This window comes from Pseudomonas sp. BRM28, assembly GCF_002939405.1.
GTDB lineage: Bacteria > Pseudomonadota > Gammaproteobacteria > Pseudomonadales > Pseudomonadaceae > Aquipseudomonas > Aquipseudomonas palmensis.
Window position 1 is genome coordinate 169,612 of the sequence record NZ_PEFV01000001.1, and the last position, 54,908, is coordinate 224,519.

At 64.6% G+C, this 54,908-nt stretch carries 59 protein-coding genes (2 of these 59 only partly in view); 34 read left to right on the forward strand and 25 right to left on the reverse strand.

The genetic code is table 11. The features are described 5' to 3' along the window. Positions 1-512: the final stretch of an EAL domain-containing protein gene (locus CR917_RS00795; RefSeq protein ID WP_054916452.1), read on the forward strand. It extends 2,359 nt beyond the left edge of the window; the window shows 512 of its 2,871 coding nt (coding positions 2,360-2,871); the start codon falls outside the window, past its left edge; its stop codon occupies positions 510-512. A gap of 61 nt (positions 513-573) precedes the next feature. Here the strand turns inward: CR917_RS00795 and CR917_RS00800 are convergent, their stop codons facing one another. Beyond that, complete coding sequence (locus CR917_RS00800; RefSeq protein ID WP_043861523.1) at positions 574-891, reverse strand: hypothetical protein; 318 nt, start codon at positions 889-891, stop codon at positions 574-576. A gap of 84 nt (positions 892-975) precedes the next feature. Then, positions 976-2,418, reverse strand: coding sequence for a glucose-6-phosphate dehydrogenase (zwf, locus tag CR917_RS00805; RefSeq protein WP_043861580.1), 1,443 nt, complete (start codon positions 2,416-2,418; stop codon positions 976-978). 104 nt (positions 2,419-2,522) lie between these two features. Between zwf and hexR the strand changes: the two genes are divergently transcribed. Both hexR and CR917_RS00815 read left to right on the forward strand, forming a co-directional pair. Then, entirely contained in the window at positions 2,523-3,389 is an 867-nt protein-coding gene (hexR, locus tag CR917_RS00810; protein ID WP_043861524.1) for a transcriptional regulator HexR, read from the forward strand. 162 nt (positions 3,390-3,551) lie between these two features. Continuing rightward, positions 3,552-3,770 (forward strand): PA3496 family putative envelope integrity protein, encoded by a 219-nt coding sequence (locus CR917_RS00815; RefSeq protein WP_078481432.1) that lies wholly within the window; start codon positions 3,552-3,554, stop codon positions 3,768-3,770. On the opposite strand, the gene CR917_RS00820 is transcribed toward CR917_RS00815, so the two are convergent. Continuing rightward, positions 3,712-4,659 (reverse strand): LysR family transcriptional regulator, encoded by a 948-nt coding sequence (locus CR917_RS00820; RefSeq protein WP_173925032.1) that lies wholly within the window; start codon positions 4,657-4,659, stop codon positions 3,712-3,714. The genes CR917_RS00815 and CR917_RS00820 overlap by 59 nt on opposite strands. Before the next feature lie 205 nt (positions 4,660-4,864). On the opposite strand from CR917_RS00820, the gene CR917_RS00825 reads away from it, so the two are divergent. Continuing rightward, positions 4,865-6,280: an acetyl-CoA carboxylase biotin carboxylase subunit gene (locus CR917_RS00825; RefSeq protein WP_043861526.1), complete on the forward strand. Its 1,416-nt coding sequence runs from the start codon at positions 4,865-4,867 to the stop codon at positions 6,278-6,280. Positions 6,281-6,291: 11 nt separating this feature from the next. Then, positions 6,292-8,100 (forward strand): sodium-extruding oxaloacetate decarboxylase subunit alpha, encoded by a 1,809-nt coding sequence (gene oadA / locus CR917_RS00830; protein WP_043861527.1) that lies wholly within the window; start codon positions 6,292-6,294, stop codon positions 8,098-8,100. Positions 8,101-8,194: 94 nt separating this feature from the next. On the opposite strand, the gene CR917_RS00835 is transcribed toward oadA, so the two are convergent. Beyond that, entirely contained in the window at positions 8,195-8,869 is a 675-nt protein-coding gene (locus CR917_RS00835; protein WP_043861528.1) for a GNAT family N-acetyltransferase, read from the reverse strand. Positions 8,870-8,883: 14 nt separating this feature from the next. Further along, positions 8,884-9,330, reverse strand: coding sequence for a GNAT family N-acetyltransferase (locus CR917_RS00840; protein ID WP_104571767.1), 447 nt, complete (start codon positions 9,328-9,330; stop codon positions 8,884-8,886). A 108-nt stretch (positions 9,331-9,438) separates the two neighbouring features. Between CR917_RS00840 and CR917_RS00845 the strand changes: the two genes are divergently transcribed. Further along, positions 9,439-10,968, forward strand: a complete 1,530-nt coding sequence (locus tag CR917_RS00845) for a PLP-dependent aminotransferase family protein (RefSeq protein ID WP_104571768.1) — start codon at positions 9,439-9,441, stop codon at positions 10,966-10,968. 2 nt (positions 10,969-10,970) lie between these two features. On the opposite strand, the gene CR917_RS00850 is transcribed toward CR917_RS00845, so the two are convergent. The 3 genes from CR917_RS00850 to CR917_RS00860 form a co-directional block, all read right to left on the reverse strand. Next, positions 10,971-12,008 (reverse strand): histone deacetylase family protein, encoded by a 1,038-nt coding sequence (locus CR917_RS00850; RefSeq protein WP_043861530.1) that lies wholly within the window; start codon positions 12,006-12,008, stop codon positions 10,971-10,973. A gap of 141 nt (positions 12,009-12,149) precedes the next feature. Then, on the reverse strand, positions 12,150-13,142 hold the full coding sequence (locus CR917_RS00855; RefSeq protein WP_104571769.1) for an AraC family transcriptional regulator: 993 nt from the start codon (positions 13,140-13,142) through the stop codon (positions 12,150-12,152). Between the two features lie 87 nt (positions 13,143-13,229). Further along, positions 13,230-14,216, reverse strand: a complete 987-nt coding sequence (locus CR917_RS00860) for an asparaginase (RefSeq protein WP_104571770.1) — start codon at positions 14,214-14,216, stop codon at positions 13,230-13,232. 151 nt (positions 14,217-14,367) lie between these two features. Between CR917_RS00860 and CR917_RS00865 the strand changes: the two genes are divergently transcribed. Beyond that, entirely contained in the window at positions 14,368-14,796 is a 429-nt protein-coding gene (locus CR917_RS00865; RefSeq protein WP_100634854.1) for a hypothetical protein, read from the forward strand. Between the two features lie 126 nt (positions 14,797-14,922). Here CR917_RS00865 and aspA read toward each other — a convergent pair whose 3' ends face one another. Continuing rightward, complete coding sequence (aspA, locus tag CR917_RS00870) at positions 14,923-16,347, reverse strand: aspartate ammonia-lyase (protein ID WP_043861534.1); 1,425 nt, start codon at positions 16,345-16,347, stop codon at positions 14,923-14,925. A gap of 178 nt (positions 16,348-16,525) precedes the next feature. Here aspA and CR917_RS00875 point away from each other — a divergent pair, with 178 nt between their 5' ends. The 5 genes from CR917_RS00875 to CR917_RS00895 all read left to right on the forward strand — a co-directional run bounded on the left by CR917_RS00875 (position 16,526) and on the right by CR917_RS00895 (position 20,151). Further along, entirely contained in the window at positions 16,526-17,431 is a 906-nt protein-coding gene (locus tag CR917_RS00875) for a LysR substrate-binding domain-containing protein (protein ID WP_043861535.1), read from the forward strand. Between the two features lie 212 nt (positions 17,432-17,643). Then, on the forward strand, positions 17,644-18,135 hold the full coding sequence (gene purE / locus CR917_RS00880) for a 5-(carboxyamino)imidazole ribonucleotide mutase (protein ID WP_054916459.1): 492 nt from the start codon (positions 17,644-17,646) through the stop codon (positions 18,133-18,135). Positions 18,136-18,145: 10 nt separating this feature from the next. Next, complete coding sequence (locus tag CR917_RS00885; RefSeq protein ID WP_043861537.1) at positions 18,146-19,228, forward strand: 5-(carboxyamino)imidazole ribonucleotide synthase; 1,083 nt, start codon at positions 18,146-18,148, stop codon at positions 19,226-19,228. A gap of 92 nt (positions 19,229-19,320) precedes the next feature. Beyond that, positions 19,321-19,566 (forward strand): GlsB/YeaQ/YmgE family stress response membrane protein, encoded by a 246-nt coding sequence (locus tag CR917_RS00890; protein WP_043861538.1) that lies wholly within the window; start codon positions 19,321-19,323, stop codon positions 19,564-19,566. A 51-nt stretch (positions 19,567-19,617) separates the two neighbouring features. After that, positions 19,618-20,151 (forward strand): DUF3299 domain-containing protein, encoded by a 534-nt coding sequence (locus CR917_RS00895; RefSeq protein ID WP_043861581.1) that lies wholly within the window; start codon positions 19,618-19,620, stop codon positions 20,149-20,151. A 104-nt stretch (positions 20,152-20,255) separates the two neighbouring features. Here the strand turns inward: CR917_RS00895 and CR917_RS00900 are convergent, their stop codons facing one another. Both CR917_RS00900 and CR917_RS00905 read right to left on the reverse strand, forming a co-directional pair. Then, positions 20,256-21,152, reverse strand: coding sequence for a D-hexose-6-phosphate mutarotase (locus CR917_RS00900; protein ID WP_104571772.1), 897 nt, complete (start codon positions 21,150-21,152; stop codon positions 20,256-20,258). A gap of 72 nt (positions 21,153-21,224) precedes the next feature. Next, positions 21,225-21,626, reverse strand: a complete 402-nt coding sequence (locus CR917_RS00905; protein WP_009402429.1) for an acyl-CoA thioesterase — start codon at positions 21,624-21,626, stop codon at positions 21,225-21,227. Between the two features lie 360 nt (positions 21,627-21,986). On the opposite strand from CR917_RS00905, the gene CR917_RS00910 reads away from it, so the two are divergent. From CR917_RS00910 to CR917_RS00945, 8 genes are all read left to right on the forward strand, one after another. Continuing rightward, the gene (locus tag CR917_RS00910) at positions 21,987-23,276 is read left to right on the forward strand and encodes an MFS transporter (RefSeq protein ID WP_043861540.1); all 1,290 of its coding nucleotides are present in this window, start codon (positions 21,987-21,989) and stop codon (positions 23,274-23,276) included. Positions 23,277-23,426: 150 nt separating this feature from the next. Further along, entirely contained in the window at positions 23,427-24,428 is a 1,002-nt protein-coding gene (locus CR917_RS00915; RefSeq protein WP_043861541.1) for a phosphate ABC transporter substrate-binding protein PstS, read from the forward strand. A 138-nt stretch (positions 24,429-24,566) separates the two neighbouring features. Further along, positions 24,567-26,855 carry an ABC transporter permease subunit gene (locus CR917_RS00920; RefSeq protein ID WP_104571773.1) on the forward strand — a complete coding sequence of 763 codons (2,289 nt, stop codon included), beginning with the start codon at positions 24,567-24,569 and terminating at the stop codon, positions 26,853-26,855. Between the two features lie 17 nt (positions 26,856-26,872). Continuing rightward, entirely contained in the window at positions 26,873-28,543 is a 1,671-nt protein-coding gene (gene pstA / locus CR917_RS00925) for a phosphate ABC transporter permease PstA (protein WP_043861543.1), read from the forward strand. An 80-nt stretch (positions 28,544-28,623) separates the two neighbouring features. Then, entirely contained in the window at positions 28,624-29,457 is an 834-nt protein-coding gene (gene pstB / locus CR917_RS00930) for a phosphate ABC transporter ATP-binding protein PstB (protein ID WP_043861544.1), read from the forward strand. Between the two features lie 56 nt (positions 29,458-29,513). Then, positions 29,514-30,278 (forward strand): phosphate signaling complex protein PhoU, encoded by a 765-nt coding sequence (gene phoU, locus CR917_RS00935; protein ID WP_043861545.1) that lies wholly within the window; start codon positions 29,514-29,516, stop codon positions 30,276-30,278. A gap of 162 nt (positions 30,279-30,440) precedes the next feature. Next, entirely contained in the window at positions 30,441-31,346 is a 906-nt protein-coding gene (locus tag CR917_RS00940; protein WP_043861546.1) for a response regulator, read from the forward strand. A gap of 185 nt (positions 31,347-31,531) precedes the next feature. Then, complete coding sequence (locus CR917_RS00945) at positions 31,532-32,428, forward strand: M23 family metallopeptidase (RefSeq protein ID WP_054916463.1); 897 nt, start codon at positions 31,532-31,534, stop codon at positions 32,426-32,428. Positions 32,429-32,434: 6 nt separating this feature from the next. On the opposite strand, the gene CR917_RS00950 is transcribed toward CR917_RS00945, so the two are convergent. The 3 genes from CR917_RS00950 to phoB all read right to left on the reverse strand — a co-directional run bounded on the left by CR917_RS00950 (position 32,435) and on the right by phoB (position 35,996). Further along, entirely contained in the window at positions 32,435-33,775 is a 1,341-nt protein-coding gene (locus CR917_RS00950; RefSeq protein ID WP_043861548.1) for a hemolysin family protein, read from the reverse strand. Positions 33,776-33,889: 114 nt separating this feature from the next. Next, positions 33,890-35,164 (reverse strand): phosphate regulon sensor histidine kinase PhoR, encoded by a 1,275-nt coding sequence (phoR, locus tag CR917_RS00955; RefSeq protein WP_213085772.1) that lies wholly within the window; start codon positions 35,162-35,164, stop codon positions 33,890-33,892. A gap of 142 nt (positions 35,165-35,306) precedes the next feature. Continuing rightward, positions 35,307-35,996: a phosphate regulon transcriptional regulator PhoB gene (gene phoB, locus CR917_RS00960; RefSeq protein ID WP_028942483.1), complete on the reverse strand. Its 690-nt coding sequence runs from the start codon at positions 35,994-35,996 to the stop codon at positions 35,307-35,309. A gap of 147 nt (positions 35,997-36,143) precedes the next feature. Here phoB and CR917_RS00965 point away from each other — a divergent pair, with 147 nt between their 5' ends. After that, complete coding sequence (locus CR917_RS00965; RefSeq protein WP_104571774.1) at positions 36,144-36,518, forward strand: hypothetical protein; 375 nt, start codon at positions 36,144-36,146, stop codon at positions 36,516-36,518. A 32-nt stretch (positions 36,519-36,550) separates the two neighbouring features. Here CR917_RS00965 and ubiA read toward each other — a convergent pair whose 3' ends face one another. Both ubiA and CR917_RS00975 read right to left on the reverse strand, forming a co-directional pair. Next, positions 36,551-37,441, reverse strand: coding sequence for a 4-hydroxybenzoate octaprenyltransferase (gene ubiA / locus CR917_RS00970; RefSeq protein ID WP_104571775.1), 891 nt, complete (start codon positions 37,439-37,441; stop codon positions 36,551-36,553). Beyond that, the gene (locus tag CR917_RS00975; RefSeq protein WP_058541952.1) at positions 37,441-38,007 is read right to left on the reverse strand and encodes a chorismate lyase; all 567 of its coding nucleotides are present in this window, start codon (positions 38,005-38,007) and stop codon (positions 37,441-37,443) included. The genes ubiA and CR917_RS00975 overlap by 1 nt, the downstream gene beginning before the upstream one ends. Positions 38,008-38,175: 168 nt before the next feature. Between CR917_RS00975 and CR917_RS00980 the strand changes: the two genes are divergently transcribed. The 12 genes from CR917_RS00980 to CR917_RS01035 all read left to right on the forward strand — a co-directional run bounded on the left by CR917_RS00980 (position 38,176) and on the right by CR917_RS01035 (position 45,128). Continuing rightward, positions 38,176-38,343, forward strand: coding sequence for a rubredoxin (locus tag CR917_RS00980; RefSeq protein ID WP_007954349.1), 168 nt, complete (start codon positions 38,176-38,178; stop codon positions 38,341-38,343). A gap of 30 nt (positions 38,344-38,373) precedes the next feature. After that, positions 38,374-39,522: an NAD(P)/FAD-dependent oxidoreductase gene (locus CR917_RS00985; RefSeq protein ID WP_054916465.1), complete on the forward strand. Its 1,149-nt coding sequence runs from the start codon at positions 38,374-38,376 to the stop codon at positions 39,520-39,522. A 186-nt stretch (positions 39,523-39,708) separates the two neighbouring features. After that, the gene (locus CR917_RS00990) at positions 39,709-39,984 is read left to right on the forward strand and encodes an HU family DNA-binding protein (RefSeq protein ID WP_008366879.1); all 276 of its coding nucleotides are present in this window, start codon (positions 39,709-39,711) and stop codon (positions 39,982-39,984) included. A 272-nt stretch (positions 39,985-40,256) separates the two neighbouring features. After that, on the forward strand, positions 40,257-40,682 hold the full coding sequence (locus CR917_RS00995; RefSeq protein ID WP_078481443.1) for a hypothetical protein: 426 nt from the start codon (positions 40,257-40,259) through the stop codon (positions 40,680-40,682). Then, on the forward strand, positions 40,672-40,884 hold the full coding sequence (locus tag CR917_RS01000; protein ID WP_043861554.1) for a hypothetical protein: 213 nt from the start codon (positions 40,672-40,674) through the stop codon (positions 40,882-40,884). Before CR917_RS00995 ends, CR917_RS01000 begins: the two co-directional genes overlap by 11 nt. Next, complete coding sequence (locus tag CR917_RS01005) at positions 40,884-41,210, forward strand: hypothetical protein (protein ID WP_058541950.1); 327 nt, start codon at positions 40,884-40,886, stop codon at positions 41,208-41,210. The genes CR917_RS01000 and CR917_RS01005 overlap by 1 nt, the downstream gene beginning before the upstream one ends. Beyond that, on the forward strand, positions 41,207-41,563 hold the full coding sequence (locus tag CR917_RS01010; RefSeq protein WP_043861556.1) for a hypothetical protein: 357 nt from the start codon (positions 41,207-41,209) through the stop codon (positions 41,561-41,563). Before CR917_RS01005 ends, CR917_RS01010 begins: the two co-directional genes overlap by 4 nt. Further along, the gene (locus CR917_RS01015) at positions 41,560-42,111 is read left to right on the forward strand and encodes a hypothetical protein (protein WP_052504257.1); all 552 of its coding nucleotides are present in this window, start codon (positions 41,560-41,562) and stop codon (positions 42,109-42,111) included. Before CR917_RS01010 ends, CR917_RS01015 begins: the two co-directional genes overlap by 4 nt. Next, a complete protein-coding gene (locus CR917_RS01020; RefSeq protein WP_146094974.1) occupies positions 42,108-43,088 on the forward strand; it encodes a sel1 repeat family protein in 981 nt (326 codons plus the stop codon). The genes CR917_RS01015 and CR917_RS01020 overlap by 4 nt, the downstream gene beginning before the upstream one ends. After that, complete coding sequence (locus CR917_RS27575) at positions 43,079-43,780, forward strand: hypothetical protein (protein WP_256589587.1); 702 nt, start codon at positions 43,079-43,081, stop codon at positions 43,778-43,780. Before CR917_RS01020 ends, CR917_RS27575 begins: the two co-directional genes overlap by 10 nt. After that, positions 43,777-44,640, forward strand: coding sequence for a hypothetical protein (locus CR917_RS01030; RefSeq protein ID WP_088513976.1), 864 nt, complete (start codon positions 43,777-43,779; stop codon positions 44,638-44,640). The genes CR917_RS27575 and CR917_RS01030 overlap by 4 nt, the downstream gene beginning before the upstream one ends. A 110-nt stretch (positions 44,641-44,750) precedes the next feature. Next, positions 44,751-45,128, forward strand: coding sequence for a helicase (locus CR917_RS01035; RefSeq protein WP_043861558.1), 378 nt, complete (start codon positions 44,751-44,753; stop codon positions 45,126-45,128). A 24-nt stretch (positions 45,129-45,152) separates the two neighbouring features. Here the strand turns inward: CR917_RS01035 and CR917_RS01040 are convergent, their stop codons facing one another. From CR917_RS01040 to exbB, 6 genes are all read right to left on the reverse strand, one after another. After that, positions 45,153-46,553: an aminoacyl-tRNA deacylase and HDOD domain-containing protein gene (locus CR917_RS01040; RefSeq protein WP_054916472.1), complete on the reverse strand. Its 1,401-nt coding sequence runs from the start codon at positions 46,551-46,553 to the stop codon at positions 45,153-45,155. 77 nt (positions 46,554-46,630) lie between these two features. Continuing rightward, positions 46,631-48,706 (reverse strand): ATP-dependent DNA helicase RecG, encoded by a 2,076-nt coding sequence (gene recG / locus CR917_RS01045; protein ID WP_078481456.1) that lies wholly within the window; start codon positions 48,704-48,706, stop codon positions 46,631-46,633. 9 nt (positions 48,707-48,715) lie between these two features. Continuing rightward, positions 48,716-49,636 (reverse strand): hydrogen peroxide-inducible genes activator, encoded by a 921-nt coding sequence (locus CR917_RS01050; protein WP_043861561.1) that lies wholly within the window; start codon positions 49,634-49,636, stop codon positions 48,716-48,718. A gap of 94 nt (positions 49,637-49,730) precedes the next feature. Beyond that, positions 49,731-50,474 carry an energy transducer TonB gene (locus CR917_RS01055; protein ID WP_043861562.1) on the reverse strand — a complete coding sequence of 248 codons (744 nt, stop codon included), beginning with the start codon at positions 50,472-50,474 and terminating at the stop codon, positions 49,731-49,733. Further along, positions 50,471-50,896 carry a TonB system transport protein ExbD gene (gene exbD, locus CR917_RS01060; protein WP_043861563.1) on the reverse strand — a complete coding sequence of 142 codons (426 nt, stop codon included), beginning with the start codon at positions 50,894-50,896 and terminating at the stop codon, positions 50,471-50,473. The genes CR917_RS01055 and exbD overlap by 4 nt, the downstream gene beginning before the upstream one ends. 3 nt (positions 50,897-50,899) lie before the next feature. Continuing rightward, entirely contained in the window at positions 50,900-51,886 is a 987-nt protein-coding gene (gene exbB, locus CR917_RS01065) for a tonB-system energizer ExbB (RefSeq protein ID WP_104571777.1), read from the reverse strand. A gap of 196 nt (positions 51,887-52,082) precedes the next feature. Between exbB and CR917_RS01070 the strand changes: the two genes are divergently transcribed. After that, positions 52,083-52,940 (forward strand): SDR family oxidoreductase, encoded by an 858-nt coding sequence (locus CR917_RS01070; protein ID WP_043861565.1) that lies wholly within the window; start codon positions 52,083-52,085, stop codon positions 52,938-52,940. A 12-nt stretch (positions 52,941-52,952) separates the two neighbouring features. Here CR917_RS01070 and CR917_RS01075 read toward each other — a convergent pair whose 3' ends face one another. The 3 genes in view from CR917_RS01075 to spoT are tightly spaced (at most 57 nt apart) and all read right to left on the reverse strand, a layout consistent with a single transcriptional unit that may run on beyond the window. Next, on the reverse strand, positions 52,953-53,687 hold the full coding sequence (locus tag CR917_RS01075) for a hypothetical protein (RefSeq protein WP_043861566.1): 735 nt from the start codon (positions 53,685-53,687) through the stop codon (positions 52,953-52,955). A gap of 57 nt (positions 53,688-53,744) precedes the next feature. Next, entirely contained in the window at positions 53,745-54,125 is a 381-nt protein-coding gene (locus CR917_RS01080) for a RidA family protein (RefSeq protein ID WP_043861567.1), read from the reverse strand. Between the two features lie 23 nt (positions 54,126-54,148). Then, a protein-coding gene (gene spoT / locus CR917_RS01085) for a bifunctional GTP diphosphokinase/guanosine-3',5'-bis pyrophosphate 3'-pyrophosphohydrolase (RefSeq protein WP_043861568.1) crosses the window boundary here: on the reverse strand, positions 54,149-54,908 show its final stretch. It continues 1,349 nt past the right edge of the window; 760 of the gene's 2,109 nt are visible here — the last part of the coding sequence; its start codon lies beyond the right edge, outside the window — the gene reads right to left on this strand; it ends in the stop codon at positions 54,149-54,151.

The window sequence follows — 54,908 nt, forward strand, 5'->3', positions numbered from 1 at the left end:
CGCCGATTCGCGTGTCGGTGAACCTGTCGGTGTATCAGTTGCGCCAGGGCAAGCTGGTCAGCCTGGTGCGTCAGGTGCTGGAAGACAGCGGCCTGGCACCGCACCTGCTGGAGCTGGAGCTGACCGAAAGCCAGTTGCTCGACAGTGTGGAGCACATCATCGCGACCTTTCATCAGTTGCATGAACTGGGGGTCAAGCTGGCCATCGACGATTTCGGCACCGGTTATTCGTCGCTCAGCTACCTCAAGCGTTTTCCGGTGAATTACGTGAAGATCGACCAGACCTTCATCCGTGGCCTGCACGAAGGCAGCGAGGACGCCGCAATCACCCGTGCGATCATTGTCATGGCCCACAGCCTGGGCCTGCAGGTGGTGGCCGAAGGGGTGGAAACCCAGGAGCAGCTGGCGTTTCTGCGCGAGCAGGGCTGCGATGAGGTGCAGGGCTACCTGATCAGCCGGCCGGTGGAGGCCGACAGCCTGGCCGCCTTGCTGCGTGAGGATCGGCGCTGGTAGCCCCACGGCCAGGGCCCCGATCAACGGGGCCCTGGCGTTGTAACAAGTCGCAGCCTGCCGGTCAGTGTGTGACCAGGATCTCCTCCAGGCTCACCAGCAGTTTGCCGTCGTGGAAAATATCCACTTTCGGGATGTTGCTGTGGTCGCCGTCCATTTCGAAACAGACCGCACGTTCGGTGATCACCTGGGCAGCCAGGGCGTCCACATTCTCCAGCTTCAGTTCCAGCGCCAGGGCGTGCGATTTGTCCTGGATGGCGCGTTTCACCAGCACCGGCACGATGGCCGAGGTGGCGACTTCCACGGTGCCATACACTCGAAACCTGGCGTTGCCCGGCATCTTGTCGTTCTGCGCGATCCAGCCTTTTGTTTTCAGGGACATTCCTTTGTACTCCATTCGATGGTGGGTGGGATGTTGCGTGCCCACTATCGAACAGCGCGGCTGCACCCGGCAGCCGGAAAGCTTTCAACCGTGCCAGGCGCGTCCCTGGTGAGCCAGCAGGCTGTGGGCCTGGTCCGGGCCATTGGAGCCGGCCGGGTAAGGGCGGGGGGCCTGGAAGTGCTCCTGCCAGCCAGTCAGGATCGGGTCGATCCAGGCCCATGCGGCCTCCACTTCGTCGCGGCGCATGAACAGGGTCGAGTCGCCGTCCAGAACATCCAGCAGCAGGCGTTCGTAGGCGTCCCAGCGTCGTGCCTGGCCGAACACCTGGGCCAGGTTCAGGTTCAGTTCCACCGGCTCCAGGCGCATGCCCTTGCCCGGTGCCTTGGTCATCATCTGCAGGCTGATGCGCTCATCGGGCTGCAGCTGGATCAGCAACTGGTTGGCCTGGTCGCCGTCGAACAGGCGATGGGGCACCGGCTTGAACTGGATGACGATCTGCGAGGAGCGCTTGGCCATGCGCTTGCCGGTACGCAGGTAGAAGGGCACGCCGGCCCAGCGCCAGTTGTTGATGTGGGCTTCGACGGCGACGAAGGTTTCGGTGTCGCTGTCGTTGTCCACGTCCTTCTCGAAGTAGTAGGCCGGAACCTCCTGCCCGCCGATCTTGCCGGCGCTGTACTGGCCGCGCACGGTCTTGTCCTGCACGTCCTGCCCGGTGATGGGTTTGAGGGCCTTGAGGATCTTGACCTTTTCATCGCGCACCGCCTCGGCCTCGAACTGCGCTGGTGGTTCCATGGCTACCAGGCAGAGCAGTTGCAGCAGGTGGTTCTGCAGCATGTCGCGGGTGGCGCCGGCACGGTCGTAGTAGCCGCCGCGGTTTTCCACGCCGAGGGTTTCGCACACGCTGATCTGCACGTGGTCCACCTGGTTGGTGCGCCACACCGGCTCCAGCAGCGCGTTGGCAAAGCGCAATGCCATGAGGTTCTGCACCGTCTCCTTGCCCAGGTAGTGGTCGATGCGAAACACCTGGGATTCGGCGAATACCGCGCCGATGGCGCTGTTGATCGTGGTGGCGGACTCCAGCGAGTGGCCGATGGGTTTTTCCAGCACGATACGCGCTTCGCTGTCGACCAGCCCGGCCACCTGCAGGTGGGTGGCGATGGGCACGAACAGGTTGGGTGCGGTGGCCAGGTAGTAGACCCGCGTCAGCCCGCCGGGCTCGCCCAGAAAGCGGGCGAGGCGGCCGAAATCGGCGCTCTGCATGGCGTCCATGGAGAAGTAGTCCAGGCGCGTGGAAAAGCGGTGCCACACCTCGTCGCTGAAGTCCTGGGGCGCGATCTGGGCGCGGCAGCGGCGTTCGACCAGCTTGAGAAATTCAATCCGTGGCAAGGGCCGGCGGGCCAGGGCGATGATCCGCACGGCGTTGTGCAGACGGCCTTCGCGAAACAGGTGGTAGAGCGCTGGAAGCAGTTTGTTCAGGGCCAGATCGCCGGTACCGCCGAACACCAGAATGTCGCACGGGATAGTCAATGCCACCACTCTCCAAGATCGTTTAGCTGGGCGGGTCGCCGGTCATGTAGTATAACTACAAGAAAGCTACAACCCGGTCAGCCGATCATAACCGAGTCCTGCCCTTGAATCTGTTGCAACACATCGCCCAGTCGCGCCATCTGCTACGCAAATCGGAACTGAAGGTTGCCGATCACGTATTGCTCGATCCAGCGGCTGTCATGCATAGCTCCATGGCTGATCTGGCGCACAGCGTCGGGATCAGCGAGCCGACCATCGTGCGTTTCTGCCGGGCGATCGGTTGCACCGGTTTCCAGGACCTCAAGCTCAAGCTGGCGCAAAGCCTGGCGGCGGGTGCGAGCTTCGGTCAGTTCGCGATTCATGAAGACGATTCGGTAGCCGACTACAGCCTGAAGATCTTCGACACCACCCTGCACACCCTGATGGAAGTGCGCGAGCACCTCGATGCCCAGGCATTGCAGCGCGCCGTGACGGCCATGGCCCAGGCGCAGCGCGTGGAGTTCTACGGGTTTGGTGCATCGGGTGCGGTGGCTGCCGATGCCCAGCACAAGTTCTTCCGCCTGTTGCTGACGGCAGCGGCGTATTCCGACCCGCACATGCAGGCGATGTCGGCGGTCACCCTCAAGCCGGGTGACGTGGCGATCTGCATTTCCCAGTCAGGGCGTTCCAAGGACCTGCTGATCACTGCCAACCTGGTGCGTGAAAGCGGCGCGACGCTGATCACCCTGTGCCCGAGCCAGACCCCGCTGGCCGAACTGTCCACGGTCAACCTGGCCATCGACGTGCATGAAGACACCGAAATCTACACTCCGCTGACCTCGCGTATCGCCCACCTGGTGGTGATCGACGTGCTGGCCATGGGCGTTGCCATGGCGCGCGGGCCGAGCCTGGTCAACCACCTCAAGAGCGTCAAGCGCAGCTTGCGCAGCCTGCGCCTGTCGCCCAAGTCGATCAAGGCGATGGACGACTGATCGTCTTGCACCGCTCGAACTGACGCCTTCGCTGGCTTGCCGGCGAAGGGCAGCACCGCATGCCACGCCTGATTGTTCATGCTTTTGTAACCCCCCCGCCGCCAAACCGTAACCCCGCCCGGGCACGCTGAAACTCCCCGCAATCGACCAGGGAGACACGCAATGGCTCGTGAATTCGATGGCTCGCACCAACCTACCGCCAAGTCCCGCAAGCAGCAGGAAAAGGATCAGCGCCGCATGGAGTTTCGCCGCGCGATCGAAAGCTATTCCGAGCAGCGCCAATTGCTGCAGGACATCGCCGACTACCCCGAACTGCACGCTGTCAGCGTATGGCAGGTGTCAGCGGCAACGTCCCCGAGAAACGCTCAACAAGCGCGCTGATCTTCGCACGTTCGCTGCGGATGAACGCAACAAAGGCCAGGGCCACCGGCGACTGCCGCTTGGCCTTGGCCTGCACCACGCACCAGCTGCGATACAGCGGCAGCTCCTCTACCGGCAGCTCGCGCAGCACCCCGGTGGCCAGTTCCATGTTCAGTGCATGCCGGGTCAAAAGGGCGATGCCAAGGCCTGCGATCACGCATTCGCGCTGGGCGTCGGCCGACGCTACTTCCAGGGTCTGGGTGAAGTGCACGCGCTTTTCCTTGAAGTACTCCTCGCACGCCTTGCGCGTGCCCGAACCCTGTTCGCGCACCAGCAGCGTATGCGGCTCCAGGTCCTGCAGGCGCAGGCTGTCGAGCGTGCACAGCGGGTGATCGGGCGGGGCCACGGCCACGATCGGGTTGTTCAGGAAGGGCAAAAACTCCAGGCCCATGTCCTGCGGCACCATCGACATGATGATCAGGTCGTCGCGGTTGTCCGACAGGCGCCGGATGGCCTGGGCGCGGTTGACCACGGTGAGGGTCAGGTTGACCTCCGGGTGCAGGCGCTTGAAGGCGGCGAACAGGTGCGGCACGAAGTACTTGGCGCTCGATTCCACCGCCAGCTTGAGCTGGCCCTGCAGCGAGCCCTGCATGTCCGACAGCTGCATGTCGAGGCTCTCCAGGCGTCCGAAGATGTCCCGGCTGGCGCGTTGCAGCGCCTCGGCGGCCTCGGTGAGGTAGAGCTTCTTGCCGACGTACTCGAACAGCGGCTGGCCCACCAGTTCTTCGAGCTGGCGGATCTGTAGACTAACGGCGGGTTGCGTCAGCGACATCTCCTCGGCGGCCCGGCTGTAGGAACGCAAATCACACACTTCATTAAAGATCTGCAATTGACGCAATGTCATACGCATCAATGACTTACGCATATTTCCCGTCGCCTCGGCAAAACCCTGTTACGGCACTATAAGCAATTGCTAATGCTGCCCCTAACAAATATTGATTTTTGTTTATTCACGTTCGGCGCTAGGGTGATTATACGACTGGCCAGCGACGTCTGGTCACGCGCCGACCGGTACTGCCGGTTCGTTTGTTACCAACGGCTTTGGGAAGACTCCAGTGATAAAAAAAATCCTGATCGCCAACCGGGGTGAAATCGCAGTACGCATCGTGCGTGCCTGCGCCGAGATGGGCATTCGCTCGGTGGCGATCTATTCCGACGCCGACCGTCACGCCCTGCACGTAAAGCGTGCGGACGAGGCCCATAGCATCGGTGCCGAACCCCTGGCCGGTTACCTCAACCCGCGCAAGCTGGTGAACCTGGCAGTGGAAACCGGCTGCGATGCGTTGCACCCGGGCTATGGTTTTCTGTCGGAGAACGCGGAGCTGGCGGACATCTGCGCCGAACGCGGGATCAAGTTCATCGGCCCGGCCGCCGAAGTCATTCGCCGCATGGGCGACAAGACCGAGGCGCGGCGCAGCATGATCAAGGCCGGCGTACCGGTCACCCCGGGCACCGAAGGCAACGTGGCCGACATCCACGAAGCCCTGGAAGAGGGCGACCGCATCGGTTACCCGGTAATGCTCAAGGCCACTTCCGGCGGCGGCGGGCGCGGCATTCGTCGCTGCAACAGCCGCGAAGAACTCGAGCAGGCCTTTCCGCGGGTGATTTCCGAAGCCACCAAGGCATTCGGTTCGGCCGAGGTGTTCCTGGAAAAATGCATCGTCAACCCCAAGCACATCGAGGCGCAGATCCTGGGTGACAGCTTCGGCAACGTGGTGCACCTGTTCGAGCGCGACTGCTCGATCCAGCGCCGCAACCAGAAGCTCATCGAGATCGCCCCCAGCCCGCAGCTGACCCCCGAACAGCGCGCCTACATCGGCGACCTGTCGGTGCGCGCGGCCAAGGCCGTGGGCTACGAGAATGCCGGTACCGTGGAGTTCCTGCTCGCCGATGGCGAGGTGTACTTCATGGAAATGAACACCCGGGTGCAGGTGGAGCACACCATCACCGAGGAAATCACCGGTATCGACATCGTTCGCGAACAGATCCGCATCGCCTCGGGCCTGCCGCTGTCGGTCAAGCAGGAAGACATCCAGCACCGCGGCTTCGCGCTGCAGTTCCGGATCAATGCAGAAGACCCGAAAAACAACTTTCTGCCCAGCTTCGGCAAGATCACCCGCTACTACGCCCCCGGCGGCCCGGGCGTGCGCACCGACACGGCGATCTACACCGGCTACACCATCCCGCCGTTCTACGACTCGATGTGCCTGAAGCTGGTGGTCTGGGCACTGACCTGGGAAGAAGCCATGGACCGCGGCCTGCGGGCCCTGGACGACATGCGCCTGCAGGGGGTCAAGACCACCGCCGCGTACTACCAGGAAATCCTGCGCAACCCGGAATTCCGTAGCGGCCAGTTCAACACCAGCTTCGTTGAAAGCCACCCTGAACTGACCAACTACTCGATCAAGCGCAAACCCGAAGAGCTGGCCCTGGCCATCGCCGCCGCCATCGCCGCCCACGCAGGCCTGTGAGGAACCCTACAATGTCCAAGAAAATTTTTGTAACCGACACGATCCTGCGCGACGCCCACCAATCGCTGCTGGCCACCCGCATGCGCACCGACGACATGCTGCCGATCTGCGACAAGCTCGACAAGGTGGGCTACTGGTCGCTGGAAGTGTGGGGCGGCGCGACCTTCGACGCCTGCGTGCGCTTCCTCAAGGAAGACCCGTGGGAGCGCCTGCGCAAGCTGCGCGCAGCACTGCCCAACACCCGTCTGCAGATGCTGCTGCGCGGCCAGAACCTGCTTGGCTACCGGCACTACAGCGATGACGTGGTCAAGGCCTTCGTGGCCAAGGCAGCAGTCAACGGCATCGATGTGTTCCGCATCTTCGACGCCATGAACGACGTGCGAAACCTGCGCGTGGCCATCGAGGCCGTGAAGGCGGCCGGCAAGCATGCCCAGGGCACCATCGCCTACACCACCAGCCCGGTGCACACCATCGAGGCGTTCGTGGCCCAGGCCAAGCAGATGGAAGCCATGGGCTGCGACTCCATCGCGATCAAGGACATGGCCGGCCTGCTGACCCCCTACGCCACCGGCGAGCTGGTCAAGGCACTCAAGGCCGAGCAGTCGCTGCCGGTGTTCATCCACAGCCACGACACGGCCGGCCTGGCCGCGATGTGCCAGCTCAAGGCCATCGAGAACGGTGCCGACCATATCGACACCGCCATCTCCAGCTTCGCCTGGGGTACCAGCCACCCGGGCACCGAATCGATGGTTGCAGCGCTCAAGGGCAGTGAGTTCGATACCGGCCTGGACCTGCAACTGCTGCAGGAGATCGGCCTGTACTTCTATGCCGTGCGCAAGAAGTACCACCAGTTCGAAAGCGAGTTCACCGCCGTGGATACCCGCGTGCAGGTCAACCAGGTACCGGGCGGGATGATTTCCAACCTGGCCAACCAGCTCAAGGAGCAGGGTGCGCTCAACCGCATGAACGAAGTGCTGGCCGAGATCCCGCGGGTGCGTGAAGACCTCGGCTTCCCGCCGCTGGTCACGCCCACCTCGCAGATCGTCGGCACCCAGGCGTTCTTCAACGTGCTGGCCGGCGAGCGCTACAAGACCATCACCAACGAGGTGAAGCTGTACCTGCAGGGTGGCTACGGCAAGGCACCGGGGGTGGTCGACGAGAAGCTGCGTCGCCAGGCCATCGGCAGCGAAGACGTCATCGACGTGCGCCCCGCCGACCTGCTCAAGCCCGAGATGACCAAGCTGCGTGCCGACATCGGCAGCCTGGCCAAGTCCGAAGAAGACGTGCTGACCTTCGCCATGTTCCCGGACATCGGGCGCAAGTTCCTTGAAGAGCGTGAAGCCGGCAGCCTGACCCCTGAAGTGCTGCTGCCGATTCCGGAAGCCGGCGCGGTGGCCTCGGCCGGTGGCGAAGGCGTACCAACCGAGTTCGTGATCGACGTGCACGGCGAGACCTACCGCGTGGATATCACCGGTGTGGGCGTCAAGGCCGAAGGCAAGCGCCACTTCTACCTGTCCATCGACGGCATGCCGGAAGAGGTGGTGTTCGAGCCGCTCAACGAATTCGTCGGCGGTGGCAGCAGCAAGCGCAAGCAGGCCAGCGAGCCGGGCCATGTGAGCACCACCATGCCGGGCAACATCGTCGATGTGCTGGTCAAGCAGGGCGACACGGTCAAGGCCGGCCAGGCGGTGCTGATCACCGAAGCGATGAAGATGGAAACCGAGGTGCAATCGGCCATCGCCGGCAAGGTTGCAGCCATACACGTGGCCAAGGGCGACCGGGTCAACCCGGGCGAGATCCTGATCGAGATCGAAGGCTGATTCAGGCCTTCATCTGCAAGCGGTTAACCTCTGGGGAGCGAATTGCTCCCCTTTTTTTATCTTCTGTTGGATACGCCCGCTTCGGGTACCCGCCTCACGCACCCGTACGGCACGCTTCCAGCGTCTTGAGCTGACCCTCTGGGCGCTGGTTGTCCTCGCTCAGCCAGCGTTCGAAACCAGCGGCAATGGCCGGCCATTCGTCATCGGTGATGGAGTACCAGGCCGTGTCGCGGTTGTGGTCCTTGGTCACCATGTGCTTGCGAAACACCCCTTCGAAGGTGAACCCGAAACGCTCGGCCGCGCGCTTGGAGCGGGCATTGTCGTTGTTGCACTTCCATTCCAGTCGCCGGTTGCCCAGGGCGAAGGCCTGCTTGCCCAGCAGGTAGATGGCCTCGGTGCCCCTGGGCGTGCGCTGCATGGCCGCGCCGAAGGCAATGTGGCCGATCTCGATACGGCCCTGCTCGGGCACGATCGACATCAGGCTGAGGATACCCTGGGTCTGCCCGCTGGCCAGGTCGATCACGCTGTAGAACAGCGGGTCGCTGCTGGCGGCGTTGCTGTCTAGCCAGTGGTCGAAGTCTTCGCGCTCGGTGAATGGTCCGTAGGCCAGGTACTTCCACAGTGTCTGGTCGGCCTCGGGGCCCTGGAACACCGCCCACAGGTGCTCGCGGTCGCGGCGCGGGTCGAGTTTTTCCAGGCGGATGAAGCGCCCGACCAGCGGGACAGGCTGCGGGGCCTTGGCCGGCCGCCAGTTCAACGGTGTGCTCATGGTGGCTTCTCCGATTACAGGGCTTTGCGGAACTGGATGAAACCCGGCCGTTCGGCCACCTGTTCATACAGCGAAATACCGGTGGCGTTGGTTTCATGGGTCAGCCAGTGCACCTTGGTGCAGCCGGCCTGGCGCGCCGTGTCGTACACCAGCTCGATCAGCTGGCGGCCCACGCCCTTGCCGCGCTGGTTGGCGTCGACATACAGATCCTGCAGGTAGCAGGCGTTTTCCACCGTCCAGTTGGAGCGGTGGTAGATCCAGTGCACCATGCCCACCGCCTTGCCATCGACCCAGGCCAGCGCAGCGTTGGTCGGCTCGCTGGCGTCGAGCATGCGCTGCCAGGTCACGGCACTGACCGCCTCATCGATGCGGGTCTCATAGAAACGCTGGTAGGCCTGCCACAGCGGCAGCCAGGCGGCGTGGTCATCGGCGGTCACGGGGCGCAGGGTCACGGTAGACATCGAAGGATCCTTGTGTGCATTACAGGGGGTTGGCGAATGGCCCCATCCTAGGCACGCTATTGGCTTATGGTAAGAGCCATTTCCGGCTTATTTGGCAGGTCCAATTTCATGAGCGAACGTAGCGTTGCCTTGCCCTTCGACCCCACCGGCATCGTGCTGGACCGTCGTCAGGGGCTCAGTCGCCAGTTGTACCAGGCGCTGCGCCAGCGCGTGCTGGACGGGCGCCTGGGTAGCGGCACGCGTCTTCCCGCCACCCGCGACATGGCCGCAGCGCTGGCCGTCTCACGTAACAGCGTAGTTCGTGCCTACGACCAGCTGTATGCCGAAGGCTATATCGAAAGCCGGGTGGGCGATGGTACCTACGTCAGTCAGCTGCCAAAACTATCCACAAAACTGTCCACAGGGTTATCCCTGGGTTTTTCCACAGGGTTATCCACAAAAACGGGTGATTGCACTGAGGATTTATCCAGTAAAGTTATCCACACGGACGTGCTGGAGCGCCTGGAAAACAATCATTTATCCGTGCATGAGCCTCGTGCGCCGCGGGCTTTTCAGGTTGGCATACCGGCCTTCGATCTGTTCCCCTTCGAGGTGTGGGCCAAGCTGCAGGCGGGTTTCTGGCGAAATCCCGACCCGGCGTCACTCGGTTACGGCGACCCGGCCGGAGAACCGCTGCTGCGCGAGCTGATTGCCACCTACCTGCGTCGCTCTCGTGGGTTGTCCTGCGTGGCTGAACAAATTGTGATCACCAGTGGTGCGCAGCAGGCAATCAGCCTTTGTGCACAGCTGCTGCTGGCGCCCGGTGACGGTGTGGCTGTGGAAAACCCCGGCTATCGTGCGGCGGGCAAAGCCTTCTCCATGGCGGGCGCGAAGGTGCATGGCGTGGGGGTGGATCACGACGGGTTGCAGTGCGCTGCCCTGGCCCAGTTGCCCAACTGTCGCCTGAGCTACGTTACCCCCGCGCATCAGTACCCCACCGGCGTCACCCTGAGCCTGGCGCGGCGTCTGGAACTGCTGGCCTGGGCCGAGCGCAACGACAGCTGGATCATCGAGGACGACTACGACGGCGAGTACCGCTACAGCGGCGCGCCGCTGGCCCCGCTGGCAGCCCTGGACCGCAGCGGACGGGTGCTGTATGTCGGCACCTTCGGCAAGGTGGCCTTTCCGGCGCTGCGTCTGGGCTACCTTGTGCTGCCGGCCCGGCTGGTGGAGGCATTCTCGCGCTTTCGGGCGTTGGCGGTGCGCCATTCCGAGGTCGGCACACAGGCGGTGATGGCGCAGTTCATGGCCAAAGGGCACTTCCAGCGTCATATCCGGCGCATGCGCCGCGCGGCGTTGAGCCGGCGCAATGCGCTTCTGGCCGGCTGGCCGAAGGCTGTGGCGGGGCTGGGAGCCTTGCCGGAGGTGGCGGCGGGCCTGCACCTGAAGATCGACGTGGACAGCCAGGCGCGCGAACGGGAACTGATCGCCCGTGCCGCAGCGGTGGGTGTCGAACTCAATGCGCTGAGTGATTACTGGTTGCCCGACACGCCGCTGCCTGTGGATAAGCGTGCCGGACTGGTGCTGGGGTTCGCGGCCGTGAACGAGGCCGCGATTGCCCAGGCCCTGGCACGCCTTGCACGTGCCTGGGTCGACTGAGCCTAGCCTTGACGGGCGCGCTCGAAACCCTCGAGCACGTTGACCGCGTTGACGCCGATTTCGGCCACGGCATAGCCACCTTCCATGATGAACAGGGTCGGCTTGCCCAGCTGTGCGATGCGCTCGCCCATGGCCAGGTAGTCCGGGCTGTCGAGCTTGAATTGCGAGATCGGGTCGTCTTTGAAGGTGTCCACGCCCAGCGAGATCACCAGCACTTCGGGGTCATACGCGCCGATGCGTTCGCAGGCTTCGTCCAGCGCGCCGCGCCAGGTGGCCCAGTCGCTGCCTGCCGGCAGCGGATAGTTGAAGTTGCAGCCCAGCCCGTCGCCTTCGCCGTGCTCGTCGGCATAGCCGAGGAAGAACGGGAATTCGGCTTGCGGGTCGCCGTGGATCGAGGCGAACAGCACGTCGTTGCGTGCGTAGAAGATCTGCTGGGTACCGTTGCCGTGGTGGTAGTCCACATCCAGGATCGCCACGCGCTGGCGACCGTGGTCGATGAAGGCCTGGGCGGCGATCGCGGCATTGTTCAGATAGCAGTAGCCCCCCATCACGTCGCTGGCGGCATGATGCCCCGGTGGCCGGCACAGGGCGAAGGCGCTGTGGGCACCGGCCTGCACCGCCGCCTGTGCGGTCAGGGCAACCTGCGCCGAGCTGTAGGCGGCCTGCCAGGTGCCGGCGGTGATCGGTGCACCGGCGTCGAAGCTGTAATAGCCCAGCTCGCCATGCAGGCCGCTGGGTTTGACCTGGCGCAGGCTGCGCGCCGGCCAGGTGAACGGCAGCAGGTCGCCGTCATGGCCCAGTGCGCTCCAGCGCTGCCAGGCGCCCTGGAAGAAATCCAGGTAGTCGGCGCTGTGCACGCGCAGCAGCGGTGCGCGGCCAAAATCGGTAGGGCCTTCGACGGGCCCCAGGCCCTGGGCCTTGACCCGCTCGAGCACATGGTCGGCACGCGAGGGCATTTCGAAGCAGGGCATCAACTGCCCGTCGATCAGCTCGCAGCGGCCGTGGTGCAGGCGATGGTCATCGGAATAGATCGTCAGCATTTTTTGTTCTCCGGGTTTACTGGCGTGGCCCCATTGTCGAGAGGTACGCCCACGGGCAGAACGGCGCAAACGGCCAAAAGGGGATCGATATGGCCAACACGGTTGTCCGCATTTCGCCCCCTCGCGGTGCATGCGCGTGTTTCAGGCGCGAAAATGGCTCGGTGCCACGCCGCTCCAGCGCAGGAAGGCGTGTCGGAAGCTGGCCGGCTCGCTGAAGCCCAGCACCTCGGCGATGCGGTAGATCGGCAGCTCGTCCTCGGCCAGCAACTGCTTGGCCCGTTCGAAGCGCAGCTCATCGAGCAGCTGTTGATAACTGCTGCCCAGCTCGTGCAGGTGGCGACGCAGGGTGCGTGACGAACAACTCATCTGCCGCGCCAGGCCCTCGAGGCCTGGTGGTGCCTCCAACTGCTGCTGCAGCAGCTGGCGAATGCGCCCGAGCCAGGCCTGGCGCCCGGTGAATTCCAGGTTCTGCCGGCGGCAGCGTTCGCTCATCGCACGGTGGGTGATCGGGTCGGCCAGGGGCAGGGCTCGGGCCAGCCAGTGGCGTTCGAAGGCAAAGGCATTGTCGCTGGCGCCGAACTGCAGGGGGCAGTCGAAAGGCGTGCTGTAGAGCGCCTGGTAATCCGGGGCAGGGTGAGCGAAACGCGCGCCCAACAAGGGCAGCGGCTGGCCGAGCAGGTCGTTGCAGATGACCTTGAGCGACGTCAGGCAGAACTCGGCGTTGAACGCCGCAAGCTCCGGGGCCTGGCCGTAGTCGCTGGCGCTGAACCAGACCCGCTCGCCGTCCTCGATCAGGCGCAGCTGGAAAAGTGTTCCCAGCAGCGCGGGGTACTGCAGGGCCAGGTGCAGGGCGTCACCCAGGGTGGCACCGGAAAGCAGGGCGTAACCGAGCATGCCGTAGGATGAAACGTGCATGCGCTGGCCCAGCTCCAGCCCGACCTCCCGGCGCATGGCCACGGCGTTGGCGCACACCCGCAGTTCCTGGTGCGTGGTGATGCGCCAGTCGGCGCGGCCCAGGTCGGCCGTGGTGATGCCGGTGCCTTCGAGCAGCCGCTGGGCGGCACGGTCTTCGTCCTTGAAGGCCTGCAGCATCAGGGAAACCGCGTTCAGGGTGGTGAGGTGGGAGTGGAGCATGCTCGGCATCCGGCTGAGGGGGCTTGGGGTTGAGTGAGCAATTTGTATGCCCTTCAGGGCCTGTTCGCTGGCAAGCCAGCGAAGGGCTCAACGTAATTCGCCAGCCAGGTCCAGCCCAACCAGCCGTCGCACCTCGTCAACCGGCAACCGGCTACCGAGCAATGCCTGCAATTTGCCGAACGCCGCCTCCCGGGTCATTCCACCACCCGACAGCACACCGGCGTCGCGCAGGCGGCTGCCGGCTGCGTACACCTCCAATTCGACCCCGCCTTCATGGCACTGGGTGATCGCCACCACCACGATGTCACGCGCGCAGGCCTGTTCCAGCACGGCCACGAACGCATCGTCATCACACGGCCCGGTGCCGCTACCGTAGCATTCCAGCACCAGCCCCTGGACCCCGCTGTCGAGTGTGGCCTGCAACAGCGTGGCGTCGAGGCCCGGTACCAGCGGCAACACTGCAACCTTGGCCACCTGCAGTGGCGCGCGATAAGCCAGTGCTGCCGGTACAGGCGCCTGCGCCGCACCGCCCGAGCGCTGCAAGGTCGCGAACGGGTTCCGGCCGAAGCTGCGCACCTTGGCGGTGCGGTTTGGCGCCAGCAGCTGACCGTGGAAATACAGCTGAACACCCGGCGACGTACCCTGGCTCAGCACCTGCAGCGCCCCCGTGAGGTTCTCCCACGCATCGCTGTCCGGCGTACCGGCCGGCAGCATCGAGCCGGTGAACAGCACCGGCACCGTCAGCCCGAGCAACTGGAAGCTCATGGCGGCGGCGCTGTAGGCCAGGGTGTCGGTGCCATGCAGCACCAGCACCCCATCGCAGCCCTGGCCATCCACCGCCTCGATGATCGCGGTGCGCAGGCGCTGCCAATAGCAGGGCGTCATGTTGGCGCTGTCGATCAGCGGCAGCAGTTCGCGGAACTGCCAGGCTGCCAGGCCCGGTTGCCCGGCCAGTTGCTCACGCATGCGCTGCTCGAAGCCCGACGCCGGGGCCAGGCCGCCGGCGCTGGCCTGCATGCCGATGGTGCCTCCGGTGTACAGCACCATGATGTTGTGGGCAGGGGCCGGGGTCATGGCCTGTCTCCGTGCTCGACTGAAGGAAAGCCGACCACCTTACGCCATCCCCCGGCGCGCTGTCAGCGGCCGGGCCGCCCGAGTTCGCGATGGGCAGCGTGACGGCCAGCGGTTACCATCGCGCCTGCTTCAGGACGAAGGTGCCAAGGACGTGTCGACGAACAAGTACAAATCCGCGCAAGAGCGCCTGTGCGCCGCGGTGGACCTCAATTGCCCGGCATGCGGGCACGTCTGGTTGCCGAGCGAGGGCGAGCTGGAAACGCTCATGGGCGGGCAGCCGCTCACCTGTGCAAAGTGTGCGCAGGCACTGGTGTTGCCCGAGGCGGATCACCGGGCCATGAAGCGCCACCTCAGCCGTTCCAACTGGGCAGACCTGATCAGCGGGCTGGGCGTGGTGCTGTGCTTTATCGGGGTGCTCACGGTGCGCCATTACACTGGCGATCTGACCGCCTTCATGGTGGCGCTCTGCCTGGCGTTCGTGTGGTGGTTCATGAAGGAGATCGTCAGCGATTCGACCTTCCTGAATGTGCTGCTGCTGCCCTCGTCGGCAGAAGCAGCCGACACTACCGGTTCCCTTTAGGCGCCGGCATTGCTGGCGAAGGTCGCACCGCAGGCAAAAAAAAGGGCCCGGAGACAAAGTCCCTGGGCCCTCAAAAGGTGAGAGGTGTCTAGTCCCTCAACCTGGTGAGCGGTAGTACGGCGTCGGTTACGCTTTGAGCGGAACCAGACGCGGTGCAATCATGTTTTCCGGACGCAGGATGTCGTTGAGCATCGCTTCGTCCAGCAGGCCTTCCTCACGCACCAGTTCCAGTACGCCGCGGCCGCTTTCCAGCGCGATACGGGCAATACGGGTGGCGTTTTCGTAGCCGATGTACGGGTTCAGGGCGGTGACCAGGCCGATCGAGTGTTCGACCAGTTCACGGCAGCGCTGTTCGTTGGCGGTGATGCCGACGATGCAGTGCTCGCGCAGCATGTCCATGGCGCGTTGCAGCAGTCGGATCGAGTCGAAGATCTTGTAGGCGATCAGCGGCTCCATCACGTTCAGCTGCAGCTGGCCGCCTTCGGCCGCGATGGTCAGCGCGATGTCGTTGCCGATGATGGCGAAGGCCACCTGGTTGACCGCTTCCGGGATAACCGGGTTGACCTTGCCGGGCATGATCGAGCTGCCTGGCTGACGTGCCGGCAGGTTGATCTCGTTGATGCCGGTGCGCGGGCCGCTGGACAGCAGGCGCAGGTCGTTGCAGATCTTCGACAGCTTGACTGCAGTGCGCTTGAGCATGCCGGAGAACAGCACGAAGGCGCCCATGTCGGAGGTGGCTTCGATCAGGTCGGCAGCCGGTACCAGCGGCTGGCCGCTGATCAGCGCCAGACGCTGTACGGCCAGGGCCTGGTAGCCCGGGTCGGCGTTGATGCCGGTACCGATCGCGGTACCGCCCAGGTTGACTTCGGTCAGCACTTCCGGCGCCAGGGTGCGCAGGCGGTTGAGGTCTTCGGTCAGGGTGGTGGCGAAGGCACGGAATTCCTGGCCCAGGGTCATCGGCACGGCGTCCTGCAGCTGGGTACGGCCCATCTTCAGTACGTGGCTGAACTCTTCACCCTTGGCAGCGAAGGCCTGGATCAGGCTGTCGAGGCTGGCCAGCAGCGCATCGTGACCCAGCAGCAGGCCCAGACGGATGGCGGTCGGGTAGGCGTCGTTGGTCGACTGCGCCATGTTCACGTCGTTGTTCGGGTGCAGGTACTGGTACTCGCCCTTCTGGTGACCCATCGCTTCCAGCGCGATGTTGGCGATCACTTCGTTGGCGTTCATGTTGGTGGAGGTACCGGCACCGCCTTGAATCATGTCGACCACGAACTGCTCGTGGAAGTCACCGCGGATCAGGCGGGCACAGGCCTCGCTGATGGCGGCGTGCTTGGCATCGCTCAGGTGACCCAGCTCGCGGTTGGCGTCGGCAGCTGCCTGTTTGACCATGGCCAGGCCGACAACCATTTTCGGGTAGTGCGACAGCGGCACGCCAGAGAGGTGGAAGTTGTTGGCAGCACGCAGGGTCTGGATACCGTAGTAGGCATCAGCAGGGACTTCGAGGGTGCCAAGCAGGTCTTTTTCGACACGGAACGATGCAGCAGCGGACATGATAGAGATCATCTCGAGTTAGGCCCGGCACATGCCGGAATGGCGCCAATCCTAGGCCTGCACGGATTTTGCGGCCAATGCTGTTGCACGCTAACCTATGCACAAACGGCATAACGTTCCATGTGACGCCAATTGACATTCGAGCGTGTACCATTTTGGTGCATGCCTGGAGAGCCCGATGAACCTCGAAAGCAAATGGCTGGAAGATTTCAGCGCCCTGGCCGCCACCCGCAGCTTTTCCCAGGCGGCGGAGCGTCGCTTCGTGACCCAGCCGGCGTTCAGCCGGCGCATTCGCAGCCTGGAGGCTGCGTTGGGGCTGACTCTGGTCAACCGTTCGCGCACGCCGATCGAGTTGACCGCTGCCGGCCAACTGTTCCTGGTGACGGCGCGCACGGTGGTCGACCAGCTGGGCGAGGTGCTGCGCCACTTGCATCACCTGGAAGGCGGGCAGGGCGAGGTGATCCAGGTGGCGGCGGCGCACTCGCTGGCGCTGGGCTTCTTTCCGCGCTGGATCGCGCAGTTGCGCAACGACGGCCTGAACATCGCCACGCGGCTGGTGGCGACCAACGTCGGCGATGCGGTGCACGCTCTGCGCGAAGGTGGCTGCGACCTGATGCTGGCGTTCTACGACCCGGATGCGGCCCTGCAGATGGACGCCGAGATCTTCCCCTCGCTGCACCTGGGGCACACCGAGATGCTGCCGGTGTGTGCAGCGGATGCCGACGGCAAGCCGCTGTTCGACCTGGAAAACGACGCCAGCGTGCCCTTGCTGGCCTACAGCGCCGGAGCGTTTCTGGGGCGTTCGGTGAATCTGCTGCTGCGCCAGCGCAACCTGCGCTTTACCACCATCTACGAAACCGCCATGGCCGACAGCCTCAAGAGCATGGCCCTGGAAGGCCTGGGTATTGCCTGGGTGCCGCGCCTGTCGGCCCGTGCCGAGCTTGAACGTGGCGAGTTGGTGATCTGTGGCGGTGCGCAATGGCACGTGCCGCTGGAGATCCGCCTGTACCGCTGCGCGCTGGTGCGCAAGGCCAACGTGCGCCTGCTGTGGCGCAAGCTCGAAGGCGGGCCGGCGACGGCTTGACTCCAGAGTCAGCCCGAAGCCCGGAAAAAGCCCGAAAAATAAGGCTTACAGTTGGTCGCCGGGGTGCATCAAACACACGGCTTTACGATATACTGCGCGGCCTTCGGTCGGTACACCCGGCCCTAATTCGCATAACAAGCCACGCCGGTCGTCCCTGCGTGGCTTGTTGTTTTTTGACGCGCCTGAAGGCGCCCAAGAGAAGAGGCTCGACGATGAGTGCACTGGTTGGCGTGATCATGGGCTCCAAGTCCGATTGGTCCACCCTTAGCCACACCGCCGATATGCTGGAAAAACTCGGCATTCCCTACGAAGTGAAGGTGGTTTCCGCCCACCGCACGCCGGACCTGCTGTTCCAGTACGCCGAAGAGGCCGAAGGCCGTGGCATCGAGGTGATCATCGCCGGTGCCGGTGGCGCTGCCCACCTGCCAGGCATGTGCGCCGCCAAGACCCACCTGCCGGTGCTGGGTGTGCCGGTGCAGTCCGCCATGCTCTCGGGCGTCGATTCGCTGCTGTCGATCGTGCAGATGCCGGCCGGCATCCCGGTTGCCACCCTGGCCATCGGAAAGGCCGGCGCGATCAACGCCGCGCTGCTCTCGGCGAGCATCCTGGGCGCCAAGCACCCGCAGTTCCATACCGTTCTGAAACAGTTCCGCGCTGAGCAGACAGACAACGTTCTGGACAATCCAGACCCGCGCCAGGCCTGAGGTCACACGCATGAAAATCGGTGTAATCGGTGGCGGCCAACTGGGCCGCATGCTGGCCCTGGCGGGTACCCCGCTGGGCATGAACTTCGCTTTCCTCGACCCGGCCCCTGACGCCTGTGCGGCCGCCCTGGGCGAGCACCTGCGTGCCGACTACGGCGACCAGGATCACCTGCGCCAGCTGGCCGACGAAGTCGACCTGGTGACCTTCGAATTCGAAAGCGTGCCAGCCGAGACGGTGGCCTTCCTGTCGCAGTTCGTGCCGGTGTATCCGAGCGCCGAAGCGCTGCGCATCGCCCGCGACCGGCTGTTCGAGAAGAGCATGTTCCGTGACCTGGGCATCCCGACCCCGGCCTTCGCCGACATCCAGTCGCAAGCCGACCTGGAGGCCGCCGTCGCCAGCATCGGCCTGCCGGCCGTGCTCAAGACCCGCACCCTGGGTTATGACGGCAAGGGCCAGAAGGTGCTCCGCACCGAAGCCGATGTTGTCGACACGTTCGCCGAACTTGGTAGCGTGCCCTGCCTGCTGGAGGGCTTCGTGCCGTTCACCGGCGAGGTGTCGCTGATTGCCGTTCGCGGTCGCGATGGCGAGACGCGCTTCTACCCGCTGGTGCACAACACCCACGACAGCGGCATCCTGCGCCTGTCGGTGGCCAGCGAAGACCACCTGCTGCAGAGCCTGGCCGAAGACTACGCGAGCCGCGTGCTCGAGCAGCTCGACTATGTCGGCGTGCTGGCGTTCGAGTTCTTCGAGGTCGACGGTGGCCTGAAGGCCAACGAGATCGCTCCGCGTGTGCACAACTCCGGGCACTGGACCATCGAAGGCGCCGAGTGCAGCCAGTTCGAGAACCACCTGCGCGCCGTGGCCGGCCTGCCGCTGGGCTCGACCGCCAAGGTCGGCGAAAGCGCCATGCTCAACTTCATCGGCGAAGTGCCGGCGGTGGCCGCGGTCGTGGCTATCGACGACTGTCACCTGCATCACTATGGCAAGGCCTTCAAGGCCGGGCGCAAGGTCGGTCACGCCACCCTGCGCTGCGCCGACATGGCCACGCTGGAGCAGAAGATCCAGCAGGTCGAAGCGCTCATCGCAGGCTGAGCGGAACCATTCCCGCCGCGCATCCCTCTGATGGCAGGATGCCAAAGCGCTGACTAGGCTTTGGCTCGTGCACTCAATTCAGAGGGAATGCCATGGGTATCATCGGAACCATCTTCATCGGCCTGATCGTCGGCTTGCTGGCACGTTTTCTGAAGCCGGGCGACGACAGCATGGGCTGGATCATGACCATTCTGCTGGGTATCGCCGGCTCTTTGGCGGCGACCTACGGTGGCCAGGCGCTGGGGATCTACCATGCGGGCGAGGGTGCTGGCTTCCTCGGTGCACTGGTGGGTGCAATCATCCTGCTGGTGATCTACGGCATGATCAAAAAGCGCTGACAGGGCGCTAGAATGCTCGGCAACTTTCCGTCAGTTGCCGAGCTTTTTTTCATGCGCCGAGTCGTACTGCTTACCCTGTTGCTGTGTAGTGGCCTGGCCCGCGCCGAGCTGCCCGAGACCGACTGGCTGGAGCTGATGCCCAAGTCGGACCAGAAGGCGCTGGAGCAGATGCCCGAGATCGACCACAACTCCCCCGAGGCGATGGGTACCTTTACCGAGAAGGGTGGCCTGAAGCAGAGCAAGGGCCTGCCGGCGGTGATGTATTCGAGCAAGACGGTGGCTGCCATGAACGGCAGGCAGATCCGTCTGGGCGGGTACCCGGTGCCGTTGGAAACCGACGCCAAGGGCAACAGCACGCTGTTCTTCCTCGTGCCCTATCCGGGCGCCTGCATCCATGTACCGCCACCACCGCCCAACCAGCTGGTGCTGGTGCGTTATCCCCATGGCCTGAAGCTGGACGATATCTACACGCCGCTGTGGGTCAGCGGCACGCTGAAGGTGGAGAAGGTCAGCAATGACCTGGCCGATGCGGCGTATGCGCTGGATGCGGGGAAGGTGAGGGTTGTGGAGGACTCCGACCTGTAACCGCGTCGTCTGCATCGCGGGTCAAGCCCGCTCCCACAGGTACAGTGCTGCCCTCATGATCAGTGCAATGCCCGGTGGGAGCGGGCTTGACCCGCTATAGCGGTCTAGAGCGGTTCGCTGCCGATACTGACACTCAGCGAATGGGTCGCCCCGGGCGCAAGTTCCACCACGTCATCCCACACGTTCGCCGTCTCGATGCACAGCATCCGCTGCCAGCCGTCATCGGCCATGTCCGTGAGCTGCGCGGCGCGGTCCACCCATGGGTTCCAGATCACCGCCGAACGCGAACCCTGGGTACGCAGGGTGATACGCCGGTTCCAGCCCGGGTCGACGACGCTCAGACGCTCAGGTGTCTGCAGGTAGATGCGGTCGGTTTCCCCGGCAAACCCCAGGTCGCCCTGCTGGGTGCGTTGCTCCCAGTCTGCCAGCGTCTCGATGTAGGCCAGCCCGTCCACGCCTTCAACCCGCGCGCCACGCACATCGCTGACTGCAAAGTAGCTGTGCAGCGCCTGGCTGAGGGTGACGCTGCCACTGCCCAGGTTGTGGCTGTCGAGGGTCAGCGCCAGTTCTTCGCCGAGCACGATGCTCAGTTTCAGTTCCACCGTGTGCGGCCAGCCGGGTAGCTCTCCCAACGCCTGGGGTAGCGTGAAGTCCACGCGTACCGAATCCGCACTGCTGTCGATACCCAGCAACTGCCAGTCACGCCCGCGCACCAGCCCGTGGGCCGGGGCCTCGGCGCCGTGGAACATGGCCTGTACGGCCGCTGGGTTGCGTTGCAGGTTGCCGAACCAGGGCCAGCACACCGGGGCACCGGCGCGCACCGATTTGCCCTGCCTGAAGATCGCCTGATCGCTGAGCCACAGCAGCGGCGGCTCGCCCACGCGCTGGTAACTGAGCACCTGTGCGCCCTGCTGGGCAATCAGCAGCTCGGCGCGAGGCGTGGTGATACGCCAGCAGGCAAGCTCGCCATGCTGTTCGACTTCTACCTTGGATGTGGACATGCGTTGCTCTCGAAGGGTGGCCTACGAGGTCTTGGACCTCGCGCAGACCCTCGAGTTTAGCGCGCCCCAGGCTCAGCGACGAGGCGGCACCGAGCGGGTGCGGCCGCTGCCGTCGATGGCGACGAACACGAACACCGCCTCGGTGACCTTGCGCCATTCACTGCTCAGCGGGTCGTCGCTCCACACCTCGACCATCATCTGGATCGAGCTGCGGCCGATTTCCAGGGTCTGGGTATAGAAGGACAATTGCGCGCCCACCGCCACCGGCACCAGAAAGGCCATGCGGTCGATCGCCACGGTGGCGACGCGCCCGCCCGCGACTCGGCTGGCCATGGCCGTGCCGGCCAGGTCCATCTGGGCGACCAGCCAGCCGCCGAAGATATCGCCGAAACCGTTGGTTTCACGGGGCAATGCGGTGATCTGCAAGGCCAGGTCGCCTTGCGGAATAGGATCTTCTTGTTCGAGTTCAATCATGCCGGGGGTGCCTCTGACCCGTAACGCTTCGTTGGTTTGCGCTGGTGCGGACGCCGCGAAAAACGATTCAGCACGAACATACTACGCTGCTTCGCTCTGCCGTGCGGCGAAGGGAAACTCTGCGAAACCGACTAAGCATACCTAGCGGCGTTTTCGCACAACATCCCACACAAGGCGTAACCGTTTGATACGAGCGGCCAGTATATAGAGCCGCGCGTGGGGCGACGACCATGCGGTCATGATTATCTGCCCCGATTATGTCGATCCATGTGCTTTTTCGAACAATTTGCTATCGTTCGACCTCCTGACAGGCCGGGGCCAGCGCTGCCGCGGCCTGATTTGCCAATAAGAGACGCTTCGATGACCTCCGTGCCCCCCTCCATAGAGCAGCCCTCGCGGCCGCTCACCCGCAGTGACTACAAGACCCTGTCGCTCTCCGCCCTGGGCGGGGCGCTCGAGTTCTACGACTTCATCATCTTCGTGTTCTTCGCCGCGGTGGTGGGCAAGCTGTTCTTTCCGGTCGACATGCCCGAGTGGCTGCGCCTGATGCAGACCTTCGGCATCTTCGCTGCCGGCTACCTGGCGCGCCCGCTGGGCGGCATCGTGATGGCCCACTTCGGCGACCTGCTGGGGCGCAAGAAGATGTTCACCCTGAGCATCTTCATGATGGCCGTGCCGACCCTGATCATGGGCCTGCTGCCCACCTACGCGCAGATCGGCATGTGGGCACCGATCCTGTTGCTGCTGATGCGCGTGATCCAGGGCGCCGCCATTGGCGGTGAAGTGCCGGGTGCCTGGGTGTTCGTGTCCGAACACGTGCCGGCGCGCAACATCGGCTACGCCTGCGGCACGCTGACGGCGGGCCTCACCTCGGGCATCCTGCTCGGCTCGCTGGTCGCGACCCTGATCAACACCGTGTACACCCCCGAGCAACTGAGCGACTACGCCTGGCGGATCCCGTTCCTGCTCGGCGGCGTGTTCGGCCTGTTTTCGGTGTACCTGCGCCGCTGGCTGCACGAAACCCCGGTGTTCGCCGAGATGCAGCAGCGCAAGGCATTGGCCGAGGAAGTGCCGCTGCGCGCGGTGCTGCGTGACCACCGTGGCGCCATCGTACTGTCGATGCTGCTGACCTGGCTGCTGTCGGCCGGCATCATCGTGGTCATCCTGATGACCCCGACCGTGTTGCAGACCCTCTACGGCATCAGCGCCACCGAGGCCCTCAAGGCCAACAGCCTGGCCATCGTGCTGCTGAGCATCGGCTGCATCGTGGCCGGGCGCCTGGCCGACCGCTTCGGCGCCGGGCGCGTGTTCATCGTCGGCAGCCTGGCGCTGCTGGCCAGCTCCTGGAGCTTCTACCACAACCTGGCGGCGCACCCTGAGTGGCTGTACCCGATGTACGCCGTTACCGGGCTGTGCGTGGGCATCGTCGGTGCGGTGCCTTACGTGATGGTGCGCGCCTTCCCGCCGGTGGTGCGTTTCAGCGGCCTGTCGTTTTCCTACAACCTGGCCTACGCGATCTTCGGTGGCCTGACCCCGATCATGGTCACCTCGCTGATGAAGTTCAGCCCGCTCGGCCCGGCCTACTATGTCGCCGGCATCTGCACCCTGGGCCTGCTGGTGGGCATCTACCTGCTGCTCACCAAGCGCTGAAACCCCGCCCCGCGTCCGCTATAAAGGCCATCCCTCGAACGAGGTGATGGCCTTTCATCTAATTGTCACATTCAGTTCATAGAGTAGTCATACGGCCTGCAGATACTTGGGCCCGATCCATCTACCCCCAATTCCTGCTAGGAGTAAGGCATGAAACTGAAGCGTTTGATGGCGGCCCTGACCTTTGCCGCCGCTGGCGTTGCGACTGCCAACGCAGTTGCCGCTGTTGATCCTGCTATTCCGACCTACGTCAAAACCACCGGCGTATCGGGCAACCTCTCCAGCGTCGGTTCCGATACCCTGGCCAACCTGATGACCCTGTGGGCCGAGGCCTACAAGAAGGAATACCCGAACGTAAACATCCAGATCCAGGCCGCCGGCTCCTCCACCGCGCCACCCGCGCTGACCGAAGGCACCGCCAACCTGGGCCCGATGAGCCGCAAGATGAAAGACGTCGAGCTGCAGGCGTTCGAACAGAAGTACGGCTACAAGCCGACCGCCATCCCGGTCGCCGTCGACGCCCTGGCCGTGTTCGTGCACAAGGACAACCCGATCAAGGGCCTGACCATGGCTCAGGTCGACGCCATCTTCTCCTCCACCCGCCTGTGCGGTGCCAAGGCCGACGTGAAAACCTGGGGCGACCTGGGCGTGACCGGCGACCTGGCCAACAAGCCGGTCCAGCTGTTCGGTCGCAACTCGGTATCCGGCACCTACGGCTACTTCAAGGAAGAAGCCCTGTGCAAAGGCGACTTCAAGCCTAACGTCAACGAACAACCTGGCTCGGCGTCCGTCGTGCAGTCGATCAGCAGCTCGCTGAACGGTATCGGTTACTCGGGCATCGGCTACAAGACCGCCAGCGTGAAAACCGTGGCCCTGGCCAAGAAAGAAGGCGGCGCGTTCGTCGAAGACAACGAAGCCAACGCCCTGAACGGTACCTACCCGCTGTCGCGTTTCCTCTACGTCTACGTCAACAAGGCCCCGAACAAGCCTCTGGCCCCGCTGGAAGCCGAGTTCGTCAAGCTGGTGCTGTCGCAGGCCGGTCAACAGGTCGTGGTGAAAGACGGTTACATCCCGCTGCCCGCCAAAGTGGCCGAGAAAGCGCTGGCCGACCTGGGTCTGAACCACGCCGCCAAAGGCGTCGCTGCAAACTGAGTGTGAACGGGCGCGCCCTGCATTTGTGCGGGCCGCGCTGCAAATTGCGAGTCCGCTGCCAGGCATGCCTGAGCGGCGGGCTTTTTTGCGTCACTGCATTGTCATGTTTTTGTCATACGGGACCGCTAGGGTGAGCGCATGAATGATCTGGCCAACTCCACCATGACCCAAAATTCTCCCCCCGTGCGGATTGATTTCAATACGCCCGAGCTGCAACGCAAGCGTCGCCTGCGTGCATTCAAGGACCGCCTGACCCGCTGGTATGTACTGGTGGGCGGGCTCGCCGTGCTGGCGGCGATCACCTTGATCTTCTTCTACCTGGCCTACGTGGTGGTGCCGCTGTTTCAAGGCGCCGAACTGACCACCAAGAAGGCCATGACCCCGGCCTGGCTGACCCAGGACGCCGGCAAGCCGCTGATGATCGCGCTCGAAGAGCAGAACCTGGTCGGCATGCGCGTCTCGGACAAGGGGCAGGCGCTGTTCTTCGACACCAAGACCGGTGCCGAGCTCAAGCGTGTCGACCTGCCGGTACCGGCCGGCACCCAGGTGACCTCGATCGGCGCCGACCAGCCGGGCAACCCGCTGGTGGTGCTGGGCCTGTCCAACGGCCAGGCACTGGTGTTCAGCCACAGCTACAAGATCACCTACCCGGACAACCACAAGACCATCACCCCGGCCATCGACTACCCCTATGGCCAGCAACCGTTCGCCCTCGGCGATTCGGGCCGTGCGCTGGAGCACGTGAGCCTGAACGTCAATGGCGACACCCTGGTGGTGGCCGGCTCCAGCGGTGCGCAGTTGCAGGTACTGCAACTGAGCCGCGAAGAAAACATGATGACCGGCGAAGTCACCAGCGAGCAGAACCACATCGAACTGCCGCAGATGACCGAGGCGGTCAAGGCGATCTTCATCGACCCGCGCCAGCAGTGGTTGTACGTGATCAACGGGCGGGCCCAGGCCGATGTGTTCAGCCTGCGCGACAAGAGCCTCAACGGTCGTTACAAGCTGCTCGACGACGCCGATGCCGAAGTCACCGCCAGCGCCCAGCTGGTGGGCGGCATCTCGCTGATCATCGGTGACTCCAAGGGTGGCCTGGCCCAGTGGTTCATGGCCCGCGACCCGGACGGCGAACAGCGCTTCAAGCAGATCCGTACCTTCCAGATGGGCAAGGCGCCGATCGTGCAGATCGATGCCGAAGAGCGCCGCAAGGGCTTCGTGGCACTGGATGCCAGCGGCAAGCTCGGCGTGTTCCACAGCACCGCACATCGCACCCTGCTGGTGGAGCCGATGGCCGAAGGCGCCGGCGTGCTGGCACTGTCGCCACGGGCCAACCGCCTGTTCGTCGAAGAGGGCGGCAAGCTGATCCCGGCCAGCCTGCGCAACCCGCACCCGGAAGTGTCCTGGAGCGCGCTGTGGAGCAAGGTCTGGTACGAGAACTACGACGAGCCCAAGTACGTCTGGCAGTCCACCGCGTCGAACACCGACTTCGAGCCCAAGCTGAGCCTGTCGCCACTGACCTTCGGTACGCTCAAGGCCGCGTTCTACGCGATGATCCTGGCCGCACCGCTGGCGATTGCCGCAGCGATCTACACCGCCTACTTCATGGCCCCGGGCATGCGCCGCAAGGTCAAGCCGGTGATCGAGCTGATGGAGGCGATGCCCACGGTGATCCTCGGCTTCTTCGCCGGGCTGTTCCTGGCGCCTTACCTGGAAGGGCATCTGCCCGGTGTGTTCAGCCTGTTCGTGGTGATGCCGTTCGGCATCCTGCTGGCCGGCTTCATCTGGAGCTGCCTGCCGGAGTCGATCCGCCTGCGTGTGCCGGATGGCTGGGAAGCGGCGATCCTGATCCCGGTGATCCTGTTCACCGGCTGGGGTGCGCTGACCCTGAGCCCGTTCCTCGAAACCTGGTTCTTCGGCGGCGACATGCGCCTGTGGATCACCAATGACCTGGGCATCACCTACGACCAGCGCAACGCCCTGGTGGTCGGTATCGCCATGGGCTTTGCGGTCATCCCGAACATCTACTCGATTGCCGAGGACGCCGTGTTCAGCGTGCCGCGCAGCCTGACCCTGGGCTCGCTGGCACTTGGCGCCACGCCGTGGCAGACCCTGACCCGCGTGGTCATCCTGACCGCCAGCCCGGGCATCTTCTCGGCGCTGATGATCGGCATGGGCCGCGCGGTGGGTGAAACCATGATCGTGCTGATGGCCACGGGCAACACCCCGGTCATGGAAATGAACCTGTTCGAAGGTATGCGCACCCTGGCGGCCAACGTCGCGGTGGAGATGCCCGAATCGGAAGTCGGTGGCAGCCACTACCGCGTGCTGTTCCTCGCCGCGCTGGTGCTGCTGATGTTCACCTTCGTGATGAACACCTTGGCCGAGCTGATTCGCCAGCGTCTGCGCAAGAAATACTCGTCGCTTTGATAGAAAGGTAGAGATCCGTGAAAAAGGATTCCCTCAAGAGCTGGTTCAAGAGCGGCGCCCCTGGCGTCTGGATAAGCGGTGGCGCGGTGTCCATCGCGGTGATCATGACCATCGGTCTGCTCTCCGTGATCGCCGTGCGCGGCCTGGCGCACTTCTGGCCGGCCGACCTGATTCAGGCCAGCTACAACGTGCCGGGCCAGGCCAACCACATCGTCATCGGCGAAGTGGTGCAGAAGGAAGAGGTGCCGCTGGCACGCCTCAAGGGGGCCGGCCTGCCGGTACCCGACAACGGCCCGGAGTTCATGACCCGCGAGTTGATCAAGGTCGGCAACCGCGACCTCAACGGCAGTGACTTCACCTGGGTGGTCGGCGACTGGCTGGTGGACCAGCAGAAGCCAGTCGACCTGATCGCCCTGGAGCGCCGCGAGTGGGGCAACTTCTACGGCTACCTGGTCAGCGTCAAGGAAAACGGCAAGGTGGTTGCCGAAGGGCAGGCCGCCTGGAACGAGCTGCAGGCACGCCTCAAGCGTGCTGCCGGCCTGGCCGGCGAGCTGCAGAAGCTCGAGAAGAAGGACATCGGTGCGATCAACCATGGCCTTGAGCGCCTGCGCCTGCAAGCCCGCAAGCTGGAACTGCAAGGCAAGCTGACCCCTGTAGCGCAGGCCGACATGGATGCCGAGCGCGCCGAGCTGAACAACCGCTACAAGGCCATCGAGGACCGCCTGGGCAAGCTGCACCAGGACTTCAGCCGCGACAGCCTGGTGGCCCGTGACGGCAATGGCCGCGAAGTCGAGATCAACCTCGACAAGGTGGTGCACGCCTACCAGCCCAACGCCATGAACAACTTCACCAAGCTGGGCACCTACTTCGCCAAGGTGTGGGAGTTCCTCAGCGACGACCCGCGTGAAGCCAACACCGAGGGCGGGATCTTCCCGGCGATCTTCGGCACCGTGATGATGACCCTGATCATGGCCGTGATCGTCACCCCGTTCGGCGTGCTGGCGGCGGTGTACCTGCGTGAATATGCCCGCCAGGGCCCGGTGACCCGGCTGATCCGCATCGCGGTGAACAACCTGGCCGGCGTGCCGGCGATCGTCTACGGCGTGTTCGGCCTGGGCTTCTTCGTGTACGTGCTGGGCGGCTCGCTCGACCACCTGTTCTTCCCCGAAGCATTGCCGGCGCCGACCCTGGGTACCCCGGGCCTGCTGTGGGCCTCGCTGACCCTGGCGCTGCTGGCGGTGCCGGTGGTGATCGTGGCCACCGAAGAAGGCCTGGCGCGGATCCCGCGGACCGTGCGCGAGGGCTCGCTGGCCCTGGGTGCGACCAAGGCCGAGACGCTGTGGAAGATCGTGCTGCCGATGGCCAGCCCGGCGATGATGACCGGCATGATCCTGGCCGTGGCCCGTGCCGCGGGCGAGGTGGCGCCGCTGATGCTGGTGGGTGTGGTGAAACTGGCGCCGTCGCTGCCGGTGGACGGCAACTACCCGTACCTGCACCTGGACCAGAAGATCATGCACCTGGGCTTCCACATCTACGACGTCGGCTTCCAGAGCCCCAACGTCGAGGCCGCACGGCCGCTGGTGTACGCCACGGCGCTGCTGCTGGTGATGGTGATCGCCACGCTCAACCTCTCGGCGGTATGGATACGCAACCACCTGCGCGAGAAGTACAAGGCGCTGGACAGCTGATACCCCTTATTGCAAGCGCCGCCCGTGTGTTGTGCCGGGCGGTACGATGAAACGAAATTGATAGCGTATGGAGTCTTACCATGCAGCATGAATCCCACACCCACGGCATCGACATGTCCGCCCTGGGTCGCACCAAGCAGAGCCTGCAGCTGGCCGACGAGACCGTGGCCATCGAAGTGCCGGGCCTGAGCCTGTTCTACGGCGAGAAGCAGGCGCTGTTCGATGTCAGCCTGAACATTCCCAAGCAGCGCGTGACTGCTTTCATCGGCCCCTCGGGCTGCGGCAAGTCGACCCTGCTGCGCACCTTCAACCGCATGAACGACCTGGTCGACGGCTGCCGGGTGGAAGGCGCGATCAACCTCGACGGCAACAACATCTACCGCAAGGGCGAGGACGTGGCCGAGCTGCGCCGCCGCGTGGGCATGGTGTTCCAGAAGCCCAACCCGTTCCCCAAGACCATCTACGAAAACGTGGTGTACGGCCTGCGCATCCAGGGCATCAACAAGAAGCGTGTACTGGATGAAGCCGTGGAGTGGGCACTCAAGGGCGCCGCCCTGTGGGAGGAGGTCAAGGACCGCCTGCACGACTCGGCCCTGGGCCTGTCCGGCGGCCAGCAGCAGCGCCTGGTGATCGCCCGTACCATCGCGGTGGAGCCTGAGGTGCTGCTGCTCGACGAACCGTGCTCGGCGCTGGACCCGATTTCCACGCTCAAGGTCGAAGAGCTGATCTACGAACTCAAGTCCAAGTACACCATCGTCATCGTGACCCACAACATGCAGCAGGCCGCTCGGGTTTCGGACTACACCGCGTTCATGTACATGGGCAAGCTGGTGGAATACGGTGACACCGACACCCTGTTCACCAACCCGGCGAAGAAGCAGACCGAAGACTACATCACCGGTCGGTATGGCTAGGATTCAACGATTGAACGCCGCCTGACAGCACTTACCGGACGCGCCAAGGATTTCTCATGATCGACAAAGACAGCCTCACCCATCACATCTCCCAGCAGTTCAACGCCGAACTTGAAGAGGTTCGCAGCCATCTTCTGGCAATGGGCGGCCTGGTCGAGAAACAGGTCAACGACGCCGTCACCGCGCTGATCGAGGCCGATTCGGGCCTGGCCCAGCAGGTGCGCGAAGTCGATGAGCAGATCAACCAGATGGAACGCAACATCGACGAGGAGTGCGTGCGCATCCTGGCTCGGCGCCAGCCGGCGGCGTCGGACCTGCGCCTGATCATCAGCATCTCCAAGTCGGTGATCGACCTGGAGCGCATCGGCGACGAATCGACCAAGATCGCCCGCCGCGCCATCCAGTTGTGCGAAGAAGGCGAGTCGCCGCGCGGCTACGTGGAGGTGCGTCACATCGGCGACCAGGTACGCAACATGGTGCGCGACGCGCTCGACGCCTTTGCCCGCTTCGATGCCGAGCTGGCGCTGTCGGTGGCGCAGTACGACAAGACCATCGACCGCGAGTACAAGACCGCCCTGCGCGAGCTGGTGACCTACATGATGGAAGACCCACGCTCGATCTCGCGGGTACTGAGCGTGATCTGGGCGCTGCGTTCGCTGGAGCGCATCGGCGACCACGCGCGCAACATCGCCGAGCTGGTGATCTACCTGGTGCGCGGTACCGACGTGCGTCACCTGGGCCTGAAGCGAATGAAGGAAGAAGTCGAGGGCAACGGCAACGGCGAAAAAGCTAATGTTCCGGGCAAACCTGACGATAAATAGGACTGCCCCGAGAATGAACGCCCGGCCTTGGCCGGGCGTTTTCGTTTGCGGCAGCGCAACAGCACGCACCCGCGAATGATTTGACGGAGCCCCGGCATGAGCGAAGTCTTGGCAAATGGCCATCAGTCAACGTTATGCTAGCCGGGTCTTGAAGGAGTGGCGATGAGTAAAGTCAGTGTTCTGGTCGTGGATGACGCGCCGTTTATCCGTGACCTGGTGAAAAAGTGTCTGCGCAATTACTTCCCCGGCATGGTCATCGAGGACGCGGTCAACGGTCGCAAGGCCCAGGTGCTGCTGGAGCGCGAGCGTTTCGACCTGGTGCTGTGCGACTGGGAGATGCCCGAGATGTCGGGCCTGGAGCTGCTGACCTGGTGCCGCCAGCACGAAGCGCTCAAGGCCATGCCGTTCATCATGGTGACCAGCCGTGGCGACAAGGAAAACGTGGTGCAGGCGATCCAGGCCGGTGTGTCGGACTTTGTCGGCAAACCGTTCACCAACGAGCAGTTGCTGACCAAGGTGAAGAAGGCGCTGACCAAGCTGGGCAAGCTCGATACCCTGATGGCCAGTGCGCCCACCCGCGCCACCTCCGCGTTTGCCAATGACTCGCTGTCGGCCCTGACCGGCGGCAAGGCCGAGACCGTGCGCCCGGCCGCCCCAGCTGCGGCCCCGGTGGCGGCGGCCAAGCCACTGATCAATGCGCCGCAACCGGGCGCGGCCAAGGCGGCGCCGGCGGGCCGCGGACAGGGCCAGCTGCGCCTGTCCAGCGGCAACCAGGCCTGCGTGATCAAGGCCCTGAGCCTGAAGGAAGCCTTGCTGGTGGTACGCCGTGGCGAAGTGCTTCCGCAGATCCTGGAAGGCGCGGTGCTGGACCTGGAGCAGGGCGACAATGCCGAGATCGCGCGGCTCAACGGGTACCTGCATGCGGTGGTGGCGGTGGAATCCAAGCCGGACAGCGACTGGCTGCAGCTGACCTTCCGCTTTGTCGATCAGGATGCGCAGAAGCTCGACTACCTGTCGCGGCTGATTGCCCGCGGTACGGCGCTCAAGCACTTCGTGCCGGGGGCCTGACAGGCCCTTTGCTGCTCGCAGCCTCTTCGCCGGCAAGGCCGGCTCCTACAGCCGTAGGAGCCGGCCTTGCCGGCGAAGGACACACCACTGATCGCCTGCCATACCCCGCATCACTCCCCGCAACACGCCCTCCATATTCCCCTGCTAGGCTTGCTCACAGCTAACCTGTCAGATGGCCACTACCGATGCCGCCACACCTGCTGCTGTTCTGCGCCCTGTTGCTGGCTGCCGGCCCGAGCTGGGCCATGACCATCTACAAGAACACCGACGCCGACGGCGTGGTGTCCTATTCCGATCGCCCCAGCCCCGGCGCCCGCGCATTGGTGTTCCGTGATCGCATGGTCGAGCAGCTGGGCCAGCAGGTGCAGTTGCAGGTCAGCAAGTACGCCGACGGCGTGCGTTTCAGTGCCCGCAACGAGCTGCACGCCCCGGTCGAAGTGGAACTGCGCCTGGAGCGCCTGGGCAACGTGCAGAACCTGGCGCCGCGCATCGTCCGGCGGGTGGTACCGGCCCGTTCCACGCTGCTGCTCACTGCCCTCGGTGCGCGCAAGCCCGGTACCCCGGTCAGCTACCGCGAGCAGTTCAACTACACGTTGGGCAACCCCGCCCAGCGCACCCAGGCCTATCGCTACCCGTTCCCCTGGCGCGGCGGCCCGTTCCGCCTCTCCCAGGGCCCCAATGGCACCTACAGCCACTTCGGCCCCAAGGGCCGCTATGCCATGGACATCGCCATGCCCGAAGGCACGCCGATCATCGCGGCGCGGGCAGGGGTGGTGATAAAGACGGAAAACACCCAGAGCGGGCGCGGTACCAACCCGGCAGGCAATTTCGTGCGGATTCTGCATGCCGACGGCACCATGGGCGTGTACCTGCACCTGATGCGCGGGTCGGTGGTGGTCAGCGAAGGCCAGCGGGTGGCCTATGGCACGCCGCTGGCAAGGTCCGGCAACACCGGCAACAGCAGCGGGCCGCACCTGCATTTCGTGGTGCAGCGCAACGTGGGGCTGGCGCTGGAGTCGATCCCGTACCAGTTCAACCAGCCCATCGGCGGGCTGCCGAGCTTTACCGCCGGCAACCCGTAAGGCGCGTCAATCGAGCTTGAGCACCTTGGCCAGCACGATCTTGGGCCCTTTCATCTTCTTGATGATGATGCGCAGGCCGTCGACCTCCAGCACCTCTTCTTCTTCCGGTACGCGCTTGAGCGTCTCGTAGACCAGGCCAGCAAGGGTTTCGGCCTCGATATGGTCCAGGTCCACGCCCAGCAGGCGCTCGACCTTGAACAGCGGGGTGTCGCCGCGCACCAGCAGCTTGCCGGGCTGGTAGGCGAGGATACCGCGCTCGGTCTTGCGGTGTTCGTCCTGGATGTCGCCCACCAGCACTTCGAGCACGTCTTCCATGGTCAGGTAGCCGATCACCTTGCCATCGGCCTCTTCGACCAGGGCAAAGTGCGCGCCGCCCTTGCGGAACTGCTCCAGCAGCTGCGACAGCGGCATGTGCCGCGATACGCGTTCCAGCGGGCGGGTCAGCTCGGCCAGGTTGAACGACTCGGGCAGGTGGTCCAGCGCGGCCAGTTCCAGCAGCAGGTCCTTGATGTGCAGCAGGCCGACGAATTCGCCGCTTTCGGCGTCGAGCACCGGGTAGCGGCTGAACTTGTGCCGGCGGAACATCGCGAGGATCTCCTTGAGCGGCGCATGGGCGTCGAGGCTGACCATGTCTTCACGGGAATTGGCCCAGTCGACCACCTCCAGTTCGCCCATCTCCACCGCCGAGGCCAGTACGCGCATGCCCTGGTCGCTGGGGTCCTGGCCCCGGCTGGAGTGCAGGATCAGCTTGAGCTCCTCGCGGCTGTAATGGTGCTCGTGGTGCGGGCCGGGCTCGCCCTGGCCGGCGATGCGCAGGATGGCGTTGGCACTGGCGTTGAGCAGGTAGATGGCCGGGTACATCATCCAGTAGAACAGGTACAGCGGTACCGCCGTCCACAGCGACAGCAGTTCGGGCTTGCGAATGGCCCAGGACTTGGGCGCCAGCTCGCCGACCACGATGTGCAGGTAGGAGATCACGAAGAAGGCGCTGAAGAACGATACGCCCTTGATGACTTCGGGCGATTGCACGCCCACCGCCGCCAGCAGCGGCTCGAGCAGGTGCGCGAAGGCCGGCTCGCCGACCCAGCCCAGGCCCAGCGAGGCCAGTGTGATGCCCAGCTGGCAGGCCGACAGGTAGGCGTCCAGCTGGCTGTGTACGGTACGCAGGATATGCCCGCGCCAGCCGTTCTTGCCGGCAATCGCCTCGACCCGGGTCGAGCGCAGCTTGACCATGGCGAACTCGGCCGCAACGAAGAATCCGTTGAGCAGAACCAGCAGCAGAGCAAAAAGAATCATGCCGAAATCGGCGAACAGTGAAGCGAGGGTGATACCAGGGGAAGGGTCCATGATGGAGTTTTACGGGGTCCGTCTTCTGAAATAAGGGAGTGTGGCAATGCCAGCAGGTACTGGCGCGAGTCAGCCAATGTAGCGGCTGACTGCGCAAATTTAAAGGGCGGTCGCTCAGGAAACGGTGCGGGTTGCCACCTGAACGGGGGCGAAATGGCAGGTAAAGGTACTGCCGTGGCCCGGTACGCTGCTGATCTCCAGCCGGCCGCGGTGGCGCAGCAGTACGTGCTTGACGATCGCCAGGCCAAGGCCGGTGCCGCCGGTGGTGGAGTTGCGGCTGGAGTCGACGCGGTAGAAACGCTCGGTCAGGCGTGGCAGGTGCTTGGGGTCGATGCCGATGCCCGAGTCCTGCACGCTCAGGTGCGCGCCCTGGGCGTCGGCCCACCAGCGGATGCGGATCTGGCCTTCATCCTGGGTGTACTTGACGGCATTGAACACCAGGTTGGAGAACGCGCTGCGCAGTTCCGCCTCGCTGCCCTTGAGGCGCACGCCCGGCTCGGCGTCCAGGGTGATGCGCTGGTTGCGCTGGCCGGACAGGGCCTGGGCATCGCCCTTGATCGACTGCAGCAGGCTGTCGATGGCCACCGGCTGATTGTCGGAGGGGTAGTCGGTGGCCTCCAGCTTGGCCAGCAGCAACAGGTCGTTGAGCAGCGTCTGCATGCGCACGCCTTGCTGCTGCATCTGGGTCAGGGCCCGCACCCAGCGCGGGTTCACCTCCTCGACGTTGTCGAGCAGGGTCTCCAGGTACCCGGCAATCACCGTCAGTGGCGTGCGCAGCTCGTGGGAGACGTTGGCGACGAAGTCCTTGCGCATCTGTTCGAGCTGGTGGATGCGGGTCACGTCGCGCACCAGCATCAGGTGTTCGTTGTTGCCGTAGCGGGTGATGTGCAGCTGGATGCGCAGGCGGTCGCTGATGGGCGAGGGGATTTCCAGCGGCTCGAGGTAGTTCTCCTGTTCGAAGTACTCCTTGAAGCGCGGGTGGCGCACCAGGTTGGTGACCGGCTGGCCGCTGTCCTGTGGGGTCTTGAGCCCCAGCAGGGTCTCGGCGGCGCGGTTCCACCACTCCAGGTTGCCGTCGCTGTCGAGCATGATCACCGCGTCCTTGAGGGCGGCGGTGGACTCCTGCACGCGGTCGATCACTGCCTGCAGGCGCCCGCGCACGCGTTGGTCGCGGCGTTGCAGGTGGTAGATGCTGTCGAACACCTCGCCCCACAGGCCATAGCCGTCGGGCGGGGCCTCGTCGGGTTTGTGCTGGCGCAGCCAGTCGTGCAGGCGCAGCAGCTGCTTGAGGGTCCAGCCCAGATACACGCCAAGGCCCAGGGCCAGGCTCCAGCCGTAATGGCCGCTGATCAGCCCTGCCAGCAGGCAGACGGTGGTCAGCAGCAGCATGTGGCGAATCAGGGTGCCATGCCAGTTTTGGTTCACGGTGGGTCCTTAGGACCCGCTGCAAGCTGCAAGCGGCAAGCTGCAAGGTTGAAGCGGATCTGCGTTTGCTTTTGCTCTTACTTGAGGCTTGTAGCTTGCCGTGTTCTCAACTCTTGGTTGAGAACCGGTATCCCGTGCCGCGCACGGTTTGTACCAGATTTTCGTAGGCTTCACCCAGCGCCTTGCGCAGACGGCGGATATGCACGTCGACGGTGCGCTCCTCCACGTACACATTGCCGCCCCATACCTGGTCGAGCAGCTGGCCACGGGTGTAGGCGCGCTCCTGATGGGTCATGAAGAACTGCAGCAGGCGGTATTCGGTAGGGCCCATCTCGGCAGGCTTGCCGTCGATGGTCACGCGGTGGCTGATCGGGTCGAGCAGCAGGCCGCCGACCTCGATCGGGGCCTCGCCATCACTGGGGCCGGCACGGCGCAGCACGGCCTTGAGGCGGGCCACCAGTTCGCGCGGGGAGAACGGCTTGGTGATGTAGTCGTCGGCGCCGACTTCCAGGCCCTGGATCTTGTTGTCTTCCTCACCCTTGGCGGTGAGCATGATGATCGGGATGTCGCCGGTCAGCTCGTCGCGCTTGAGGCGCCGCGCCAGTTCGATGCCCGAAGTGCCCGGCAGCATCCAGTCGAGCAGGATCAGGTCGGGCTTGCGGTCGACGATGATGGCATGGGCCTGCTGCGAGTTTTCCGCCTCCAGGCAGTCGTAGCCGGCCATTTCCAATGCAACGGCGATCATCTCGCGAATCGGCGCCTCGTCGTCAACGATCAGAATGTTCCTGCCAACCATGCTCAAACCTCTTCCCATTAAGGTGTCTTGGCCCGCATTAGATAACGGAATTATTGCAGTCGTGTGACAGGTCGTGTGGCCTGGCGGCAACATTCCTTGGCTGAGCTAGGCTTTAGCTCCCACCCATCACCAAAAACGGTGAATCCAATGACACGACATACGCTGAACTGGATGGCTCTCTTTGCTGTTGCAGCACTGGCCCTGCCGGGGGTGGCAGCGGCCGCGCCGGGGATGGAGAAGAACGGCTTGCTGGTCGATTCTGCCGGCATGACGCTGTACACCTTCGACAAGGATGCCGGCGGCAAATCCATGTGCAATGACGACTGCGCCAAGAACTGGCCGCCCCTCAAGGCCATGGCGGGCGACGCCGCCGAGGGCAAGTGGACGCAGATCAAGCGCGAAGACGGCTCGATGCAGTGGGCCTACGATGGCAAGCCGCTGTACACCTTCGTCAAGGACAAGAAGGGCGGTGACATGACCGGCGACGGCATGAAGGACGTCTGGCACGCCGCCAAGCCATGAGGCCGGCCTTGCGCGGCCGCCCCCGGGGGCGGCTAGCGCAGGGCGTAGTCCAGTACCACGCCGATGAACACCAGCAGTCCGGCCCAGTGGTTGTGCAGGAAGGCCTTGAAGCAGGCGTCGCGATCCAGGCTGCGGGTCGACCAGTATTCCCAGGCGAAGCACAGCGCCGCGCCTACCAGCCCCAGGTGGAACCAGCCACCCAGCTCGAAGCGGTTGCCGCCCATCAGCAGGCAGCCCAGCGACAGCAGCTGCAAGGTCAGGATGATGGCGCGATCGGCTTCGCCGAACAGGATCGCGGTGGACTTGACCCCGATCTTCAGGTCGTCGTCGCGGTCGACCATCGCGTAGTAGGTGTCGTAGCCCACGGTCCACAGCAGGTTGGCGATGTACAGCAGCCAGGCGATGGCCGGCAGCTCGCCGGTGGCGGCGGTGAAGGCCATGGGGATGCCCCAGGAATAGGCCGCGCCCAGCACCACCTGCGGGTAATAGGTGTAGCGCTTCATGAACGGGTAGCAGGCTGCCAGCGCCACGGCGCCGAACGACAGCCATACCGTCTGCGCATTGGTGCACAGCACCAGCACGAAACTCAGCCCCACCAGGGTCGCGAACAGGACCAGCGCCTCGCGCCCGCTGATGCGTCCGGCCGCCAGCGGGCGTTCGGCGGTGCGCTTGACGTGACCGTCGACCTTGCGGTCGGCAAAATCATTGATCGCGCAGCCCGCGGCGCGCATCAGCACCACGCCGAACAGGAAGATCAGCACGTTGGCCACGGTGGGCGTGCCCTTGGCCGCGATCCATACCGCCGTGAGGGTGGGCCACAGCAGCAGGTAGATGCCGATCGGCTTGTCCATGCGGCTGAGCTGGATGAAGTCCCACGCCCGGGGGTGCAGGCGATTGAGCGACTTGAGCAGGCTCAGGTACATCAGCGGTCCTCCAGGCGGGTGTCGGTGGCCTGCCACAGGGCGGGCAGGAAGATCTCAGCCACCAGGATGCTCAGTTCACCTTGGTCGAACCGCGAACGGCGTGCCCACAGGCCGTCATGGCGCTGTTCGCGGGGCAACCAGGCGGCAGGGTAGTGGCACACCTCGATGGCCTGGCGGGCAAACCCGGGGCTGCAGAACAGCAACTCGCCCAGCGAACGGCTGCCCAGCGCTTCCATGTCCAGGCCGCCCTGCCGCAGGGCGCTGCGCGCGGCCACACTGCGTGCGTACACCCACGGCTGGCCATGCCCGCGCAGGTACACCTCGCGCACCCAGCCTTCGCTGCCCGGGGCCAGGCCGAGGCTGGTGCACTCATCGGCGCGCAGCGGCTGCCAGCCCTCGTACAGGGGGGTCACGCTGAAGTGATCGGCGGATAATCGGGTCAGGCGGCGGGTCAACGAGCCCTGGTCGAACAGCCAGTCGGCGGTAAGGGGGTCGGCGCTTGCGGCCAGCGGCGTTTGCTGCTGCAGCCAGTGTGGCGCGGGCACTTGCGAGGTTTCGTACGGCACGGTAGGTATGCGGTTACAAGCCAGTGAGGCGCCGAGCTTAGCATGTTTGCCGGTTGCGCTTGCATCGCGCCACCAGCCTCAGTACAAAGCCCCCTGACGATCCATGCAGCGCCAAGACTGTAATGATCACAACCGATGTGCGTCTGGATTACTGGAGGGAGAGCGATCATGAAGAAGTGGCAATGCGTGGTATGCGGGCTTATCTACAACGAGGCCGATGGCTGGCCGGATGACGGCATTGCGCCGGGCACCTTGTGGCAGGACGTGCCGGAAGACTGGCTGTGCCCGGACTGCGGTGTGGGCAAGATGGATTTCGAGATGATCGAAATCAACTGATCATTTTTTATACAGGGAAGGGATGAAGGCATGAGCGATCCGGTGGTGATTGTCGGTACGGGGCTGGCGGGCTACAACCTCGCCCGCGAATTTCGCAAGCTCGACGGCGAGACGCCGTTGCTGCTGATCAGCGCCGATGATGGTCGCTCGTATTCCAAGCCGATGCTGTCCACCGGCTTTGCCAAGGACAAGGACGCCGACGGCCTGAGCATGGCCGAGCCGGGGGCCATGGCCGAGCAGCTCAAGGCCCAGGTGCGTACCCATACGCGCATCAGCGGCATCGATCCGGGCCACAAGCGCCTGTGGATCGGCGAGGAGCAGGTGCCGTACCGCGACCTGGTGCTGGCGCTGGGCGCGCAGACCATCCAGGTGCCGGTGCAGGGCGACGCAGCCGATGCGATCTTCCCGATCAACGACCTCGAAGACTACGCGCGCTTTCGCGCCGCGGCGGCCGGCAAGCGCCGGGTACTGATTCTGGGGGCCGGGCTGATCGGCTGCGAGTTCGCCAACGACATGCACCTGGGTGGCTTCGAGATCGACATCGTCGCCCCCTGCGAGCAGGTCATGCCGACCCTGCTGCACCCGGCCGCCGCGGCTGCGGTGCAGGCTGGGCTGCAAGGGCTTGGTGTGCGCTTTCACCTGGGCCCGGTGCTGACCCGCCTGGAACGTTCGGCCGATGCCCTGCAAGCGCATCTGTCCGATGGCAGTGTGATCGTCTGCGACCTGGTGGTATCAGCCATCGGCCTGCGCCCCCGCATCGACCTGGCTGCCGCCGCTGGCCTGCAGGTCAATCGCGGGGTGGTGGTCGACCGCCACCTGCGCACCTCGCACGCCAACATCCATGCCCTGGGCGACTGTGCCGAGGTCGACGGCATCAACCTGCTGTACGTGATGCCGCTGATGGCCTGCGCGCGCGCGCTGGCGCAGACCCTGGCGGGCAATCCGACGGTGGTCAGCTACGGGCCTATGCCCATCACGGTGAAGACCCCGGTATGCCCGCTGGTCGTTTCACCGCCGCCACGCGCCCGCGAAGGCCAGTGGCAGGTCGAAGGGCAGGGCAGCGACATCAAGGTGCTCTGCCGGGATGCCGATGGCCAACTGCTGGGCTATGTATTGACCGGTACGGCAGTGATGGAAAAGCTGGCGCTGAACCGTCAACTTCCGCCGTTGCTGGCATAAATAGCTGTCGTTCTGTCGGATATACCCTGCCATTGCCTGAACAATGGCCGCCCAGAGACTGGCGCGGCCACTGGCGGCGTGCCATTCTCACACCCGTCTGCCGCAGTTTAGAGCCTGCGGTGCCTTAGGCGCTGCCTGCAAGGCAGCACGGCATAACAACAAAAAATCCGTCAGAGGGGCTTCACCATGCGTAAACCAGAACTCGCCGCAGCCATTGCCGAGAAAGCCGACCTTACCAAGGAGCAGGCCAACCGCGTGCTCAATGCCGTACTGGAAGAAATCACTAACGCGCTGCACAAGAAAGACAGCGTCACCCTGGTAGGCTTCGGCACGTTCCTGCAGCGCCACCGTGGCGCGCGCACCGGCAAGAACCCTCAGACGGGCGAGCCGGTGAAGATCAAGGCCAGCAACACCGTGGCGTTCAAGCCAGGCAAGTTCCTCAAGGACAGCGTCAATCCGTAAGGCCGTGGGCTACTGATTGCATTGAAGAGCGGGCACCCCTACAAGGTGCCCGTTCTTGTTTGTGTGGCGGCTCTTCGCCGGCAATGCCGGCGCCTGCAGGAGATAACCGCCGTCTGCAGGAGCCGGCGTTGCCGGCGAGGAACCCACCGCGCAGTGCGCTATTGCCGTGCCCCGTGCTTGTGACTAGCATACGCCGCCGCCGACACCCGCGCGGCGGTGTTCCAGGGAGGGAGCGGCATGGGCAACTCATCATTCATCGAATCGTTCGGCTCATGCCTGTGAGCTGTGCGCCCCCCTATCGCTTCTACGTCTGGTTACCCTGGGTATGCCTGGTTTCGCTGCTGTGTCTGGATGTCTACCAGTACGGCCTGCGCGTGACCGGTTTCGAGCCGTTCCTGCAAATCTACCTGCTGGGCTTCGGCCTGCTTGGCTACCCCCTGTTCGCGCTGTGGGCCAGCCGCCGCCTGCACCTGGCGCCTCGGCACCTGTGGTGGGCGCCGTTGTGGTGCGTCCCTTTCTACGCACTGCCCTGGGTGCTGTATGGCCTGGTCTACCTGCTCACCGGCCGTATCGCCGGGTTGGGCCTGATGCTGATGTGGGTGGCCTTTGTGCCCTACCTGCTGGGCGCCGGCTATTTTTTCGTCACCCTGACCGCGCTGCTGCTGGCGGCGCAAAGGCGCCTGTGCAATGGACCTTGAGCTGAAGAATTACCTGGCAGGTCTCGCCGACAGCAACCTGTTCGGCAGCCTGGCCATCCTGTGCCTGTTCGCCTTGCTGCTGAACCTCGGCGAGCGCCAGCGCAACACGCGCTGGGTTAGGCTGCTGACGTTTGGCTGCCTGTTGGCGGTGGTGCTGCTGCACGGTGTGGGCACCTACTGCATGAATACCCAGGTACCGTGATGAAGGCAGTAATCGGAGTGGTATTGGTGGCCGTGCTGGCGCTGGGGGTGGGCACGCCGCTGTTCGGCAACCTGCTGATGCTGCTGATGGACCGCGACAACTTCATCCCCGCCGAATCGTCGCTGCTGAGTTTCGAGCCGTATCAGGTGTCCCAGGGCTCATCGAACTATTGGCTGTACGGCGAGGACGACCGTTACTACTACCACTTCACCCATGAGCCCACTCACCCCTATCGCTATATCGCCAAGGACAATCACTGCCCGGCGTTCGACCGTGACGATGTGCGCAGCTGGTGCAATGCGCTGCAAGGAACGCTGCCCAAATGAAGCGACAACTGCTGATCAATGTCGCCCTGCATGCACTGGCCATCGTGCTCTACGGGGTGCTCAACGATATTGCCGTGGACTGGTACAAGGGCCACTACGGCGGCTTTACCGCCCGTGGCGTGTCCTCCGGCAGCATTGTGTTCCTGGTGATGTGGGTGTTCGTGCCGCTCAATGTGGTGCTGCCCCTGTTGACCAACTGGAAGCTCAAGTACTGGCTGGTGGCCGCGCAAATCGTGTTGATCCTCTGGTGGCTGTTGCCCGAGCACCCGGTGCGGGCGTACTTCTTCAGTTGCCTGGCGGGCGGCCTCAGCCTGTCGGCGGTGCTGATCTCGCACTGGCTGAGGCGTAAATGAGCAGCCCGACCGTAAAGCAGCAACTGTGGCGCTGGCTGGTGGTGCTGGGCGTGCTGGCGTGGGTGGGCTATCAGATTCACGCGCTGATCGAGGCACCCGGCCAGACCTCGTTCGTCAGCGAGTCGGGGCGCTACCGTTTCCAGAACGTGCCGGCGCGCAGTTGGCTGATACCCTTCGGCGGCATGGGCTACATGCGCGTGACCGATCGCGAGCGCCCGGGCGAGGTCTGGCGCACGCCGCTGTACGACCTGCAGTCGCTGGACATGCGCGACTTCGAGGATGAAGCCGAAGTGGGCATCTACTGGATCAATTTCAACAAGCGCGACCGCCATTTCGACATCGCCATGCCGCAATGGGAGCCGCACTGGCTCAACAGCTTCATCGCCAATACCGACTACACCGTGGCCGAAGAACAGGCCCGCTGCCGCAAACCCGAGCACCTGGTGCGCTACTTCTGGGACCTGTGGCTGTGGCTGGTGTGGGTCAGCGACTACCCCTGCACGCAAACCGAGTACTACATCAACCCGCCCCCGGTGTATCAGCCATGAAGTCGAGTATCCCGATGCTGCTGGCCGGCCTGCTGGCAAGTGCGCTGGCGCAGGCCGCGCCGGTTTGCCCCAGCCGCGACTTCGCGATGTTTTTCAAGGCGTTTGCCGAGGATGCGCAGCTGCAGGCCGACTTTGCCGCCCATACCCTGGTCGAGCAGCGCCTCCAGGCCGGGCCCGAGGGGCCGCAACCGGTGGTACGCAAGCTCGAGCCTGCCCTGCGTCCTGATCTTTCGCAGCTGTCGTCGGAGCGGGTGGCGGCCAACGGGCTGATCCGTGAAATCGCGCTGCCCGACCGGGTTTACTTGCGCGACCAGCGCGGCGAGGTGTTGCAGGCATTCATCTTCGAGCAGGCCGACTGCTGGGCGCTGGCACGGGTCGAGGACTGGTCGCCGAGCGACGCGCTCAAGAGCGTGAAAACCCCCGATGATGCCGCCCCCGGCGTGCGTGCGCTGCTGCGCGGCGATGCCTACGAGCAACTGGGCCAGGGTGAAATCAAGCCCATCGACAAGCAGCTGTTCATCGCTGCGCTCAACAGCTACCTCGATGCCGTGGACCAGGGCTCTGCCTACGCTGCCTACAGCGCTGCGGCAATCAGCCTGTCGGGCATGGCGCCGCGCCTGAGCAACCAGCGCCTGGAGCAGTTGCTGCGCCTGTCGTCGGCCACTGTCCCTGAAGGGGCACTGATGCTGGCGAGCTTCTATTGCGACGAGGGCCAGTACCGCCCCGACGACAACACCTGCAAACACCCGCAGAAGGCCCTCGACGCCTTGCGTCAGTCCGCCGCAATGGGCTCGGGCAATGCCTTCAACGAGTTGGGCAGCGTGTATGCGCGCGGTGAAATCGTGCCCGCCCAACCGGCACGCTCGCTGGCCTGCTACACCGAGGCGGTGGCGCACGGCGCAGACTGGGCGGACTTCAATGCCCAGGAGATGATCAAACGCGGCGCCCGCGCCGACAAGGACCAGCCATGCCTGTAGCCCACAACTGGCGCGAATGCCTGCAAGACCCGGCGCTGAGCCCGCCCGCGCCCTGGGTCAGTTTTCCCGAGCTCGACCCGCAGGGGCTGGGCAGCCTGCAGGGCGATTTCGAACACTACTGGCATTACTGCTGGTGGCCGTTCTGGTCGCGTCTGGGCAAGGCCCGCCAGCAGGCCTACCTGCTGCGCCACAACGCACCGCGTGGCTGGGCAGAGTATCTGGCGCACATCGACCACCAGCCTCCGTCGCCCGGGCTGGCGCCACTGCCCGAACACTGGCGTGGCGACAGCCCGGTCACCCACCGCCAGTTGCTGCGCTGGGTGCTGCCGATAGTGGTGCACCTGTTTGCGGTGGTGGCCTACGTGGCGCTAAACGGCACGCTGGTGAGCTGGTACAAGCAGTACGCCGGCGGGCTGACGTCGCGCGGGGTAGCCGTTGGCATAGCGATGTACATGGTGTTCTGGTTCTTCGTCGGCATGAACCTGCTGATCGCCCTGCTGCCACGGGTGTGGGGCAAGGTACAGGCCACGGTGTTCATGGCGGCGATCATCGGCTTCTACCTGTGGCCCGAGCATCCGCTGCGGGCGCTGTTCTACAGCACACTGTCTGCCAGTGTGACCCTGGTGGCCATCGGCGCGAATGCGCAGCTGCACCGCCACTTTCTCAACCTCATCTTCAAGGGTTCGAAATGAAGCGTACCCCTCACGCCGTTGCCTTGGCGTTGTCACTGTCACTGGCAGGCACTGCCCATGCCGCAGTACCTGCCGAAAAAACCATCGAGGGCGCAGGCGGGGCGAAGCTTTCGTTCTCCAAATGGAGCGCCGAGGAGAACGGCTGGCATGCGGTGCAGTGGCAAGGCGCCAATGGCAAGGGCTTCACCTTGTACCCGCACGAGTTTGCGCGGGATGCGATCGATGGCGACGCTTCGGCAGTGTCGCCTGACGGGCGCTTCGTGATGCTCTACCGCCTGCGCCAGTCGGGGCGGCAGTTCACGCCCCCCACGCTGCGCTGCGACATGGTGGCGATGGACACCGGTTGTGTGATGGCCACGCGGCTGGCCCAGTACTGCGTGGGCCGTTGGCAGAACGGCGCCTGGCAGCCGGAGAACAAGCTGCCCTGGGCTACCAAGCTGGAAACCATCAAGCCGGCCAAGGTCGCAGGCCTGCTGCACAGCAGCGAGAACCGCGAGATACCCGCGCGTCACGCCGTACTGGCCGAAGAGGTGTACATGGGCCTGGATTCCTACATGGCCTGCCATGCGCCCCAGGACAACGTGCCCGGCTACAACGACATGGGCTACCTGATCGGCGACGACTGGAACCCCAACCTGATGCTGCGCATCTATCGCGCCATCGAGCCCTTTGCCCAGGGGCGTCGGGCGCTGCAGCTGAACATTGCCGATATTCTCTGGGGCTACGGCAACTCGCGCGAAGCCGGCCCTTACTACGCGCGCTATCGCCAGCAGATGCTGGAGGCCGGCGCGGCGCAGAAGATTCCGTCACGGGTGCAACTGCGCCTGGATGCGGTACCGGCTGCCGACCCCAACCGGTAGGCCGCACACCCTGACATACAGTCGCCTTCAACAAAGCGAAGACGGCTGTAGCCTTTGGTCGCAAAAAAGCTAAACTGCGCCCCTCAGTCACTTTTCGCCTAGGGGCGTATATGAAGTTTCGTTTTCTGCTCTGGGCCATGGGTTTGCTGATGGCGCGGGCCAGCCGCAACAACCCGGCGTTCCAGCAGCAACTGAAGGACAAGGACCTGGTGTTCCAGTTGCAGACCCTCGACGGCAAGGTCGCCCGGCACTTCATCGTCAGCAACCAGCGCATCCGCAGCAAGGGTGGCACCCATGCCGAGCCTGCGTTCGCCATTGCCTTCAAGGATGCCGCCTACGGCTTCGCCACGCTGCAGGCCAAGAACAAGCAGCTGGCGTTCATGCAGGGGATTCAGGACAAGTCGATCCAGATCAAGGGCAACCCGGCCCTGGTGATCTGGTTCCAGGGCCTGATGAAGTACCTGATGCCGCGCAAGAAGAAAGCCTGAGCGCAGCGCCCAGGCTTCAGGTTGTCAGTGCGGGGTGAACTGTGACGCCAGTTCACGCAGCAGCGATTCGGCTTCAAGCACCTTGTGCACCACGTCCTCGGCCTTCTCGCGGCTGATGTTCAGGCGCTCCAGCAACGCGTCGGGGATGCGGTCGTCCGGCCCCGAGCCGATGCCGCGCGCGCGCAGCAGGCGTACCGCCACGCACACCAGGTTGGGGAAGGCGGCATGGTCCCCCGCGTAATGCGGGTCGTGCTGAAAGCGCAGGGCGGTGGCCAGCTCTTCGGGCATGTCCCAGAAGCGCATCAGCCAGGCACCGATCTGCTCGCGGCTGATGCCCAGCAGGTGCTGCTCGACATAGCTGTGGCACAGGTGCGGGTTGACCTCCAGGTGGCGGCAGATCAGCGAGAAATGCGGCGGGAACACATGCGCCAGCAGCAGGTAGCCGAAGTTGTGCAGCAGCCCGGCCAGGTAGGTCAGGCCCGACTCAGGACGCTCGGCGCGGGGCATGGCGCGGGTCAGGCCCTCGATCACGGCGGCGGTGTAGATCGATTGCTGCCAGTAGGGGGTGGTCTGCTGCGGGTGATCCTTGGGCAGGCTCAGGGTCTTGCCCAGGGCCAGGCCCAGCGCCAGGTTGATCACCAGGTCGAAGCCCAGCACCCGCACGATGGCGTCTTCCACCGAGCGGATCTTGCCGGGGGAGGCGTAGTAGGGCGAGGCGGCCCAGCTGACCACCTGCGCGGCCAGCGCCGGATCGGTCTCGACCACACCGGTGATGTCGTCGATGGTGGCGTTGGGGTCGACCCGCAGCTTGATGATCTTCTGTGCGGTCTCGGCCAGCGGCGGGATCTCGATGGTCGATTCCAGGCGCTGCTGGATGCGTCGTGCGGTAAATGCCTGCACCGCCTCGGTGATCTCCTTGCTGTCATCGGCCGGACGGTCGAGGTTGGGGCGGATCTCGCTGAGCAGTACACCGAAATGCCCGGCACTGGCCTTGGCCAGCATCTTCCTGAAGTGCTCGCTGTGGATTTCCAGCAGCAGGCCGGGGGTTCCGGAATGAATCAGCAGGGCCGGCTGCTTGAGCAGGCGCTCCTCGTACAGGCACGGTGAGCTGGTCAGCGCCGGAATGGCGGGCAGGATCGTCAGGCCGTGCTTCTTGAGCATCAGTTCGAGCCGCTCGAGCGGCACGGCGGTGAGCTTGCGGCCGGTCAGCTCGGTCAGGTGGCTGAGGTCCAGCAGCTGGTTCTGCGGGAACAGCACCATCAGCGCACCGACCGCGTCGTCGAGCAGCACGGCCTGGACCTTTGCCTCGGGCGCCAGCTGCGGGTGGTCGATGACCTCGCGGTAGGCGATGCCGAGCTTGTCGAGCAGCAACCGGATAACAGACGGTGTGTGGGGGGTTGCGGTATCCAGGGCAACTTCAGTCATGGTCTGTATCCAGTATTTTTTCAGCGGCCAGTATAGCCGGCTCGATGGGGGCGGCCCGCGTCGACATGGGAGGTACGTCACACCTGGCCATATTGCTGCCCGTGGCGTAACCAGCGGTCGAGCAACGGGCTGACGTGGTCCGGCCAGCGTGCCAGCAGGGCCTGTGCAGCATCGCGCACCGCCGGCAGCAGGTCGGCGTCGCGCATCAGGTCGGCGACCTTGAACTGCAACAGGCCGGTCTGGCGGGTCCCGAGCATTTCGCCCGGGCCACGCAGTTGCAGGTCTTTCTCCGCAATGACAAAGCCGTCATTGGTTTCGCGCATGATCCCCAGGCGTTCACGCCCGATCTGCGACAGTGGCGGATGATACAACAGTACGCAATGGCTGGCCGCACTGCCGCGTCCGACTCGCCCGCGCAACTGGTGCAGCTGGGCAAGACCAAGGCGTTCGGGGTTCTCGATGATCATCAGGCTGGCGTTGGGTACGTCCACGCCCACCTCGATCACGGTGGTGGCCACCAGCAGTTGCAGGTTGCCCTGCTTGAACTCGGCCATCACCGCAGCCTTCTCGGCCGGCTTCATGCGCCCGTGGATAAGCCCCACGCGCAACTCGCCCAGGGCACTGGTGAGCTCTTCGAAGGTGGTTTCGGCGGCCTGGCAGGTCAGCTCTTCGGACTCTTCGATCAGGGTGCATACCCAATAGGCCTGGCGCCCTTCGGCACAGGCGGCGCGCACGCGCTCGACCACTTCGATGCGGCGGCTGTCGGCCACCAGTACAGTGTTGACCGGGGTACGCCCCGGCGGCAGTTCGTCGAGCACCGAGGTGTCGAGGTCGGCATAGGCGCTCATGGCCAGGGTGCGCGGGATCGGCGTGGCAGTCATGATCAGCTGGTGCGGGCACAACTGGCCGCCCACGCCTTTCTGGCGCAGGGCCAGGCGCTGCTGTACGCCAAAGCGGTGCTGTTCGTCGATGATCGCCAGCGCCAGGTTGTGAAACTTCACCTCTTCCTGGAACAGCGCATGGGTACCCACCACCATTGGCGCGCCGGCGGCGATCTGCTCCAGCGCGGCGGTGCGCGCCTTGCCCTTGAGCTTGCCGGCCAGCCAGGCGACTTCGATGCCCAGCGGTTCGAGCCAGCGCTTGAAGGTGACGAAGTGCTGCTCGGCAAGAATCTCGGTGGGGGCCATCAGCGCCACCTGGTAGCCGGCTTCCAGCGCCTGCAGGGCTGCGAGCGCGGCGACCACCGTCTTGCCGGCACCCACATCGCCCTGCACCAGGCGCAGCATCGGCTCGGGCTGGCTGAGATCGTAGGCGATCTCGTTGCCCACGCGCTGCTGTGCGCCGGTTGGAGCGAAGCCCAGGTTGGCCAGGTATTGGGCCGCCAGCCTGCTCGCCTTGGGCAACACCGGGGCCCGCTGGGCGCGCAGGCTCTCGCGCAGGCGCTGCTGCGACAGCTGGTGGGTCAGCAGCTCTTCGAAGGCCAGGCGGTGCTGGGCCCAGTGGTGGCCCACGGCAAGCTCTTCGACATCGGCATCGGCCGGCGGGTGGTGCAGGTAGCGGATAGCATCGGCCAACGGTGCCAGCTGGTAGTCGCGTGCCAGTTCCAGCGGCAGCCAGTCGGGCAGGCTGCGCGGGCCGAGCAGGCCCAGGCTCTGCTGGCACAGCTGGCGCAGGCGCTGCTGGGTGAGGCCTTCGGTGGTCGGGTAGATCGGGGTCAGGGTGGTATCGACCGGGGGCGGCTCGTCGCCGGTCAGGGCGCGGTACTCGGGGTGGTAGATCTCCAGGCCCGAGGCGCCGGGGCGCGCTTCGCCGTAGCAGCGCAGGTGGGTGCCGCGCTTGAGCGCTTCCTTCTGGGCGTTGCTGAAGTGGTAGAAGCGCAGGCTCAGCGAACCTGTGCCATCGCCCAGGCGCACCAGCAGGCTGCGGCGCCTGCCCATGGTCACGTCGGTGCCACTGACCACGCCTTCGATCACTGCATCCTGGCCCGGGCGCAGGGCGCCGATCGGCACCACGCGGGTGCGGTCCTGATAGCGCAGGGGCAGGTGGAACAACACGTCCTGGATGTTCTCCAGGCCAACCTTGGCCAGCTTCTCGGCCAAGGCTTCGCCAACGCCCTTCAGTGCCGTGACCGACACCTTCGACAACTCGGTCATGCTCGGGCCCTAAGGTGCGGCGGGTGGCTTGGCCACCGAACACAGGCGGATCGAGTCGGCCAGAATCTCGATGGCCTTGGGCCGCGGGAAGCTCGCGCGCCAGGCGATCGCCACGGTGCGAAACGGTGCCGGCGGGCTCAATGGGCGGACTTCGATGATGCCCGGCGCGTAGTGATGGCTGTGCACGGCCGACAGCGGCAGGATCGACACGCCCAGCCCCGAGGCGACCATGTGGCGGATGGTTTCCAGCGAGCTGGACTCCACCGTGGTGTGCTTGGCGCCGTCGTTGCCCTTGGTCAGGGTCGGGCAGGCCTCCAGCACCTGGTCGCGGAAGCAGTGGCCTTCGCCGAGCAACAGCAGGCTCTTGTCGTTGAGCAGGCTGGCGTCGATGGTCTCTTTCTTTGTCCAGGGATGCTCGCTGGGCATCAGCACGTAGAACGGCTCGTCGTACAGCGGCAGCGTCAGCACGTCGGCTTCATTGAACGGCAGGGCGATGATCACCGCGTCCAGCTCGCCGTTGCGCAGCTTGTCACGCAGGATATGGGTGAAGTTTTCTTCGATGTACAACGGCATCTGCGGGGCAACCCGGTGCAGTTGCGGAATCAGGTGCGGGAACAGGTACGGGCCGACGGTATAGATGGCCCCCACCTTGAGCGGCGCGGTCAGCTGGTTCTTGCCGGCCTGGGCCAGTTCACGGATGCCCTGGGCCTGCTCCAGTACCTTCTGCGCCTGGGCCACGATGCCTTCGCCGACCGGGGTCAGGCGCACCGCGCTCTTGCTGCGCTCGAAGATCAGCACGCCCAGCTCGTCCTCCAGCTTCTTCACGCCCACCGACAGGGTCGGCTGGCTGACGTGGCAACGCTCGGCCGCGTGGCCGAAGTGCTGTTCCTGAGCGAGGGTGACGATGTAGCGCAATTCTGTGAGGGTCATAACGTGCGTCCATGAAGTTGCGAGCCCAGCATAGCGGCTGCAATCGATAGACGCACGTTATCAGACTTGCGTGCGTGTGACAGAAACAAACAACTCAGCGTTTCTTGTCCAGCGAGTACACGAACGGCGCGACCACTTCGATACTGCCGTTGTTGAGCAGTTCCTGAGGCGGCTTGGGCACGGGTTGAGCCTTGCGGATCATTTCCAGGGTTGCCCGGTCCAGTGCCGCGCTGCCTGAACCACCGGCCAGCGAGTACGACAGGATCTTGCCTTCGGCGTCGACCACGAAGCGCAGCCGGTTGATGCCCTGCAGGCCCCGCCGACGCGCGTCTTCCGGGTAGCGCTTGTACTTGCCAAGGTGACGCAACAGGTCGCTCTGCCAGGTAGGCAGGGCATTGCTGTTGGCGGCGATGCTTGGCGCCGGTGCTGCGGATTTCTGCGCCGGAGCGTTGCTTGGCGGGGAATCCACGGTTTCCTGGTCGACCGGCTTGTCCTGCGGCGGCTCCGGTTTTTTCTCCGGTTTCGGAGGCTGGGGCTTGGCCTTGGGCTTGGGCGGTGGCTTGGGTATCGCGATTTTCGGTTTGGGCGCTTCTGCCACCTTGGGCAGTGGTGGCTCCTCGACCGGCGTCGGCGGCTGTGGCGGGGCCACCACCTTCGGTGGCGGTGGTGGGGCCGGCTCGGGCATCGGCGCCATCTCGATCATCATCGCCGCAGGCGGCAGTTCGATTGCCTGGGGCACCGACCAGTTGAGCATCAGCACCACGGCAACGGCATGCACGGCCAGCACAATCGCCAGGCTGACGCCGTAGCGCGCCAGTTTATGCCGCGTATTGGTCATTTCTTGGCTGCCGTCTCAAGTCCCACCAGGCCGACCTTCAAGTAGCCGGCTGCGCGCAGGGTGTTCATGACTTCCATCAGGTCGCCGTAATCGACGCCCTTGTCAGCCTGGAAGAAGATGGTGGTGTCCTTGTCGCCCTTGGTCTTGGCGTCCAGTACCGCGCCCAGCTGGTCGCGTTGCACCTGATCGTCGCCGACGTACAGGTTCTGGTCGGCCTTGACGCTGAGGAACACCGGCTTCTCCGGCCTGGGCACGGGCTTGGCGGTCGAGGCCGGCAGGTCGACCTTGATGTCGACCGTGGCCAGGGGCGCCGCCACCATGAAGATGATCAGCAGTACCAGCATCACGTCGATGAACGGCGTGACGTTGATTTCGTGGTTCTCGGCGAGATCGTCGCCGCCCTCGTTAAGATGCAGGCCCATGGTTTACCCCACTTTCACCATGTGTGGCGCAGCGGAACGCTCGCCTGGCTGGTGGTCCAGGTCGCGGCTGACCAGCAGCAGCACGTGCGCCGAAGCGTCGGAAACCTGTGCCTTGTAACCGGCGATGGAACGGGCGAAGACGTTGTAGATGACCACTGCGGGGATCGCGGCAACCAGGCCCAGGGCGGTGGCCAGCAGGGCCTCGGCGATACCGGGTGCAACCACCGCGAGGTTGGTGGTCTGGGTCTTGGCGATGCCGATGAAGCTGTTCATGATGCCCCACACGGTACCGAACAGACCGACGAACGGAGCGGTGGAGCCGATGGTGGCAAGCACGCCGGTACCGCTGCTCATGTTGCGACCGCTGGCCGCGACCAGGCGCTCGAGGCGGAAGCTCACGCGCTCCTTGATACCTTCTTTTTCACGGGCATTGGCCGACAGGTGCATTTCCTCGAGGGCATCGTGCACCAGCAGGTGTGCCAGGGTGCCGGGCTTGTCGGCGGTTTCGCTGGCGTCCTTGATGCTGGTGGCCTTCTTCAGCAGGGCGATTTCAGAACGCAGGCGGCGCTTGGCGCCCATCAGTTCGAAGCCCTTGGCAATCCAGATGGTCCAGGTGATCAGCGAGGCGATGGCCAGGCCGATCATCACGATCTTCACCACGATGTCGGCGTTCTGGTACATGCCCCATGGCGACAGGTCGTGGGCCATGCCCAGGCTGGTGTCTTCGACCAGCGCTTGGGTGGCGTCGTCGGCCTGGCCTTCGACAGGGGCAGCGCCCGGCGCGGCGGCATCCGCAGGCTCGGCGCCCGGGGCAGCAGGTGCGGCCGGGGTAGCATCGGCAGGGGCAACGGCGGCGGCCGGTGTGGCGTTCTGTGCGACGGGCTCATCGGCCGTGGCGGCGGGGGCCAGTACCAGGCTGAACATCAGCGCGGCAATGGCGCGCCAGGCGCGCGACAGGGTTGGCGAAGCGGAAGGTTGAATACGTGTCATGCTGGCCGGACCTGATGAAGAAGAAATGGGTGGTTGTCCTTCCAGGCCTCGAGTCGGGCCGAGAACAAAATTTGGGCGGCCATTATTGCAAGTAATTCTTGTTAACAGAAGATACACAGTATCTTTTTTTGCATATTAACTAGCCGCCTATCGATTTCCACAGATAGGCTGTGGCTTTGTCTGACGGAGTGTGCGGATGTCTTCGCCTTCAGTTCTGATCGTCGGTTGCGGCGATGTGGGTGGCCGTCTGGCCCAGCAATTGCTGGGCCTTGGCTGGTCGGTAAGCGGTTTGCGCAGAAATGTGGCGGCCTTGCCCGCGGGGGTTGCCGGCATCGCGGCAGACCTGGAAAACCCGCAGTGCCCGACCGATTGGCCTTTGGTCGCACCCGACTACCTGGTGTACTGCGTGGCCGCCAGCCAGCATGACGAGGCGGGCTATCAGGCGGCTTATGTACAGGGCCTCAAGCATGTACTGGGCTGGCTGGCCGAGCGTGGCCAGCGACCGCAGCGCCTGCTGTTCGTGTCCAGCAGCAGTGTGTTCGCCCAGCAGGACGGCGAGTGGATCGATGAAACCGCCGCCACCTTGCCGTCAGGTTACTCGGGGCAGGTCATGCTCCAGGCCGAACAGCTGGCACTGGCCAGCGGCATCCCGGCCAGCATCGTGCGCCTGACCGGTATCTACGGGCCGGGCCGCGAATGGCTGCTCAGCCAGGTGCGCCAGGGGTATCGGGTGACCGAAGAGCCGCCGCTGTACGGCAACCGCATCCATGCCGAGGACGCGGCAGGGCTGCTGGCCTTCCTGCTCAAGGCCGATGCGGCGGGGCGTGCGCTGGAGGACTGCTACATCGGGGTGGACGATGCACCGGCGCCATTGGCCGACGTGGTGGCCTGGTTGCGCGAGTACATGGGCGTCACGCATTGGTCGGAGCAGCAGCGTGTGCGGCGCACCGGCAGCAAGCGCTGCAGCAATGCGCGTGCCCGGGCACTGGGCTGGGTGCCACAGTACCCGAGCTACAAGGAAGGCTACGCGGCGATTCTGGCGGCGCAACCCTGAGGGCTCACCTGATCAGTCGCGCTCGAGCAGCCATTGCCGGGCGCCGGGATACAGCTGCGGCATCTCGTCTGGCTGGGCGCTGTTGAGGGCACGCAGGATTTCCAGCGTCTTGCCATCACGCTTGAAAATCCACGGGTTGCCCTGCTGGTTGCGCTCCAGCCACAGGCTGTCGTACTCGCCGCTCATGCTGGCGCAGTCGCCGGCCAGGCACAGTGCGTAGCGGTCCAGATTGGGCAGGCCCTCGACACTGCCCGTGTCGCCGAAGCGCACGACATTGCCCTGACCAGGGCCCTCGATCACCTTCCAGTCACCCTTCAGGTAGGCGCCGTACAGCGCCTGCTCGAAGGTGGTCCCGGTGCGGGCTTCCATTGGGGCGGGAGAGCTGGCCTTCTGGAAGCTGTGCTGCGGCGCCATCGGGGTGGCGTGTTGCACCAGTTCGTCGCCATCCAGGCTCAGCGTCTGTATCTCATTGCCCGGGAATACCACGTCCCGTTGTTTTTCGCCGGCCTTGAGCTGGCCTTCGACGATCTCGAAACCGTTGGTGTAGCTGGCCTGTTCGGCCGCGACGTTGACCTTCCATTCCAGGTTGCCGCCGCTGTCCTGCAGCGCCTTGCGCAGGCTCACGCCTTTGGCGGCAGCATCGATGGCCTGCTGGTTGATCCAGATGCCGTTGTAGTCTTCGGGTTTGTGGCTGGCGCAGCCGCTCAACAGTGCGGCGGCCAGAGCCAGGGCAAGCGCGTGGCGCATGGCGGGGTCCTTCCAGAACAGTGCGGCGGCGAGCCGGCCGGCCCGCCGCGCGAGGTATTACTCGAGGACCAGGATTGCGTCCATTTCAACCTGCGAGCCGCGTGGCAGCGCAGCGACGCCGATGGCGGCGCGGGCAGGGTAGGGCTGTTCGAAGTAGCGGCCCATGACTTCGTTGACCTTGGCGAAGTGGCTCAGGTCGGTCAGGAAGATGTTCAGCTTGACGATGTCCTTGAACGAGCCGCCGGCAGCTTCGGCCACGGCTTTGAGGTTTTCGAACACCTGTACGGTCTGGGCTTCGAAGCCTTCGACCAGCTCCATGGTTTTCGGGTCCAGCGGGATCTGGCCCGACATGTATACGGTATTGCCGGCCTTGATCGCCTGGGAGTAGGTGCCGATGGCCGCTGGGGCCTTGTCGCTGGTGATGACGGTCTTGGTCATGGTGACTCCTTGCAGGGGGAGGGCTACGTGCGCATGCGGGTGATGCGAATCACCCCGGTCAGGGCACGCAGTTTCTTGATCACGCGGGCCAGGTGCACACGGTCGTGCACGCTGACCACCAGCTGGACCACGCTGATGCGGCCATCACGTTCGTCCATGCTGATCTTCTCGATGTTGCCGTCGGCGGCGTTGACGCTGCTGGCCAGCAGGGCAATCAGGCCGCGCTGGTGTTCCAGCTCGACGCGCAGCTCGACATTGAATTCGCCGGTGACATCCTTGGCCCAGGACAGCTGGATGCATTTTTCCGGGTTGTGGCGAATTTCGCTGATGTTGCGGCAGTTCTCCAGGTGCACCACCATGCCCTTGCCCGCCGACAGGTGCCCGACGATCGGGTCGCCCGGAATCGGCGTGCAGCACTTGGCGTAGCTGAGCACCAGGCCCTCGGTGCCGCGAATGGCCAGCGGCCCCTCGGGGTTGGGCAACTGCTCGCCTTCGCTGGAGAGCAGGCGGCGCGCCACTACGTAGGCCATGCGGTTGCCCAGGCCGATGTCTTCGAGCAGGTCTTCGATCACTTCGAGGCGATACTCGGCCAGCATGGCCTGGATGCGCTCCTGCGGGATCTTGTCCAGCGCGCTGTCGAAACCGTTGAGCACCTTGTTGAGCAGGCGCTCGCCCAGGTTGATCGATTCGGAGCGGCGCTGCAGCTTCAGGGCATGGCGAATATGGGTGCGCGCCTTGCCGGTGACCACGAAGTTCAGCCAGGCCGGGTTCGGTCGGGCGCCC

Bases quoted from the DNA above. Each gene is read 5' to 3' on its own strand.
- CR917_RS00800 (WP_043861523.1), bottom strand. From the start codon at position 891: ATGTCCCTGAAAACAAAAGGCTGGATCGCGCAGAACGACAAGATGCCG.
- CR917_RS00815 (WP_078481432.1), top strand. From the start codon at position 3,552: ATGGCTCGTGAATTCGATGGCTCGCACCAACCTACCGCCAAGTCCCGC.
- CR917_RS00820 (WP_173925032.1), bottom strand. From the start codon at position 4,659: ATGCGTATGACATTGCGTCAATTGCAGATCTTTAATGAAGTGTGTGAT.
- oadA (WP_043861527.1), top strand. From the start codon at position 6,292: ATGTCCAAGAAAATTTTTGTAACCGACACGATCCTGCGCGACGCCCAC.
- CR917_RS00835 (WP_043861528.1), bottom strand. From the start codon at position 8,869: ATGAGCACACCGTTGAACTGGCGGCCGGCCAAGGCCCCGCAGCCTGTC.
- CR917_RS00840 (WP_104571767.1), bottom strand. From the start codon at position 9,330: ATGTCTACCGTGACCCTGCGCCCCGTGACCGCCGATGACCACGCCGCC.
- CR917_RS00845 (WP_104571768.1), top strand. From the start codon at position 9,439: ATGAGCGAACGTAGCGTTGCCTTGCCCTTCGACCCCACCGGCATCGTG.
- CR917_RS00850 (WP_043861530.1), bottom strand. From the start codon at position 12,008: ATGCTGACGATCTATTCCGATGACCATCGCCTGCACCACGGCCGCTGC.
- CR917_RS00855 (WP_104571769.1), bottom strand. From the start codon at position 13,142: ATGCTCCACTCCCACCTCACCACCCTGAACGCGGTTTCCCTGATGCTG.
- CR917_RS00860 (WP_104571770.1), bottom strand. From the start codon at position 14,216: ATGACCCCGGCCCCTGCCCACAACATCATGGTGCTGTACACCGGAGGC.
- aspA (WP_043861534.1), bottom strand. From the start codon at position 16,347: ATGTCCGCTGCTGCATCGTTCCGTGTCGAAAAAGACCTGCTTGGCACC.
- CR917_RS00875 (WP_043861535.1), top strand. From the start codon at position 16,526: ATGAACCTCGAAAGCAAATGGCTGGAAGATTTCAGCGCCCTGGCCGCC.
- purE (WP_054916459.1), top strand. From the start codon at position 17,644: ATGAGTGCACTGGTTGGCGTGATCATGGGCTCCAAGTCCGATTGGTCC.
- CR917_RS00885 (WP_043861537.1), top strand. From the start codon at position 18,146: ATGAAAATCGGTGTAATCGGTGGCGGCCAACTGGGCCGCATGCTGGCC.
- CR917_RS00890 (WP_043861538.1), top strand. From the start codon at position 19,321: ATGGGTATCATCGGAACCATCTTCATCGGCCTGATCGTCGGCTTGCTG.
- CR917_RS00895 (WP_043861581.1), top strand. From the start codon at position 19,618: ATGCGCCGAGTCGTACTGCTTACCCTGTTGCTGTGTAGTGGCCTGGCC.
- CR917_RS00900 (WP_104571772.1), bottom strand. From the start codon at position 21,152: ATGTCCACATCCAAGGTAGAAGTCGAACAGCATGGCGAGCTTGCCTGC.
- CR917_RS00905 (WP_009402429.1), bottom strand. From the start codon at position 21,626: ATGATTGAACTCGAACAAGAAGATCCTATTCCGCAAGGCGACCTGGCC.
- CR917_RS00910 (WP_043861540.1), top strand. From the start codon at position 21,987: ATGACCTCCGTGCCCCCCTCCATAGAGCAGCCCTCGCGGCCGCTCACC.
- CR917_RS00915 (WP_043861541.1), top strand. From the start codon at position 23,427: ATGAAACTGAAGCGTTTGATGGCGGCCCTGACCTTTGCCGCCGCTGGC.
- CR917_RS00920 (WP_104571773.1), top strand. From the start codon at position 24,567: ATGAATGATCTGGCCAACTCCACCATGACCCAAAATTCTCCCCCCGTG.
- pstB (WP_043861544.1), top strand. From the start codon at position 28,624: ATGCAGCATGAATCCCACACCCACGGCATCGACATGTCCGCCCTGGGT.
- phoU (WP_043861545.1), top strand. From the start codon at position 29,514: ATGATCGACAAAGACAGCCTCACCCATCACATCTCCCAGCAGTTCAAC.
- CR917_RS00940 (WP_043861546.1), top strand. From the start codon at position 30,441: ATGAGTAAAGTCAGTGTTCTGGTCGTGGATGACGCGCCGTTTATCCGT.
- CR917_RS00945 (WP_054916463.1), top strand. From the start codon at position 31,532: ATGCCGCCACACCTGCTGCTGTTCTGCGCCCTGTTGCTGGCTGCCGGC.
- CR917_RS00950 (WP_043861548.1), bottom strand. From the start codon at position 33,775: ATGGACCCTTCCCCTGGTATCACCCTCGCTTCACTGTTCGCCGATTTC.
- phoR (WP_213085772.1), bottom strand. From the start codon at position 35,164: ATGCTGCTGCTGACCACCGTCTGCCTGCTGGCAGGGCTGATCAGCGGC.
- phoB (WP_028942483.1), bottom strand. From the start codon at position 35,996: ATGGTTGGCAGGAACATTCTGATCGTTGACGACGAGGCGCCGATTCGC.
- CR917_RS00965 (WP_104571774.1), top strand. From the start codon at position 36,144: ATGACACGACATACGCTGAACTGGATGGCTCTCTTTGCTGTTGCAGCA.
- ubiA (WP_104571775.1), bottom strand. From the start codon at position 37,441: ATGTACCTGAGCCTGCTCAAGTCGCTCAATCGCCTGCACCCCCGGGCG.
- CR917_RS00980 (WP_007954349.1), top strand. From the start codon at position 38,176: ATGAAGAAGTGGCAATGCGTGGTATGCGGGCTTATCTACAACGAGGCC.
- CR917_RS00985 (WP_054916465.1), top strand. From the start codon at position 38,374: ATGAGCGATCCGGTGGTGATTGTCGGTACGGGGCTGGCGGGCTACAAC.
- CR917_RS00990 (WP_008366879.1), top strand. From the start codon at position 39,709: ATGCGTAAACCAGAACTCGCCGCAGCCATTGCCGAGAAAGCCGACCTT.
- CR917_RS00995 (WP_078481443.1), top strand. From the start codon at position 40,257: ATGCCTGTGAGCTGTGCGCCCCCCTATCGCTTCTACGTCTGGTTACCC.
- CR917_RS01000 (WP_043861554.1), top strand. From the start codon at position 40,672: ATGGACCTTGAGCTGAAGAATTACCTGGCAGGTCTCGCCGACAGCAAC.
- CR917_RS01005 (WP_058541950.1), top strand. From the start codon at position 40,884: ATGAAGGCAGTAATCGGAGTGGTATTGGTGGCCGTGCTGGCGCTGGGG.
- CR917_RS01010 (WP_043861556.1), top strand. From the start codon at position 41,207: ATGAAGCGACAACTGCTGATCAATGTCGCCCTGCATGCACTGGCCATC.
- CR917_RS01015 (WP_052504257.1), top strand. From the start codon at position 41,560: ATGAGCAGCCCGACCGTAAAGCAGCAACTGTGGCGCTGGCTGGTGGTG.
- CR917_RS01020 (WP_146094974.1), top strand. From the start codon at position 42,108: ATGAAGTCGAGTATCCCGATGCTGCTGGCCGGCCTGCTGGCAAGTGCG.
- CR917_RS27575 (WP_256589587.1), top strand. From the start codon at position 43,079: ATGCCTGTAGCCCACAACTGGCGCGAATGCCTGCAAGACCCGGCGCTG.
- CR917_RS01030 (WP_088513976.1), top strand. From the start codon at position 43,777: ATGAAGCGTACCCCTCACGCCGTTGCCTTGGCGTTGTCACTGTCACTG.
- CR917_RS01035 (WP_043861558.1), top strand. From the start codon at position 44,751: ATGAAGTTTCGTTTTCTGCTCTGGGCCATGGGTTTGCTGATGGCGCGG.
- CR917_RS01040 (WP_054916472.1), bottom strand. From the start codon at position 46,553: ATGACTGAAGTTGCCCTGGATACCGCAACCCCCCACACACCGTCTGTT.
- recG (WP_078481456.1), bottom strand. From the start codon at position 48,706: ATGACCGAGTTGTCGAAGGTGTCGGTCACGGCACTGAAGGGCGTTGGC.
- CR917_RS01050 (WP_043861561.1), bottom strand. From the start codon at position 49,636: ATGACCCTCACAGAATTGCGCTACATCGTCACCCTCGCTCAGGAACAG.
- CR917_RS01055 (WP_043861562.1), bottom strand. From the start codon at position 50,474: ATGACCAATACGCGGCATAAACTGGCGCGCTACGGCGTCAGCCTGGCG.
- exbD (WP_043861563.1), bottom strand. From the start codon at position 50,896: ATGGGCCTGCATCTTAACGAGGGCGGCGACGATCTCGCCGAGAACCAC.
- exbB (WP_104571777.1), bottom strand. From the start codon at position 51,886: ATGACACGTATTCAACCTTCCGCTTCGCCAACCCTGTCGCGCGCCTGG.
- CR917_RS01070 (WP_043861565.1), top strand. From the start codon at position 52,083: ATGTCTTCGCCTTCAGTTCTGATCGTCGGTTGCGGCGATGTGGGTGGC.
- CR917_RS01075 (WP_043861566.1), bottom strand. From the start codon at position 53,687: ATGCGCCACGCGCTTGCCCTGGCTCTGGCCGCCGCACTGTTGAGCGGC.
- CR917_RS01080 (WP_043861567.1), bottom strand. From the start codon at position 54,125: ATGACCAAGACCGTCATCACCAGCGACAAGGCCCCAGCGGCCATCGGC.